General features: G+C 72.8%; 54 protein-coding genes and 2 pseudogenes (2 of these 56 only partly in view). 27 read left to right on the top strand and 29 right to left on the bottom strand.

Annotated elements, in window-relative coordinates; all coding sequences use genetic code 11:
* The 5 genes from kdpA to ACFYX3_RS15280 form a co-directional block, all read left to right on the top strand.
* Positions 1–35, top strand: the 3' end of a protein-coding gene (gene kdpA, locus ACFYX3_RS15300; protein WP_389013016.1) for a potassium-transporting ATPase subunit KdpA. Its footprint begins 1,630 nt before the window's first position; the window shows 35 of its 1,665 coding nt (coding positions 1,631–1,665); the start codon falls outside the window, past its left edge; the stop codon is at positions 33–35.
* The gene (gene kdpB, locus ACFYX3_RS15295) at positions 32–2,176 is read left to right on the top strand and encodes a potassium-transporting ATPase subunit KdpB (protein WP_389013014.1); all 2,145 of its coding nucleotides are present in this window, start codon (positions 32–34) and stop codon (positions 2,174–2,176) included. The genes kdpA and kdpB overlap by 4 nt, the downstream gene beginning before the upstream one ends.
* A gap of 6 nt (positions 2,177–2,182) precedes the next feature.
* On the top strand, positions 2,183–2,854 hold the full coding sequence (locus tag ACFYX3_RS15290) for a potassium-transporting ATPase subunit C (RefSeq protein ID WP_389013012.1): 672 nt from the start codon (positions 2,183–2,185) through the stop codon (positions 2,852–2,854).
* Positions 2,855–2,958: 104 nt separating this feature from the next.
* Positions 2,959–3,660, top strand: a complete 702-nt coding sequence (locus ACFYX3_RS15285) for a response regulator (protein ID WP_389013009.1) — start codon at positions 2,959–2,961, stop codon at positions 3,658–3,660.
* A gap of 47 nt (positions 3,661–3,707) precedes the next feature.
* Complete coding sequence (locus ACFYX3_RS15280; protein WP_389013006.1) at positions 3,708–6,239, top strand: ATP-binding protein; 2,532 nt, start codon at positions 3,708–3,710, stop codon at positions 6,237–6,239.
* 30 nt (positions 6,240–6,269) lie between these two features.
* Here ACFYX3_RS15280 and ACFYX3_RS15275 read toward each other — a convergent pair whose 3' ends face one another.
* Positions 6,270–7,121, bottom strand: coding sequence for an alpha/beta fold hydrolase (locus ACFYX3_RS15275; RefSeq protein ID WP_389013003.1), 852 nt, complete (start codon positions 7,119–7,121; stop codon positions 6,270–6,272).
* 140 nt (positions 7,122–7,261) lie between these two features.
* Complete coding sequence (locus tag ACFYX3_RS15270) at positions 7,262–8,095, bottom strand: slipin family protein (RefSeq protein ID WP_389013000.1); 834 nt, start codon at positions 8,093–8,095, stop codon at positions 7,262–7,264.
* Between the two features lie 131 nt (positions 8,096–8,226).
* On the opposite strand from ACFYX3_RS15270, the gene ACFYX3_RS15265 reads away from it, so the two are divergent.
* Positions 8,227–10,140, top strand: coding sequence for an NAD-binding protein (locus ACFYX3_RS15265; RefSeq protein ID WP_389012997.1), 1,914 nt, complete (start codon positions 8,227–8,229; stop codon positions 10,138–10,140).
* 117 nt (positions 10,141–10,257) lie between these two features.
* Here the strand turns inward: ACFYX3_RS15265 and ACFYX3_RS15260 are convergent, their stop codons facing one another.
* Positions 10,258–10,755 (bottom strand): hypothetical protein, encoded by a 498-nt coding sequence (locus ACFYX3_RS15260; protein WP_389012994.1) that lies wholly within the window; start codon positions 10,753–10,755, stop codon positions 10,258–10,260.
* 356 nt (positions 10,756–11,111) lie between these two features.
* Here ACFYX3_RS15260 and ACFYX3_RS15255 point away from each other — a divergent pair, with 356 nt between their 5' ends.
* Entirely contained in the window at positions 11,112–12,170 is a 1,059-nt protein-coding gene (locus tag ACFYX3_RS15255) for a magnesium and cobalt transport protein CorA (RefSeq protein WP_389012991.1), read from the top strand.
* Between the two features lie 26 nt (positions 12,171–12,196).
* Here ACFYX3_RS15255 and ACFYX3_RS15250 read toward each other — a convergent pair whose 3' ends face one another.
* Both ACFYX3_RS15250 and ACFYX3_RS15245 read right to left on the bottom strand, forming a co-directional pair.
* A complete protein-coding gene (locus ACFYX3_RS15250; RefSeq protein WP_389012988.1) occupies positions 12,197–13,657 on the bottom strand; it encodes a purine-cytosine permease family protein in 1,461 nt (486 codons plus the stop codon).
* Between the two features lies 1 nt (position 13,658).
* Entirely contained in the window at positions 13,659–14,819 is a 1,161-nt protein-coding gene (locus ACFYX3_RS15245) for a serine hydrolase domain-containing protein (RefSeq protein ID WP_389012985.1), read from the bottom strand.
* A gap of 83 nt (positions 14,820–14,902) precedes the next feature.
* Between ACFYX3_RS15245 and ACFYX3_RS15240 the strand changes: the two genes are divergently transcribed.
* Complete coding sequence (locus ACFYX3_RS15240) at positions 14,903–15,799, top strand: LysR family transcriptional regulator (protein ID WP_389012982.1); 897 nt, start codon at positions 14,903–14,905, stop codon at positions 15,797–15,799.
* Between the two features lie 56 nt (positions 15,800–15,855).
* Here ACFYX3_RS15240 and ACFYX3_RS15235 read toward each other — a convergent pair whose 3' ends face one another.
* The 3 genes from ACFYX3_RS15235 to ACFYX3_RS15225 form a co-directional block, all read right to left on the bottom strand.
* Complete coding sequence (locus ACFYX3_RS15235) at positions 15,856–16,518, bottom strand: hypothetical protein (protein ID WP_389012979.1); 663 nt, start codon at positions 16,516–16,518, stop codon at positions 15,856–15,858.
* A gap of 5 nt (positions 16,519–16,523) precedes the next feature.
* Positions 16,524–17,441, bottom strand: coding sequence for a zinc metalloprotease HtpX (gene htpX, locus ACFYX3_RS15230; RefSeq protein WP_389012976.1), 918 nt, complete (start codon positions 17,439–17,441; stop codon positions 16,524–16,526).
* Positions 17,442–17,636: 195 nt separating this feature from the next.
* On the bottom strand, positions 17,637–18,455 hold the full coding sequence (locus ACFYX3_RS15225) for a dienelactone hydrolase family protein (protein ID WP_389012973.1): 819 nt from the start codon (positions 18,453–18,455) through the stop codon (positions 17,637–17,639).
* A 161-nt stretch (positions 18,456–18,616) separates the two neighbouring features.
* Here ACFYX3_RS15225 and ACFYX3_RS15220 point away from each other — a divergent pair, with 161 nt between their 5' ends.
* On the top strand, positions 18,617–19,600 hold the full coding sequence (locus tag ACFYX3_RS15220) for a GlxA family transcriptional regulator (protein ID WP_389012970.1): 984 nt from the start codon (positions 18,617–18,619) through the stop codon (positions 19,598–19,600).
* 64 nt (positions 19,601–19,664) lie between these two features.
* Positions 19,665–20,447: an SAM-dependent methyltransferase gene (locus ACFYX3_RS15215; RefSeq protein WP_389012967.1), complete on the top strand. Its 783-nt coding sequence runs from the start codon at positions 19,665–19,667 to the stop codon at positions 20,445–20,447.
* A gap of 101 nt (positions 20,448–20,548) precedes the next feature.
* Here ACFYX3_RS15215 and ACFYX3_RS15210 read toward each other — a convergent pair.
* Together ACFYX3_RS15210 and ACFYX3_RS15205 are read right to left on the bottom strand one after the other, a co-directional pair.
* Positions 20,549–20,812 (bottom strand): annotated as a pseudogene (locus tag ACFYX3_RS15210) (ABC transporter permease); the annotation flags it as partial.
* 192 nt (positions 20,813–21,004) lie between these two features.
* Positions 21,005–21,169: a hypothetical protein gene (locus ACFYX3_RS15205; RefSeq protein ID WP_389012964.1), complete on the bottom strand. Its 165-nt coding sequence runs from the start codon at positions 21,167–21,169 to the stop codon at positions 21,005–21,007.
* Between the two features lie 7 nt (positions 21,170–21,176).
* Between ACFYX3_RS15205 and ACFYX3_RS15200 the strand changes: the two genes are divergently transcribed.
* From ACFYX3_RS15200 to ACFYX3_RS15180, 5 genes are all read left to right on the top strand, one after another.
* Complete coding sequence (locus ACFYX3_RS15200) at positions 21,177–21,326, top strand: hypothetical protein (RefSeq protein WP_389012962.1); 150 nt, start codon at positions 21,177–21,179, stop codon at positions 21,324–21,326.
* Positions 21,327–21,377: 51 nt separating this feature from the next.
* Positions 21,378–22,265 carry a metallophosphoesterase family protein gene (locus ACFYX3_RS15195; protein ID WP_389012959.1) on the top strand — a complete coding sequence of 296 codons (888 nt, stop codon included), beginning with the start codon at positions 21,378–21,380 and terminating at the stop codon, positions 22,263–22,265.
* On the top strand, positions 22,262–22,930 hold the full coding sequence (locus tag ACFYX3_RS15190; RefSeq protein WP_389012957.1) for a 4'-phosphopantetheinyl transferase: 669 nt from the start codon (positions 22,262–22,264) through the stop codon (positions 22,928–22,930). The genes ACFYX3_RS15195 and ACFYX3_RS15190 overlap by 4 nt, the downstream gene beginning before the upstream one ends.
* Before the next feature lie 99 nt (positions 22,931–23,029).
* Positions 23,030–23,446, top strand: a complete 417-nt coding sequence (locus ACFYX3_RS15185; RefSeq protein ID WP_382657467.1) for a BlaI/MecI/CopY family transcriptional regulator — start codon at positions 23,030–23,032, stop codon at positions 23,444–23,446.
* 5 nt (positions 23,447–23,451) lie between these two features.
* Positions 23,452–24,381 (top strand): M56 family metallopeptidase, encoded by a 930-nt coding sequence (locus ACFYX3_RS15180; RefSeq protein ID WP_389012953.1) that lies wholly within the window; start codon positions 23,452–23,454, stop codon positions 24,379–24,381.
* Between the two features lie 17 nt (positions 24,382–24,398).
* Here the strand turns inward: ACFYX3_RS15180 and ACFYX3_RS15175 are convergent, their stop codons facing one another.
* Positions 24,399–24,971: an antibiotic biosynthesis monooxygenase gene (locus ACFYX3_RS15175; RefSeq protein WP_389012950.1), complete on the bottom strand. Its 573-nt coding sequence runs from the start codon at positions 24,969–24,971 to the stop codon at positions 24,399–24,401.
* Between the two features lie 215 nt (positions 24,972–25,186).
* Between ACFYX3_RS15175 and ACFYX3_RS15170 the strand changes: the two genes are divergently transcribed.
* Positions 25,187–25,657: a VOC family protein gene (locus ACFYX3_RS15170; protein WP_389012947.1), complete on the top strand. Its 471-nt coding sequence runs from the start codon at positions 25,187–25,189 to the stop codon at positions 25,655–25,657.
* Between the two features lie 54 nt (positions 25,658–25,711).
* Here ACFYX3_RS15170 and ACFYX3_RS15165 read toward each other — a convergent pair whose 3' ends face one another.
* The 3 genes from ACFYX3_RS15165 to ACFYX3_RS15155 form a co-directional block, all read right to left on the bottom strand.
* Complete coding sequence (locus ACFYX3_RS15165; protein WP_389012944.1) at positions 25,712–27,103, bottom strand: FAD-binding oxidoreductase; 1,392 nt, start codon at positions 27,101–27,103, stop codon at positions 25,712–25,714.
* A 142-nt stretch (positions 27,104–27,245) separates the two neighbouring features.
* Entirely contained in the window at positions 27,246–28,715 is a 1,470-nt protein-coding gene (locus ACFYX3_RS15160) for a multicopper oxidase family protein (protein WP_389012941.1), read from the bottom strand.
* Positions 28,716–28,874: 159 nt separating this feature from the next.
* The gene (locus ACFYX3_RS15155) at positions 28,875–29,339 is read right to left on the bottom strand and encodes a hypothetical protein (RefSeq protein ID WP_389012938.1); all 465 of its coding nucleotides are present in this window, start codon (positions 29,337–29,339) and stop codon (positions 28,875–28,877) included.
* 163 nt (positions 29,340–29,502) lie between these two features.
* On the opposite strand from ACFYX3_RS15155, the gene ACFYX3_RS15150 reads away from it, so the two are divergent.
* Both ACFYX3_RS15150 and ACFYX3_RS15145 read left to right on the top strand, forming a co-directional pair.
* Complete coding sequence (locus ACFYX3_RS15150) at positions 29,503–30,807, top strand: sensor histidine kinase (protein WP_389012935.1); 1,305 nt, start codon at positions 29,503–29,505, stop codon at positions 30,805–30,807.
* Positions 30,792–31,439, top strand: a complete 648-nt coding sequence (locus ACFYX3_RS15145; RefSeq protein WP_385657792.1) for a response regulator — start codon at positions 30,792–30,794, stop codon at positions 31,437–31,439. The genes ACFYX3_RS15150 and ACFYX3_RS15145 overlap by 16 nt, the downstream gene beginning before the upstream one ends.
* 10 nt (positions 31,440–31,449) lie before the next feature.
* On the opposite strand, the gene ACFYX3_RS15140 is transcribed toward ACFYX3_RS15145, so the two are convergent.
* The 3 genes from ACFYX3_RS15140 to ACFYX3_RS15130 are packed head-to-tail and all read right to left on the bottom strand — an operon-like array spanning position 31,450 to position 33,792.
* Positions 31,450–31,818 (bottom strand): DUF952 domain-containing protein, encoded by a 369-nt coding sequence (locus ACFYX3_RS15140; protein ID WP_376585282.1) that lies wholly within the window; start codon positions 31,816–31,818, stop codon positions 31,450–31,452.
* Between the two features lie 28 nt (positions 31,819–31,846).
* Complete coding sequence (locus tag ACFYX3_RS15135; RefSeq protein WP_389012930.1) at positions 31,847–32,779, bottom strand: LysR family transcriptional regulator; 933 nt, start codon at positions 32,777–32,779, stop codon at positions 31,847–31,849.
* 20 nt (positions 32,780–32,799) lie between these two features.
* The gene (locus tag ACFYX3_RS15130) at positions 32,800–33,792 is read right to left on the bottom strand and encodes a GlxA family transcriptional regulator (protein WP_389012927.1); all 993 of its coding nucleotides are present in this window, start codon (positions 33,790–33,792) and stop codon (positions 32,800–32,802) included.
* A gap of 88 nt (positions 33,793–33,880) precedes the next feature.
* Here ACFYX3_RS15130 and ACFYX3_RS15125 point away from each other — a divergent pair, with 88 nt between their 5' ends.
* Positions 33,881–34,819: an NADP-dependent oxidoreductase gene (locus ACFYX3_RS15125; RefSeq protein ID WP_389013213.1), complete on the top strand. Its 939-nt coding sequence runs from the start codon at positions 33,881–33,883 to the stop codon at positions 34,817–34,819.
* Positions 34,820–34,826: 7 nt separating this feature from the next.
* On the opposite strand, the gene ACFYX3_RS15120 is transcribed toward ACFYX3_RS15125, so the two are convergent.
* The gene (locus ACFYX3_RS15120) at positions 34,827–35,603 is read right to left on the bottom strand and encodes a methyltransferase domain-containing protein (RefSeq protein WP_389012924.1); all 777 of its coding nucleotides are present in this window, start codon (positions 35,601–35,603) and stop codon (positions 34,827–34,829) included.
* Between the two features lie 28 nt (positions 35,604–35,631).
* On the opposite strand from ACFYX3_RS15120, the gene ACFYX3_RS15115 reads away from it, so the two are divergent.
* The 3 genes from ACFYX3_RS15115 to ACFYX3_RS15105 all read left to right on the top strand — a co-directional run bounded on the left by ACFYX3_RS15115 (position 35,632) and on the right by ACFYX3_RS15105 (position 37,440).
* Entirely contained in the window at positions 35,632–36,150 is a 519-nt protein-coding gene (locus tag ACFYX3_RS15115) for a MerR family transcriptional regulator (RefSeq protein WP_389012921.1), read from the top strand.
* A gap of 49 nt (positions 36,151–36,199) precedes the next feature.
* The gene (locus ACFYX3_RS15110) at positions 36,200–37,039 is read left to right on the top strand and encodes a maleylpyruvate isomerase family mycothiol-dependent enzyme (RefSeq protein WP_389012918.1); all 840 of its coding nucleotides are present in this window, start codon (positions 36,200–36,202) and stop codon (positions 37,037–37,039) included.
* Positions 37,040–37,140: 101 nt separating this feature from the next.
* Positions 37,141–37,440, top strand: a complete 300-nt coding sequence (locus ACFYX3_RS15105) for a DUF1876 domain-containing protein (protein WP_389012915.1) — start codon at positions 37,141–37,143, stop codon at positions 37,438–37,440.
* Positions 37,441–37,507: 67 nt separating this feature from the next.
* Here ACFYX3_RS15105 and ACFYX3_RS15100 read toward each other — a convergent pair whose 3' ends face one another.
* A complete protein-coding gene (locus tag ACFYX3_RS15100) occupies positions 37,508–38,110 on the bottom strand; it encodes a CBS domain-containing protein (protein ID WP_389012912.1) in 603 nt (200 codons plus the stop codon).
* A gap of 197 nt (positions 38,111–38,307) precedes the next feature.
* Here ACFYX3_RS15100 and ACFYX3_RS15095 point away from each other — a divergent pair, with 197 nt between their 5' ends.
* On the top strand, positions 38,308–39,576 hold the full coding sequence (locus ACFYX3_RS15095; RefSeq protein ID WP_389012909.1) for a YncE family protein: 1,269 nt from the start codon (positions 38,308–38,310) through the stop codon (positions 39,574–39,576).
* A gap of 72 nt (positions 39,577–39,648) precedes the next feature.
* Here ACFYX3_RS15095 and ACFYX3_RS15090 read toward each other — a convergent pair whose 3' ends face one another.
* From ACFYX3_RS15090 to ACFYX3_RS15075, 4 genes are all read right to left on the bottom strand, one after another.
* A complete protein-coding gene (locus ACFYX3_RS15090) occupies positions 39,649–41,718 on the bottom strand; it encodes a discoidin domain-containing protein (protein ID WP_389012906.1) in 2,070 nt (689 codons plus the stop codon).
* 141 nt (positions 41,719–41,859) lie between these two features.
* Entirely contained in the window at positions 41,860–42,453 is a 594-nt protein-coding gene (locus ACFYX3_RS15085; protein ID WP_389012903.1) for a TetR/AcrR family transcriptional regulator, read from the bottom strand.
* Between the two features lie 106 nt (positions 42,454–42,559).
* Complete coding sequence (locus ACFYX3_RS15080; RefSeq protein ID WP_389012900.1) at positions 42,560–43,240, bottom strand: GntR family transcriptional regulator; 681 nt, start codon at positions 43,238–43,240, stop codon at positions 42,560–42,562.
* Positions 43,241–43,306: 66 nt separating this feature from the next.
* Entirely contained in the window at positions 43,307–44,524 is a 1,218-nt protein-coding gene (locus ACFYX3_RS15075) for a CaiB/BaiF CoA transferase family protein (protein WP_389012897.1), read from the bottom strand.
* 225 nt (positions 44,525–44,749) lie between these two features.
* Between ACFYX3_RS15075 and ACFYX3_RS15070 the strand changes: the two genes are divergently transcribed.
* Positions 44,750–45,931, top strand: coding sequence for an acyl-CoA dehydrogenase family protein (locus ACFYX3_RS15070; RefSeq protein WP_116162850.1), 1,182 nt, complete (start codon positions 44,750–44,752; stop codon positions 45,929–45,931).
* A 21-nt stretch (positions 45,932–45,952) separates the two neighbouring features.
* On the opposite strand, the gene ACFYX3_RS15065 is transcribed toward ACFYX3_RS15070, so the two are convergent.
* Positions 45,953–46,492: an FBP domain-containing protein gene (locus ACFYX3_RS15065; RefSeq protein ID WP_389012893.1), complete on the bottom strand. Its 540-nt coding sequence runs from the start codon at positions 46,490–46,492 to the stop codon at positions 45,953–45,955.
* A 58-nt stretch (positions 46,493–46,550) separates the two neighbouring features.
* Positions 46,551–48,020, bottom strand: a complete 1,470-nt coding sequence (locus ACFYX3_RS15060) for a PLP-dependent aminotransferase family protein (RefSeq protein WP_389012890.1) — start codon at positions 48,018–48,020, stop codon at positions 46,551–46,553.
* 85 nt (positions 48,021–48,105) lie between these two features.
* Here ACFYX3_RS15060 and ACFYX3_RS15055 point away from each other — a divergent pair, with 85 nt between their 5' ends.
* Positions 48,106–48,291, top strand: coding sequence for a hypothetical protein (locus ACFYX3_RS15055; protein ID WP_382657413.1), 186 nt, complete (start codon positions 48,106–48,108; stop codon positions 48,289–48,291).
* A complete protein-coding gene (locus ACFYX3_RS15050) occupies positions 48,288–48,836 on the top strand; it encodes a universal stress protein (RefSeq protein WP_389012887.1) in 549 nt (182 codons plus the stop codon). Before ACFYX3_RS15055 ends, ACFYX3_RS15050 begins: the two co-directional genes overlap by 4 nt.
* A gap of 232 nt (positions 48,837–49,068) precedes the next feature.
* Here the strand turns inward: ACFYX3_RS15050 and ACFYX3_RS15045 are convergent.
* Positions 49,069–50,361, bottom strand: a pseudogene (locus ACFYX3_RS15045) (DUF6777 domain-containing protein); the annotation flags it as partial.
* A gap of 96 nt (positions 50,362–50,457) precedes the next feature.
* Here ACFYX3_RS15045 and ACFYX3_RS15040 point away from each other — a divergent pair.
* Positions 50,458–51,792 carry a streptophobe family protein gene (locus tag ACFYX3_RS15040; protein ID WP_389012884.1) on the top strand — a complete coding sequence of 445 codons (1,335 nt, stop codon included), beginning with the start codon at positions 50,458–50,460 and terminating at the stop codon, positions 51,790–51,792.
* On the opposite strand, the gene ACFYX3_RS15035 is transcribed toward ACFYX3_RS15040, so the two are convergent.
* The 3 genes in view from ACFYX3_RS15035 to ACFYX3_RS15025 are tightly spaced (at most 30 nt apart) and all read right to left on the bottom strand, a layout consistent with a single transcriptional unit that may run on beyond the window.
* Entirely contained in the window at positions 51,776–52,756 is a 981-nt protein-coding gene (locus tag ACFYX3_RS15035) for a serine/threonine-protein kinase (RefSeq protein WP_389012881.1), read from the bottom strand. The two genes, ACFYX3_RS15040 and ACFYX3_RS15035, sit on opposite strands and share 17 nt — an antisense overlap.
* Positions 52,753–53,430, bottom strand: a complete 678-nt coding sequence (locus ACFYX3_RS15030; RefSeq protein WP_382657400.1) for a hypothetical protein — start codon at positions 53,428–53,430, stop codon at positions 52,753–52,755. The genes ACFYX3_RS15035 and ACFYX3_RS15030 overlap by 4 nt, the downstream gene beginning before the upstream one ends.
* 30 nt (positions 53,431–53,460) lie before the next feature.
* Positions 53,461–55,022, bottom strand: partial view of an FHA domain-containing protein gene (locus ACFYX3_RS15025; protein ID WP_389012877.1) — the 3' portion only. The gene runs 1,039 nt beyond the window's last position; the window shows 1,562 of its 2,601 coding nt (coding positions 1,040–2,601); the start codon falls outside the window, past its right edge — the gene reads right to left on this strand; it ends in the stop codon at positions 53,461–53,463.

The following is a 55,022-nucleotide window of genomic DNA, read 5'->3' as shown; positions in this document are numbered from 1 at the left end:
CCCTCGGCCCGCTCGCCGAAGGGCTCGCGGCATGAACATCGACGTGAAGAAGCAAGAGGGCGCTGTGAACCAGTCGTCTACCGCCACGGCGGCCAAGGTGCCGCACGAGGACCTGTCCGCGGGACACCAGGCCTCCGGCCGCGTGGGCGGCGGTCTGTTCGATCCGAAGCAGCTGGTCAAGTCCCTCCCGGACGCGATCAGGAAGCTCGACCCGCGGGTGATGGTCAAGTCGCCCGTGATGTTCGTGGTGCTCGTCGGCTCGGTGGTCACCACCGCGCTGGCGGTCGAGAACCCGGGGGACTGGTTCGGCTGGGCGATCGCCGCCTGGCTGTGGCTGACCACGGTCTTCGCCAACCTGGCGGAGGCGGTCGCCGAGGGCCGGGGCAAGGCGCAGGCCGACACCCTGCGCAAGGCCAAGACCGACACCGTCGCCCGCCGTCTGACGAAGGCGGGCGAGGAACGCGTCCCCGGCACCGAGCTGAAGATCGGTGACCTGGTGGTCTGCGAGGCCGGTGACGTCATCCCGGGCGACGGTGACGTCGTCGAGGGCGTCGCGAGCGTCGACGAGTCCGCGATCACCGGCGAGTCCGCCCCCGTCATCCGCGAGTCGGGCGGTGACCGGTGCGCGGTCACGGGCGGTACGAAGGTGCTGTCCGACCGGGTCGTCATCAAGATCACGACGAAGCCCGGCGAGACGTTCATCGACCGGATGATCAACCTGGTCGAGGGCGCGGCACGGCAGAAGACCCCGAACGAGATCGCCCTCAACATCCTCCTCGCGTCGCTGACGATCGTCTTCCTGCTCGCCGTGGTCACGCTGAAGCCGTTCGCGATCTACGCGGGCGCCGACAAGCAGACCTCGATGATCGTGCTGACCGCCCTGCTCGTCTGCCTGATCCCGACGACCATCGGCGCCCTGCTCTCCGCGATCGGCATCGCCGGCATGGACCGGCTCGTGCAGCGCAACGTGCTCGCGATGTCCGGCCGAGCGGTCGAGGCCGCCGGCGACGTGTCGACCCTGCTGCTCGACAAGACGGGCACGATCACGCTCGGCAACCGCCAGGCGTCGGAGTTCGTCCCGGTCAAGGGCACCACCGAGGCCGAACTGGCCGACGCCGCCCAGCTCTCCTCGCTCGCCGACGAGACCCCCGAGGGCCGCTCGATCGTGGTCCTCGCGAAGGAGAAGTACGGACTGCGCGAGCGTCACCAGGGCGAGCTGGCGCACGCCACCTGGATCGAGTTCACCGCCCAGACCCGCATGTCGGGTGTGGACGTGGACGGCCGTCAGGTCCGCAAGGGCGCGACCGGCTCGGTCGTCGCCTGGGTCGAGGAGCAGGGGGGCACCGTCGCCGACGACGCCCAGGTGCTCACCGACACGATCTCCCAGGCCGGCGGCACCCCGCTGCTGGTCGCGGTCGAGGACGACGAGGGCGCCCGTGTCCTGGGTGTCATCCACCTCAAGGACGTCGTCAAGGAGGGCATGCGGGAGCGGTTCGACGAGCTGCGCCGCATGGGCATCAAGACGGTCATGATCACGGGCGACAACCCGCTGACCGCGAAGGCCATCGCCGAGGAGGCGGGTGTCGACGACTTCCTCGCCGAGGCCACCCCCGAGGACAAGATGGCCCTCATCAAGCGCGAGCAGGCGGGCGGAAAGCTCGTCGCGATGACCGGTGACGGCACGAACGACGCCCCGGCGCTCGCCCAGGCCGACGTCGGTGTCGCGATGAACACGGGCACGTCGGCCGCGAAGGAGGCCGGCAACATGGTCGACCTCGACTCCAACCCGACCAAGCTCATCGAGATCGTCGAGATCGGCAAGCAACTCCTCATCACCCGGGGTGCGTTGACGACCTTCTCGATCGCCAACGACGTGGCGAAGTACTTCGCGATCATCCCCGCGATGTTCGCGGTGGCCTACCCGTCGCTCGACAAGCTCAACATCATGGGCCTGGCCTCGCCCCAGTCCGCGATCCTGTCCGCCGTCATCTTCAACGCGCTGATCATCATCGCGCTCGTCCCGCTCGCCCTGAAGGGCGTGCGGTACCGGCCGAGCAGCGCCGACTCGATGCTCCGCCGCAACCTCGGCATCTACGGACTCGGCGGCCTGATCGCCCCGTTCATCGGCATCAAGCTCATCGACCTCCTCATCTCCCTCATCCCCGGAATCGGCTGACCCGCGATGAACAACTCCGTAGGAAACACAGGACGCGTGCTCTGGGCCGGACTCCGCGCCCTCCTCGTCCTCACCGTGATCACCGGCGTCCTCTACCCGCTCGCCGTGACCGGGATCGCCCAGGTGGCGTTCCCCGGCAAGGCGAACGGGTCCGAGGTGAAGGCGGACGGGAAGGTCGTCGGCTCCGAACTCATCGGCCAGACCTACAACCTTCCCCTGAAGGAGGGAGAGGAGACCGCGGCCCCGGACCTGAAGTGGTTCCAGCCCCGCCCCTCCAACGGTCTGGGCGCCAACAGCGTCAACACCCAGTACAAGTTGATCCTCTCCGGTGCCACGAACCGTTCGGGCGACAACGAGGACCTGATCAAGTGGGTGACGGACGCGAAGGCGGCCGTCGTCGAGGACAACTCGGTGAAGGGCTACAGGGTGAAGCCGTCCGACGTCCCCGCCGACGCCGTCACCTCCTCCGGCTCCGGCCTGGACCCGCACATCTCCCCGGAGTACGCGGAGATCCAGGTCCACCGGGTCGCGGAGAAGAACCACCTCGGCGTCGCCCAGGTCGAGAAGCTGGTCGCCGACCACACCGACGACCGCATCCTCGGCTTCATCGGTGAACCCCGCGTCAACGTCCTCCAGCTCAACATCGCGCTGAAGAACCTGACGGCGGCCAAGGGCTGATGGCCTTACGCCCGACGCATGGGAGCCGGCAGTCCGGGAACACCCCGGCTGCCGGCTCCCGACGCGCATCCGACGCCACGCTCGACACGAAAGGCAGTACGCCGATGACCCGGGTCCTGGTCGTCGAGGACGACGCGCAGCTCGCGCGTGCCCTGGTGATCAACCTCAAGGCGCGCACGTACGAGGTGGCCGCGGCCCACGACGCCGCCACCGCGCTCCGGCTCGCGGCCACCGAGCCACCGGACGTGATCCTCCTGGATCTCGGGCTGCCGGACATGGACGGCATCGACCTCATCCGGGCGCTGCGCGGCTGGAACCGGGCTCCGGTGCTCGTGCTCTCCGCCCGCAGCGGGTCCGAGGACAAGATCCGTGCGCTGGACGTGGGCGCGGACGACTACATGACCAAGCCCTTCAGCATGGACGAGCTGCTCGCGCGGCTCCGCGCGGCCACCCGCCGCCTGGAGGAGTCGCCCGCGCACGCGCGGACGGGCACCGGAGTGGCGGGCGCGCTGGTCACGACCGACGACTTCACGGTCGATCTCGTGGCGAAGAAGGTCCGGCGCGGTGGCCGCGACATCCGGCTCACACCGACCGAGTGGCACCTCCTCGAGATCCTCATCTGCAACCCCGGCGTCCTCGTCGGCCAGCAGCGCCTGCTCAAGGAGGTCTGGGGGCCGAGCCGCAGCACCAAGACCAACTACCTGAGGGTCTACATGGCGCAGCTGCGCCGCAAGCTGGAGGCGGACCCGTCACACCCCCGCCATCTGATCACCGAGCCCGGCATGGGATACCGCTTCGAGCCGTGACGCCCCGCCCGCACACGCTCTGTCCGACATCGACGAGAAACGACACCATGGGACGCGGAAAGCTTCGTATCTACCTCGGCGCGGCACCGGGCGTCGGCAAGACGTACTCGATGCTCTCGGAGGCCCACCGGCGGGTGGAGCGCGGCACCGACTGCGTCGTCGCCTTCGTCGAGCACCACAGCCGGCCGCGTACGGAGGTGATGCTGCGCGGCCTGGAGACGATGCCGCGAAAGGAGATCGCGTACCGGGACACGGTCTTCACCGAGATGGACGTGGACGCGGTCCTCGCCCGGAAGCCCGCCGTCGTGCTCGTGGACGAGCTGGCCCACACCAACATCCCCGGCTCACGGAACGCCAAGCGCTGGCAGGACGTCGAGGAACTGCTCACGGCCGGCATCGACGTCGTCTCCACGGTCAACATCCAGCACCTGGAGTCGCTCGGCGACGTCGTCGAGTCGATCACCGGGGTACGGCAGCGGGAGACCGTCCCGGACGAGGTGGTGCGCCGAGCCGACCAGATAGAACTGGTGGACATGTCGCCGCAGGCCCTGCGGCGGCGGATGGCCCACGGCAACGTCTACAAGCCGGACAAGGTCGACGCGGCCCTGTCCAACTACTTCCGCCCCGGCAACCTGACGGCCCTGCGCGAACTGGCCCTGCTCTGGACCGCCGACCGGGTCGACGAATACCTCCAGGAGTACCGCACCGAACACCGGGTCTCGAAGATCTGGGGCTCCCGGGAGCGGATCGTGGTGGGTCTGACCGGCGGCCCCGAGGGCCGCACCCTGATAAGGCGTGCCGTCCGGCTCGCCGAGAAGGGCGCGGGCGGTGAGGTCCTGGCCGTCTACATCGCCCGCAGCGACGGACTCACCTCGGCGTCGCCGAAGGAACTGGCGGTCCAGCGGACCCTGGTCGAGGACCTCGGCGGGACGTTCCACCACGTGGTGGGCGACGACGTCTCCACCGGACTCCTGGAGTTCGCGCGCGGGGTCAACGCCACCCAGATCGTCCTCGGCGTCAGCCGCCGCCGCTCCTGGCAGTACGCCTTCAGCCCCGGCGTCAGCGCCACCGTCGCGCGCGAGTCGGGGCCCGACCTCGACGTCCACATCGTCACCCACGACGAGGCGGCCAAGGGCCGCGGGCTGCCCGTCGCGCGTCGCGCGAAACTGGGGCGGTCCCGCACCATCTGGGGCTGGGGCGTCGGCCTCGCCGGCCCGGTGCTGCTCACCCTGCTGCTCAGCGGCGCCCTTCCCCGCATGGGCCTCGCGAACGACGTCCTGCTCTTCCTCACCCTCACCGTCGCCGCCGCGCTCCTCGGTGGCCTGCGCCCGGCCCTGGCCTCGGCGGCCGTGGGATCGCTGCTGCTCAACTACTACTTCACCCCTCCGATCCACGAGCTGACGATCGCCGACCCGAAGAACGTGGTCGCCCTGGTGATCTTCGTGGGCGTGGCGATCTCCGTCGCCTCCGTGGTCGACCTGGCCGCCCGCCGCACCCACCAGGCCGCCCGGCTGCGTGCGGAGGCGGAGACGCTCTCCTTCCTCGCGGGCAGTGTGCTGCGCGGCGAGACGGGTCTGGACGCGCTGCTCGAACGGCTCCGGGAGACCTTCGCCATGGAGTCCGTGGCGCTCCTGGAGCGCCACGACGACACCGAGCCGTGGTCGTGCGTCGCCTTCGTCGGCACCCGGCCCGTCGGCCGCCCGGAGGACGCCGACGTCGACATGCCGGTCGGCGACCACCTGGCACTCGCCCTGACCGGCCGCGTCCTGCCGGGAGAGGACCGGCGCGTCCTCGGCGCGTTCGCCGCGCAGGCCGCGGTCGTCCTCGACCGGCAGCGTCTCGTCGACGAGGCGGAGGAAGCCCGCCGACAGGCCGAGGGCAACAAGATCCGTACCTCTCTGCTGGCCGCCGTCAGCCACGACCTGCGCACGCCGCTCGCCGGCATCAAGGCGTCCGTCTCCTCACTGCGCTCGGACGACGTCGACTGGTCGGAGGAGGACCGCGCGGAACTCCTCGCCAACGTCGAGGAGGGCGCCGACCGGCTCGACCACCTCGTCGGCAATCTCCTGGACGTCTCACGTCTGGAGACCGGGACCGTGACCGCCGTGCTCCGGCAGACCGACCTCGACGAGGTCGTCCCGATGGCGCTCGTGGGCGTGCCCGACGACAGCGTCGAGCTCGACATCCCCGAGACCCTGCCCATGGTCGTCGTCGACCGCGGTCTCCTCGAGCGGGCCGTCGCCAACATCGTCGAGAACGCGGTGAAGTACAGCCCCGCCGGCACACCGGTCCTCGTCGCCGCCAGCGCCCTCGCCGACCGCGTCGAGCTCCGCGTCGTCGACCGGGGCCCCGGCGTCCCCGACGAGGCCAAGGACCGCATCTTCGGTGCCTTCCAGCGGTACGGCGACGCCCCGCGCGGCGCCGGAGTCGGCCTCGGCCTCGCGGTCGCCCGCGGCTTCGTCGAGGCCATGGGCGGCACGGTCACGGCGGAGGACACACCCGGCGGCGGCCTCACCATGACCATCGGCCTCCGCATGGAGGAGGGTGCTCCGCCGTTCCGCCCCGACGCGACGGCGTGACCACTCGGCAGCCGCGACCTCGGACGTCGGCTACGTGGCGGACCGGCCCGGGTCCTCCAGCAAGGCGGACAGGAATTCGGGACGTTCCTCGACCACGAGGTGCCCGGCGTCGGAGACCACACCCAGCTCGGCGCCGAGTGTGCCGCGCACCGCTGTGACGAGCCGCCTGGGCGGGAGGAAGACGTCGTGCTCGCCGGTGACGACCAGGCGGGGGACCGGGCGCGTGGGCAGGACGGCCGCGCCGGGTGCTCCGCTGGAGCGCGAATGCCGGGCGACCAGCGTCATCCAGTCCACCAGCTCCTCGCGCGGTCGACCGCCCGGGGCGAGCATGGCGCGCAGGAGCCGGGCGCTGTGCGTCGGTCGGGGCCGCAGGAACCAGGCCGCGGAGGCGGCCAGTACCGCAGGGGTCAACCTCAGGCGGGTCAGTCCGCCCGGCGAGACCAGCACGAGCCGGCTGATCCTGGGCGAGTCGGTGGACAGGGCCATCGCGGCACCGAAGGAGTGGCCCATCACCGCCACCGGCTCGGGCGAGACCTTCTCGATCACCTCGCCCAGCCATGCCCCGTACCAGGACAACCGGCCACCGGAGAGCGCTCGTCCGCCGGAGCTGAGGCCGGGCTGGCCCGGGACGTCCACCAGGAGGACCCTGCATCCGGCGGCGACCAGGGCCGTGGCCAGCGGTAGGGACGCGGCGGCGTTGAAGTTGGTGCCCGGAACGAACACGACGGTCGTGGGGCCGTCTCCGGCGAGGACCACGTGCGTGCGCGCGCCGCCGGCGGTCACCGTCGTCCGCTCGTGCGGCACCGCCCATGCGTCGAGCCGGTCGTGGCACCAGCGCCGGATCAGCTCCTTGCCCGTCGTACTGCGATAGATCGAGTCCACGGGCCGAGTGTCGCGCCTTGCCGCAGACGGCGACGTGGGAACGGGCGGACGGGGTGGGCGAGTTGCGGCGCCTGCCGGGCCCCGTGCGGGGCCCCGGGGGCGGCGCGTGCCGCTCCCGGGGTGGATCCGGTCGCCGTCGGTCAGGAGGCGTCCGCCGGGTCGGGCTGCTCGGGCACGGTGCCCTTCGGAGTCTCCGGCGCCGGAGAGGCGTCGAGGTTGCGGGCCGCCCGGTCGAAGTAGCGGAGCAGTTCCACCGGGAAGGGCATCACGAGCGTGGAGTTCTTCTCCGCCGCCACCTCGACGACGGTCTGCAGCAGCCGCAGCTGCATCGCCTCGGGGGTGTCGGACATGATCCGCGAGGCGTTGGCGAGCTGCTGGGCCGCCTGGAACTCGCCGTCCGCGGTGATCACCCGGGCCCGCCGTTCGCGCTCCGCCTCGGCCTGCCGGGACATCGACCGCTTCAGCGACTCCGGCAGCTGTACGTCCTTGATCTCGACCCGGTCGATGTGGACGCCCCAGCCGGCCGCCGGGCTGTCGATCATCAACGCGAGCCCTTCGTGCAGCCGCTCCCGGTCGGACAGGAGGTCGTCCAGATCGCTCTTGCCGATGATGGAGCGCAGCGACGACTGCGCGACCTGGCCGACGGCGAAGGCGTAGTCCTGCACCTCGATCGCGGCGCGGGCGGGATCCGTCACCCGGTAGTAGACGACCGCGTCGACCTTGACCGACACGTTGTCCCGGGTGATGCCCTCCTGCGTCGGGATCGGCAGCGTCGCGACCTGGACGTTCACCTTCCGCATGCGGTCCGCGACCGGGATCAGGAAGGTGATGCCCGGCTGCCGATGGCCGGGCAGCGCCTTCCCGAAGCGGAACACCACCCCCCGCTCGACCTGATTGATCACCCGCATCCCGCTGCGCAGCAGCAACAGGAGGAAGACGACCACGACGACGACTCCGACCACTGCGCTCTCCATGGCGCCCTCCTTCGTGAAACCTGTCCGGCAGGGGTGAGGACGGCCGAGAGGAACCGGCGGATGCACTCCCCGCGTCAGGAACACGTCAAATCTTCGGTGTCCGCCCGGGGCAAGGAGCAGTCTTGGCTCACGTGACGCCAACCATCCATCTACGCCTGCCACTCGGGCAGCGCTCCCGGCACATGGTGATCTGCGGGGACGACGGTCTCGCCCACCGTCTGGCCATCGAGCTCGACGCGGTCTGCGGCGAGACGGTGACCGTGGTCCTGCCCTCGCGGCGCGACGGGTACGGAGCCGAGATCGCCGGCCTGCACCGCGACCCGCGATCGCCGGTCGAGCTGCTGGTCGCGGCGAGGCCGGACGAGCAGACCCTGCGCGCGGCCGGTGTCGAGCGGGCCGCCGCCCTGGCGCTGACGTACGGCGACGACCAGGTCAACGTGACCGCCGCGCTGCTCGCGCGCAGCCTCAACCCGTCCGTACGCCTGGTCATCCGCATGTACAACCGTGAGCGCGGGCGCCATCTGGAACGGCTCCTCGACCGGGCCGCCGAGGTCGGGGGACTGGCGGACGACGCGTCCCTGGACGCCTCGACCACCGTCCTCTCCGACACCGACACCGCCGTTCCGGAGCTCGTCTCGGCCGCCGCCGTCGGACAGGGCCACACGCTCCAGGTCGAGGGCAAGGTCTTCCGAGGCGTCGTACGCCCGGCGGGGGCACCCGGTCGGCCCACCGATCTGGCGACCCTGGCCGTGCTGTCCGGGGCACACCAGGACGACCCGGCGAGCGAGGACAGCGCGGAGACTCCCGGAGAGGACGGCACCCAACTGCTGCCGGACACCCGTACCTCCTACCACCGCCAGTTCACCCACGGCCGGCTCATGCTCGAAGAGGTCACCCACCACCATGACCCGGAGGCCCCGAAGGCCTCCCGCGGCCACCGGGACCTGCTGCTCGGTCATCTGACCCACCTGCCGTGGAAGGTCTTCGTCTCCAAGGAGGTCATCGCCGTCTTCGGGGCGCTGGCCGCCATCGTCGTCCTGCTGTCCGTCGCGACCGCCTTCGTCCTGGACGGCCCGCTGTGGAAGGACGTGTACCTGCCGCTGCTCGACATCTTCACCATGGGGGACCCGGCGACGGACGAGGAGCCGGCCCGCCGGATCCTCCAGCTCGTCGCGGGTTTCGTCGGCCTCGCGGTCCTCCCGCTGGTCGTGGCCGCCACCATGAACGCCACCGAGGCCTTCCGCAGCGCCTCCGCGAACCACCCGCCGTCCGCGAACCTGAGCGACCACATCGTGCTGGTCGGACTCGGAAAGATCGGCACGCGGGTCCTGGCCCGGCTCGGCACCACCGACCACAGGATCGTGGCCGTCGAGCGGGACCCGCACGCCCGCGGGGTCCAGCTCGCCCGCGAGCTCGGGATACCGCTGCTCCTGGAGGACGCCACCGCGCCCGGCGTCCTCGACCGGGCCCGTATCGGACAGAGCAAGTCCCTGCTCGTCCTGACCAGGGAGGACAGCGAGAACCTGGACATCGTCATGGCCGCGAGGGAGGCCAACCCGGGCATCAGGGTGGTGATGCGGCTGTACGACGACGACTTCGCGGCCACCGTCTCGCGGACCATGCGGGCCTCGTACCCCGATGCCCTGACCCGCAGCCGGAGTGTTTCCGCGCTGGCCGCCCCGTCCTTCGCCGCCGCGATGATGGGGCGGCACGTGCTGGGAGTGATGCCGGTCGAACGGGGCTCGCTGCTGTTCACGGTGGTCGACGTCGCCGGCCACCCGGAGCTGGAGGGCCGTTCCATCCACGCCGCGTTCCGCGAGAACGAGTGGCGCGTCCTGGCAGTCGGCGCCGCGGATGCCCGGTTCTCCTCGTCCTCGATGGACACACTCGCAGGGCTGCGGCTCGACCGGCAGGGCCTCGACTGGCACCCGCCGCACGGACGGATCCTGCGCGCGGGGGACCGGGCGGTCCTCGCGACGACCCGGCGGGGCCTCGACGTCCTGATGACCGGGGCGCAGCCGCACCCGCCGGAGCGAAGGCCCTGAGCGTCGCGGGCAGGAGGCCGGCGGCCGGGGACGGGCGGCGTCACCGCGCGGACGGTCTCCGGTCATGCCTCGGCCGGCGGGCCACTTCGTGGAGTCCGTGGAGGGGCCGGGAGAAGCTCAGGCATCCATACCGGAGGCCCTGAAGACGGCCTTGGCCGTCTCGCCGTCGACCTTGCCGGCCAGCCGCCGCAGGGCGACGACCCCGTACTCCAGCGTCCCGCGCTCCCGTGAGACGCGGGCGCCGGCGTCCAGCAGAAGCCACAGCCGCGGATTGTCGACCAGGACCCGCGGATCCAGGGGGACGAGCCCGCCGTCGCCGTCCTTGAGGACCAGTCTCTGCGCGACCCCGTCGGACCACACGACGGAGGTCAGCCGGTCCGTCCGGACCCTCCGGGTCCGGAACAGGTCACGTGTCGCGAGCCAGCCGGGGCCGGCGGTCACCCTCGGAGGCAGCAGGATCAGGAACAGCGACAGGGCCAGAACCGCCCACAGGGCGGCGCGTACGGCGCTGAGCGTTCCGTACGCCGCGTCGACGACGAGCAGCAGAGCCAGGAAGCCCGCAGCCCAGCAACCCGCGTACCGGAGGTCTCCGGCCCACCGCCGGTCGTGTGCCACGGGACCGGATGTCGCCGCGCAGCGCCATGAAGGGCGTGCTGTGAAACGCCGTCGCATGCGGCCAAGGTAGTTCCGTCGAGGGGAAGGCTCCCGCATCCTGACGCACCCCTGGCGACGAGCCCCCAGGTCCTGACGCCTTCCTGACGCCATGGCGCCCCGGCCGACGAGCGTCGACGTCCACCGGGGCCCGCCCTCCCGTCCCGGCCGCCCGGAAGACCGCGGGCTGCACGGACCATGCTCCGGTCGAGCGTGCGGCCGTCGGGAGTGGACCATGGGAGGTGAGGCCGGTGCGGCGTGTGGTGTCGCCGGTGGGCGAGGGGCGGTGTGCGTCGGCCGGGCGTGAGGAGGAGGCGGCCATGATCGTCGACTGTGCACACTACCGGGACGGGCGTCGGCAGCACGAGGGTGCGATGCCCCTGGAGCAGGCGGCCGCGCACTGCAAGCTGGGCGGGTTCGTCTGGCTGGGCGTCTTCGAACCCGGTCCCGAGGAGTTGACCCGGGTCCGTGAGGTCTTCGGGCTGCACGAGCTCGCCGTCGAGGACGCGCGGACCTTCCACCTGCGACCGAAGGCCGAGCAGTACGAGGACGGCACGGAGCTGATCATCCTGCGCACCGCGCGCTACGACGACGAGCGCGAGGAGATCGACACCGGCGAGATCAGCATCTTCCTCGCCGAACACTTCGTGATCACCGTGCGCCAGGGCATCGCGAGCGAGCTGCACGGAGCCCGGAGCCGACTCGAAAGCCGCCCCGAACTGCTGAAGGCCGGCAGCGCCTCCACGCTGTGGGCCATCTTCGACCAGGTGGTCGACAGCTACGCGCCGGTCGTCGAGGAGCTCGAACGCGACATCGAGCAGATCGAGGCAACCGTGTTCTCCGGGGCCGTGGCCCCGACGCAGCGCATCTACTCCCTGCGCCGCGAGGCGACCGACTTCTACCGCGCCGTACACCCGCTGCTCGCCGTGCTCGGACGGCGCCTGCAGCCCGGCAAGTCGCCGCCCGCGCTCCTGCCGTACATCCGCGACGTGCACGACCACCTGCTGCTCGTCAACGAGGAGGTCTCCGCACAACGCGACCTCCTCGCCACCGTCCTGGAGGCGAACATCGCGGTGATCTCCGTCGAGCAGAACAAGATCAACCTTCGGCAGAGCGCCACGATGGAGCGCCTCACCATCCTCGCCAGCGTGTTCCTCCCGCTGTCCTTCGTGGTCGGCTTCTTCGGACAGAACTTCGCCTGGCTCGTCGGCCACGTCACCAGCCTCACGGCGTTCCTCGTCCTCACCATCGCCGGAATGCTGCTGCCGTGCCTGATGCTCTACGCGTGGCTGCGCCGACGGAGCCGCGCCCTTCCGCCACCGCCGACGGCGGAGGTGACCAGCACCGTCCGGCGCGGAGCGGCAGCCCCCACGGAGTGAGGGCGCCGCGGACGGACCCCGGACGCTCAGTCGACCGACAGCGGCGCGCCCGGGCCGGGTGCCGAGGCCCGCGTGCCGGCGGGGCGCGCGACCTTTCCCGTACGCCTCGCATGGGCCAGGTACAGCACCGTCGCCACCACCAGGCCGACGATCCAGGAGATGTCGGCGCCGCCCAGGTCGTCGACCAGCGGCCCGGTGTAGAGGCTGCTGCTGATGAAGGGGATCTGCGCCGCGATGGCGACCAGGTAGATCAGGACGGCCGGCCGGTTCACCAGGCCGTACCTGCCCCGGGGCCGGAAGAGTTCGCCGATGTCGTAGTGGCCGCGCCGTACGACGTAGTAGTCCGCGAGGTTGATGGCGGTCCACGGCACCAGCAGGTACAGCAGGAACAGCGTGATGTTCTCGACGGTGCTCAGGATGTGGCCGCTCGCCATCAGCGTGGCCGCGATCGTGAGCGCGGCGCTCACCACGATGAAGACGGCGCGCACCAGCGGCGTCGCCGAGCCGTGGCCCTTCGCCGAGAAGGCGCTGACGGCGGTGAGGTACATGCCGTAGTAGCCGTACACACCGGCGGGGACGATGCCGATGACGATGGCGAGCAGGATGGCCGAGCTCAGCGCGGGGATCTGCCCGCTGAGCATGCCGACGGCGTCCTCGCCCACCGCTTCGGCGCTGATCGTCGCGGCGAACGCGCCGAGGATCATCACCCACGAGGAGCCGAGTGCCGAGCCGGCGTAGGTCCAGAGGAACGTGGTCCGCGACGGGGTGTCCTCGGGGAGGTAGCGCGAGTAGTCCGAGACGTACGGCGCCCAGGTCAGCTGCCACGAGACGAAGATCGATATGACGAGCAGGACCGTGCCGAACGACGGGGTCGGTCCGCTCGGCAGGCGCTCCGGCAGGTGACCGGCCAGCGCGAACGTGAGGGCGAGGAACAGCAGCCCCGAGACCACGCTGACCACCCGGGTCGACAGATGGATGACCTTGTACCCGACGATCGCGATGACCGCCGGGACCGCGCCCTGGATGATCACGGACCAGGTGAACGAGATGTGGGCCCAGTTCGCGAAGGCCTGCCCGGTGATGACGCCGCCCTCGATGCCGAAGCCGAGGTACATGCACAGGACGATCAGGACCGGCAGCAGCGTGCCGAGGAATCCGAACTGCGCGCGGCTCTGGATCATCTGGGGCACGCCCAGGCGGGGACCCTGGATCGAGTGGTACGCCATGAACACGGCACCGACGAGGTTGCCGATCAGGATCGTGGCGACGGCCCAGGGAAGGTCGAGTCCGAGGGTGACCGCCAGGACGCCGGTGACGAAACCGGTGATCTGCACGTTGCTGGAGAACCAGACCGTGAACAGGTGCCACGGCTTGCCGTGGCGCTCCTCGGGCGGGACCCAGTCGATCGAGTGCTGCTCGATCGCCTCGCGGTGCGAGTCGTGCGAGCCGCGCGAGTTGTGCGAACCGTGCGATCTGTCCCGTTCCATCTCATACCTCCTGCGGGGTCACGGCGGCCGCACGGGCGAGGGCGCCCAGCGCGTCGAGCTCGGCGGGTGTCTCGGCGACCGGCCGGTCGGTGGCGGAGAACTTCGCGATGACGACGTCGGTCCGCGGATCGAGCCAGAGGTACTGGCCGAAGATGCCGACTCCGTAGAAGGACCCGTGGTCGTCTCCCGGGATCCACCACTGGTTCTTGTAGGTGCCTCCCGCCGCGGCGTCGGACTCGGCCGTGGTCGTGAACCGCCCGCCGCGGCGCGTCCGGGCGATCCAGTCGGCCGGCACCACCGGTGTGCCCTCGCGCCACCCGTCGTCGAGGACCAGGCGCCCGAAGCGGGCGAGATCGCGCAGTCGCATCCCCATGCCGGCACACGCATAGGGCGTTCCGTGGTCGTCGACGGTGACGAAGGCGTCGTCCTCGGCGCCGATCCGCGACCAGATGTGCCGCCGCATCAGCTCGCCGTAGCCCGCGCCGCCGGCGCGTTCGAGCACCCACGCGAGGACGTCGGTGGTCCCCGAGCAGTACTGGAAGCCGGCGCCGTGCCGGCCGGCGCCGCGCAACCCGGCCAGGAACGACCGGGTGCCGACCACGTCGTCGGTCTGCCGCGGCCGCCAGCCGGCGGCGCGGTCGCCCGCGTGCACCTCGGCGTCGGGCTCCAGGTACGACATGTCGTAGTGCGGTGCCGCGGTCATGTCGAGCAACTGCCCCACGGTGGCCCCGGCGTAGGAACCGGCTGCCAGCTCCGGGACGTACGTCGGCACGGCCGCGTCGACGTCGAGGAGGCCGGCGGCGGCCAGCACCCCGGCGAGCATGCCGGCGAACGACTTCGAGAGGGACATCACGATGTGGCGCGAGGCGGCCGTGAACTCGCCGAAGTAGCGCTCCGCGAGGATCGTGTCGCCGCGCAGCACGAGGATGCCGTCGGTGTGCGTGCGGGCGAGCCACTCCTCCGCGCCGACCGCCCGCCCGTCGGGGCCCGGCACGGTCAGGAGGCCCCAGTCCAGGGGCTCGGTCGCGGGCACGAGCTCACGTACCGGTGCCTCACCGCGGGCGAGGGTCGCGCAGGGGATCACGTCCTCGACCCGGTGCAGGCCGAGCCGGTGGTGGGGCGGGGTGAGCCAGTTGCCGGACGAGATGTCGTAGGAGGTCATGGAGGAGATGGTGATTCCGGCCACCCGCACCTGTCCAAGACCTAAAACCTACCCATCGTGATGCCGTTTCGGCATGATGAGGCATGGAGCTACGCCACCTGCGGTGCTTTCTGACCGTCGCGCAACTCGGCACCGTCACGGCCGCCGCCGAACAGCTGCACATCGCCCAGCCCGCCGTGTCCCGGCAGATCCAGCGCCTGGAACGCGACCTCGGCGTGACGCTCTTCCGCCGCAACGGCCATCGCCTGTCCCTCACCGACGCGGGCCGCCACACGCTCGACGTGGCGCATGACCTGCTCAGCCGGGCCGACCGGCTGACGACGGTCGCGGGGCAGCTGGCCGACGGACGGCTGACCCGGATCTCCTGCGTGGCCGCCCCCACGACGCTGGACTACGTCCTCGCTCCGTTCGTCGCCACCCTCGGAGACGACGACCCGTTCATCGCCGTCGTCTCGGTCCTCGGCGACGAGGTCCACGAGGCGGTCGCCGCCGGGCAGGACTTCGGCATCGCCGCGAACCTGCCCCCCGCGGGCGGCCTCGCCTGGCAGCACCTCACCCGCGTGCCCCTCCACGCCTACGTCGACCCGGGCCACCCCTGGGCCCGCGAGACCGCCGTCACGCTGGACGAGCTGGTGGATCAGCCCCTCCTCCTCCCCGGCCGGACGGACCCGACGCGTGCCGTCCTCGACGCGGCCGTCATCGCCGCCCGATCCGGGTACCGGCGCCACACCGAGGTCCCGTGGGAGCAGATGCGCCACGCCCTGGCGGCAGGGCGGCGCGGCGTCGCGATCGGGACCGAGCTGCCCCGGTTCGGCACCCGCCCCCTGCTCGTCCTCGACGCCGACGGCGCTCCCGTCCAGCTCCCCATCCACGCCTGCTGGAGCGCCGACCACTACGCGGCCGCCGCCCTCGAGCAGCTGGCGACGCGACTGGGCGCCTTCGCCGAGCAGGTCGTCCGCCCCGAGGCCGAAGCGATCTGAGGTGCGGAGGGTTCGGCGCAGGTCCCTGACGCCGGTTCACGGGAGAGCCCGCACGCTCACCGCTGCCCGTCGGACCCACCGAGCCCCGGCGCGCCCCAGACCGGGAACCAGCGCTCCATGTCGGGTTCCAACGCGAGATCGCCCGCGAGGAGGCCCCTGACCTCCAGCTCGAGGGCGTTGTCGCGGGTCTCGGCCCGGTCCGCGCGCGGGGCGAAGGGGTAGAAGGTGCCGCGCTTGTAGAGGTAGACGAGGGCGAGGTCGCGGGTCCGGTCCGTGCCGCTTCCCGCGTCGCTTTCCGGGGCGTGGAACGCGGTCAGGGAGCAGAGAAGGTTCGGGCCGAAGCCGGCCTCCTCCAGGAGGGCGTTGACCGCGTGCAGGTCGTTGACCAGGGTGATCAGGTCCTCGGCGGGACGCCGGACGGTGAGCCACGTGTAGCCGTACGCGTCCGAGGTGTACGTCACGGGCGACACCCCCGGCCCGGCACCCGCACCCGGATCGGGAGCGGCCGACGCCTCGACGTCGAGGAGGTCCCGTACATCGCCCTTCAGACGCGCGAACGCACCGCCCTCCACCGCCGCGAAGCACACCGCCCCGGCGCCGGTCGGCACGAAGCCCGTGCCCGCCTGCAGGGTCAACGCGGCGGCCGGGAGCCCGAAGAGCCGGTCCAGATCGGGCCGCACCGGCCGGCTGCGCCCGAGGATGCTGTCGAGGAGTCCCACCGCCGTCACGCCTCACCCAGCCGCGCCGAGATCCGCGCGAGCTGTTCGAGCCGCTGCTCCAGAGTGGGGTGGGTGGAGAGCAGCCGGCTCAGGCTCTCCTTGGACGAGAAGGCAGGAGCGAACCAGAACGCGTTGTACGGCTCCGCCTTGCGCAGGTCCTTCGTCGGGATCCGGGCCATCTCCCCGTTCACCTTGGTGAGAGCGGAGGCGAGCGCCGAGGGGCGGCCGGTGAGGAGCGCGGCGGCACGGTCGGCGGCCAGTTCGCGGTAGCGGGACAGCACCCGGGTCAGCAGGAAGCTGACGACGTAGACGGCGGCGCTGACCACGGGCACGAGGATCACGGCGACGCCCATGGTGCTGTCCCGGCTGCGGCCGAGACCGCTGTACAGCGCGACCCGTGTCATCATCCCCGCGAGCACCCCCAGGAACGACGCGATGGTCATGACCGCCACGTCCCGGTGCGCCACGTGCGACATCTCGTGCGCAAGGACCCCCTCCAGCTCCTCCGGCTCGAGCCGCCGCAGCAGACCGGTCGTGACGCAGACCAGCGCGGTCTTCTCGCCGCGGCCGGTGGCGAACGCGTTCGGCAGGTCGCTCTCGGCGATCGCGACCTTCGGCTTCGGCATGTCGGCCAGGGCGCAGATCCGGTCCACGGTGCCGTGCAGTTCGGGCGCCTGCTCGCGAGTCACCTCGCGCGCCCCCATGCCCAGCGCGGCGATCCGGTCGCTGAACCAGAACTGCCCGACGAACAGCGCGCCCGTGATCAGCAGGATGACGGGCCAGGACCCGCGCATCAGCACCAGCAGGACGCCGACGAAGACCACGTACAGGAGGCCGATCAGGAACATCGTCGTCGCCATGCGGGTCGCGAGCCCCCGGTCGGGGGCGTAGCGCGAGCGGGACGAGGACCGAGTACCGGACATCCGCGCACCCTCTTCCACGAGTGGGCGGAACGGGCCCTGCCCCGGGCCGGGGCAAGCCCTCCGCCCCCTCCTGCCAGTGTGCTCCCCCGCACGGGAGAACGGGCGCGGGGCGGGCGTGCCCGGCTGGGATCCGGGCTTTCGGCGGCCGTGCGTGCGCGGCGGACGCCTTTGCGTGACCGTTCGAGGACGTCCCCGTCAGCCGGTCGCGGGGTGCAGGCGGTCGCCCAGGAAGGCCAGGATCTCGTTCCGGGCCCGGACGGTGGGGTGGCCGGCCTCGTCGACCAGGTGGGCGGTGACGACGCTGTGCGGCGTACCGACCGTCTCGGCGAAGAACGGCGGGGGAGCGGGGTTCGCCGCGCTGTCCGGGAGGACACGGCCGTCGAAGGCGTCGCCGAGCAGCGCGCGGTACGCCGCGAACCGCCGGCCCGTGCACCAGCGGTCGCCCTCGAAGCGGTACGCGAGGACGGTCAGCCCGTCGCGGGCCACCCGCTCCTGGATCGCGCGCGCGTCCGCCTCGTCGAGTTCGAGGCCGCCGGGGTCGTCGAGGGGCAGGGAGGGGTGGTTGACCACGGGCGCGATCACGGCCGGCTCCAGGGCCATCGTCAGGGCGAAGTTGCCGGTGAAGCACAGGCCGATCGCGCCGACGCCCGGGCCGCCGCACTCGGCGTGCGCCCGGCGCGCCAGACCGCGCAGCCACGCCGCGACCGGGCTCGTACCGCCCCCGGCGAACGCCCGGAACTCCGCGCTGACGCACGCCCGCCGGATCACCTCCTGGCCGCCCTCCACCGTGGGGAAGGCGCCGTCGGTCCCGAAGAGGGAGGGTACGAGGACGGTGAAGCCGGCGTCCCGCACCCAGCGCGCGAGGCGCAGCACGTCGGGACTGATGCCGGGCATCTCGGGCAGGACGACGACGGCGGGCCCGGAACCGGCGGTGTGGACGGTCTTCACCACGCCGTCCACGTCGATGAGCCGAGGGGTGAAGTCGTCGAGGGGATCGTCGGCGGAAGGAGTCATGCGCACAGCCTGGCCCGCCGCCGGGAGCCCGGGGGAGGGGCGAGATCGCCACAGGTGCCGGTAATCCCGCCACCCGCCACCCGCCACCCGCCACCCGGAGCCCGCCACCCGGAGTCCGGGGGAGGCGCGAGATCGCCACAGGCACCGGTAACCTCGCCACCATGAGTGCGCTGCGCGTCGGCGTCCTGGCGTATCCGGGCTGCTTCGCGTCCGAAGTCTTCGGCGTCCCCGACCTGTTGACGATGGCCGGACACATCGCGGGGCCCGACGGCCCCGGGTACCAGGTGTCGATCGTCTCGCCGCGCCGCCGGGTCACCGCCTCCGGCGGCGCGCGGCTCGACGTCGGTCCCCTCCGCGAGGCCGACGTCCTCGTCGTCCCGGGCTTCGAACTGCTCCTCGACGCCGACCTGGACGAGCGGCTCGGCGCGCTCGGCCCCGAGATCGCCGCGATCCGCGCGCAGTTCGCCGCCGGCACCGCCGTCGTCTCGCTCTGCGTCGGCGCGTTCCTGCTCGCCGAAGCCGGACTCCTCGACGGGCGACGCGCCACGACGTCCTGGCTCCAGGCGGACGCGCTGGCCCGCCGCCGCCCGGCCGTCGACGTCCGGCCCGAAGAACTGGTCGTCACCGACACGGGGGTGACGACCACGGCCGCCTTCAGCGCCATGTACGACTTCGCGCTCGACCTGATCCGCCGGCACGGCGGGCCCCGCGTGGCCCGCGCCACCGCCCGTCTCGCCCTCGTCGACGACGCGCGCACCTCCCAGACCCCGTACGTCGACGCCCGGCTCCTCCCGCAGCCCGGCCACGCGTTCTCCGAGCGGGTCATGCGCCATCTCGACCAGCACCTCGCCGACCGCTACGACCTCGCCGCCCTCGCCGCGGCCTTCGGAGTCAGCACCAGGACCCTGCTGCGCCGGTTCTCCGCCGAGACCGGCCGCACCCCGCTCGCCCACCTCCAGGCCTCGCGCGTCCGTCGCGCCCGCCACCTCCTGGAGACCACCGACCGCACCGTCGCCGCCGTCGCGGGCTCCGTCGGCTACCGCGACCCCGGCACCTTCGCCGCCCTCTTCACCCGCCACACGGGCCGGCCCCCGAGCGCTTACCGGACCGCCTTCCGCGCGCACCGAAAGGCCGGTGACACATGAACAACAGAGGTCAAAGCGGCATCCGGAAAAGGGAGTTGACCGAGCGCTGAGGTACGTTGACGGCGTGACCGACATCGAATCGCGCATCGACACCTCCCGGCCGCACACCGCCCGGATCTGGAACTACTGGACCGGCGGCAAGGACAACTACCCCGTCGACCGGGAGGCCGGCGACCAGATCCGGGCGCTGCACCCCGGCATCGGGGAGTACGCGAAGGCGGACCGGCTGTTCCTCGGGCGGGCGGTGCGGCACCTGGCCGAACAGGAGGGCATCCGGCAGTTCCTGGACATCGGGACGGGACTGCCGAGCGCCGACAACACCCACGAGGTCGCCCAGCGCATCGCCCCCGACGCGCGCGTCGTCTACGTCGACAACGACCCGCTCGTCCTCGCGCACGCCCGCGCCCTGCTGGTCGGGACGCCCGAGGGCCGCACCGACTACCTCGACGCCGATCTGCGGGACGTCGACACGATCCTGGCCGCCGCGGCGAAGACGCTCGACCTGTCGCAGCCGGTCGCGCTGATGCTGCTGGGGGTCGTCATCTTCGTCGAGGACGACGAGGAGTCGTACGCGATCGTCCGCCGGCTCATGGACGCGCTCGCCCCCGGCAGCCACCTCGTCCTGTCCCACACGGTCACGCACCCCGACATGCCGGACGTCGACGCGGCGGTGGCGTTCTGGAACGAGCACGGCACCCCGAAGCTCACCCAGCGCACCCCCGCCGCCGTCGCACGGTACTTCGACGGCCTGGAGCTCCTCGACCCCGGCGTGGTCTCCTGCTCCGCGTGGCGGCCGGAGACGCCGGCGGACGACGTGGCGATGTACGCGGGCGTCGGCCGCAAGTAGCGGGCGGCGCCCCGCCCGAGCCGCATCGAGGCGGGCGCCACGAACATGCTGGAGATGAACGTCACCGGCAGCGCGAGCGGGTACACGACGGCCGTGACGAGCCCGCCCGGCACCAGCAGGCCGAGGGGCATGCCGATCCCGGTGACGACGGCGGTCTCGAGGACCGCGCGCGCCGTCTCGGAGCACATCCGGCTCGTGAGCAGGGACGCGGGCGACATCGGCATCGAGCGGAACCGTCCGAAGACGGCCTCCTCGGTGTCCCTCGCCGTGCCCTGGGCGGCGGCGGCGATCCCGTACGTCATCACCATGACGAAGATGCCCGCGATGAGGAACTCGCGGCAGGTGCCGTTGCCCGGCACCTGCATCGCGCCGTCGAAGGCGTGGCCGAAGAGCAGCGGGAGCATGACGGCACGAGGAGGGCGATGGCCGGCTCGGCGGGCTGCCGCAGGGCGTGGGTGAGGTGGCGTCCGGTCAGGACGAGGGTGTCGGCGAGGGCCTTGCGGCTCCGGCCGCGGCGTACGTAGGCCGCGGCCCCGTGGACCGGGGGATGGTGGCGGTCATGAGGAGAGGACCTCCGTCTCCGGGGCGGGGGTGTGGCGCTCTGTCAGGTGGAGGAAGACCTCGTCCAGGGTGGGGCGCCGGATCGCGATGTCCTCGACCCGCACGCCCCGGTCCTCCAGGGCGCGCAGGACGTCGGTGAGGACGGCGATCCGGTCGGTCACCGGGGCCGTGCACGCCGCGCTGTCGGCCGGCGGATACGACGAGGAGGGCGGGCCCGACGACGAGTTCGTCTTCGGCCTGGACCGCGTCCTCGACGACGTACAGCGGCTCATCGAGGTCCGCGGTGCCGCGCCCGCCGGGCGGGAACCGGACGCCTGAAGCCTTTTCGCCGGAGGAATGCCGTGTCCCGAGGTCCGCACCTGGGGCAGGATGCGGCGTGGACGCGCGTGCGCCGGACGAGGAGGAACCGTGGGGGACGGCAAGCTGCTCGCAGTGAGCGACATTCATGTGGCATACAAGGAGAATCGTTCCGTCGTCTCCTCGTTACGACCCGGCTCGGACGAGGACTGGCTGATCGTGGCGGGGGACGTCGGCGAGAAGTTCGCCGACGTGGAGTGGGCCCTGACCCTCCTCGCCGAACGGTTCGCGAAGGTCGTCTGGGCCCCGGGCAACCACGAGCTGTGGGCGCACCCCGAGGACCCCTGCGACCTGCGGGGCGAGAAGCGCTACCAGCACCTGGTCGACCTCTGCCGCTCCCTCGGCATCGCGACCCCCGAGGACCCCTACCCCGAGTGGCGGGGCGACGGCGGGCCGGTCACCGTGGCCCCGCTCTTCCTGCTCTACGACTACTCCTTCCGCGACCCCGGCCTCACCGTCGAGGAGTCGCTGCACCGCGCCCGCGAGGCCGGAATCGTCTGCACCGACGAGTACTTCCTGCACCCCGACCCCTACCCGGACCGGGCCGCCTGGTGCCACGCCCGGATCGCCCACACCGAGCGGCGGCTGGCCGCCCTGCCCCCGGACGCGCGCACCGTGCTCGTCAACCACTTCCCGATGACCCGCGAACCGACCCGCATCCTGCGCTACCCCGAGTTCGCCCAGTGGTGCGGCACCGAACGCACCGCGGACTGGCACACCCGGTTCCGTGCGCTCGCCGTCGTCTACGGACATCTGCACATCCCGCGCGTCCTGTGGCAGGACGGCGTCCGCTTCGAGGAGGTCTCCCTCGGCTACCCCCGGGAATGGCGGCCGCGCCCGCCCCGGGAACCCCTGCACCAGATCCTGCCGGTCCCGCGCACCGCGGGAGCGATCCTGTGATCGAGGCGATCCTTCCCCCGGACGTGGTGTCCGTGGCGGCACCGGGCGACCTCCCGGACGACGCCCTGGAGCACGGCGAAGGGCTCTTTCCCGAGGAGGAGGCGCTCATCGCGCGCGCCGTACCCCCTCGGCGGCGCGAGTTCACCACCGGACGGATCTGCGCACGCCGGGCCCTCGCCCGCCTCGGCCTGCCCCCGGCCCCCCTGCTGCGCAACCGGCGGGGCGCCCCCCAGTGGCCCGCCGGCGTGGTCGGCAGCATGACCCACTGCCAGGGCTACCGGGCCGTCGCCGTCGCCCGGACCGGCCGGCGGGTGACGATCGGCATCGACGCCGAACCGCACGCGCCGCTGCCGGACGGCGTCCTGGAGGCGATCGCGCTGCCCGGCGAACAGCGGGCCATGGCCGCCCTCGCCCGGCACAGCCCCGGAACCGCCTGGGACCGGCTGCTGTTCAGCGCCAAGGAGTCCGTGTTCAAGGCCTGGTACCCGCTCACCGGAGAGGAACTCGGCTTCGACGAGGCGGACGTCACCCTCGACCCGGACCACGGCACCTTCACCGCCCGCCTGCTGCGCCCCGGCCCCCACGTCGCCGGCCGCCCCCTCACCGGCTTCTCCGGCCGCTGGCTGAGCCGTGCCGACCACGTCGCCACGGCGGTGGTGCTGTGACCGCGTAGCCGGTGGGAGACGCGGGCGCTCCGCCACCGGTCAGTACGATGGCCGCTGCCCGTGGCGGGCGAGCCGGAGCGGCGGACGGGAGGATGACGCGTGGTGGACCGGAGCAGGGGCGGGGCGGAGCCCGGACCGCGCAGGCGGGGACAGGGCGAGCTGGAGGCCCAGGTGCTCGGCGTCCTGCGCGGAGCGGCCGAGCCGGTCCCCGTGGCCTGGGTGCAGGAGCGCCTCGGCGGCGGTCTCGCGTACACCACCGTCATCACCATCCTCACCCGGCTGCACGCGAAGGGCGCGGTCGTACGCGAGCGGGCCGGGCGGTCCTTCGTCTGGACCGCCGTCGCGGACGAGGCCGGGCTCGCCGCGCTGCGCATGCGCAAGGTCCTCGACGCCGAGACCGACCGCGAGGCCGTGCTCGCCAGCTTCGTCACCGCGCTCTCGCCGAACGACGAGCGGCTGCTGCGTGAACTCCTGGCCGATGTCCCGGAGGAGGCCCCCGGGGAGGGGGAAGACTGACCGCCATGGGAGTCTTCGTCTTCCTTCCGCTCGTCCTTCCGCTCACCGCCTGGCCGGTGGCCCGGCTCGCCGAGCAGCGCCTGCACCCGCGCACCGCGACCCGCCTCCTCACCGCCGTCGCCGGCGTCCTCGCCGTGTGCAGCACCCTGTGCCTCGGACTCCTCGTGATCGTGGGCACGGCACAACTGCCGGGGAACCCGCTGCCCGACGGGTGGTCCGACCCCGAGGTCCGCGCGGCCGTCCCGTACGACGAGGTCGCGGGCCGGGCGGCCATCCCCGCGCTGCTCGCGGTCCTCGTCTCCTGCGCCTGGGCGGCCTGGCGGCACGCGCGGGTGCGCCGCCGCGCGGTGGCGGCGCTCGCCGGCCTGTCTGCCGGACCGGTCGCGGTGCTGCCGGACCCCGACCCGTACGCGTACGCCCTTCCCGGCCGTCACGACCGGGTCGTGGTGAGCGCGGGGATGCTGGCGGGGCTGAAGGCCGCCGAACGCCGGGCCCTCTTCGCCCATGAACGGGCTCACCTGACGGGCCGCCACCACCGGCACCTGCTCGTGGTGCACCTCGCCGCCCGGGCCAACCCGTTCCTGCGCCCGCTCCGTACCGCCGTGACGTACACCGCCGAGCGCTGGGCCGACGAGGACGCGGCGACCGCGGTCGGCAGCCGCCGCACCGTCGCCCGCGCGATCGGCAAGGCGGCCCTGATGTCCCGCGCACCGCTCGCGGTCACCCTGCCCACCTTCGCGGCCGCCGGGCCCGTGCCCCGCCGGGTGGCGGCACTCATGCGGCCGGCCCCGGCGGGGCGTGCCTGGCCTTCGGCGTTCACGGCGGTGGGCCTGGCGGTGTGGGGTGCCGCCGCCGGCGCGACCGTGTCGGCGCTGTTCTCCGCGAACTCCGCCGTGACGCTCTTCGCCATCCTGCGGGCGGCCACCCCGATGTAGCCCTCCCGGGAGGGGCACTACGGGGTGAGCCAGCCGCGCAGCAGTCTGCTCACCGCGGGCATCGCCACGTACGTCATCAGCACGTTGAAGACGCAGGCGACGATCGCGCTGCTCAGCAGCAGGGGAAGCCCGGTGAGGCGGGGCACGAGGAAGAGGCTGCCGAGGACGGAGACCGGGTAGATCGCCAGGGTCGCGCTGATCGCCATCTTCCACCGGGGCGGCGCGGGCCGGGTCGATCCCGGCTTGGCGAACCAGGTCTCCATGCCGGTGAGCTTCCGCCGGGCGATCTCGGTGTGGTGGTGCCCCCGGCAGTCGGCGAACCAGGCGGCCCGCTCGGGGGACTCCTGCCAGGCCCGGCAGGCCTCCGCGTCCCGGAACCGGTGGACGAGGAACCAGGGGGCGTCGCCGCCGGAGGAGCGGAAGAGACCGTACCCGAGGTGGCCGGGGAACGTGGCGGCCGTGTCGAGGACGCCCTTCGCCCACACCTCGAAGGCCGCTTCGTGTCCGGGCTCCACCCGGCGGGCTATCAGCAGGGTCACCTCGCCGGTGTCGGCGGGCACGGTGGTGTGTTCAAGGCTGACCGCGGTCACAGGTACTCCTCGTGATCACGCCGCGCCCGCCCTCACTCTACGCGGAGCCGGGCCGGACCGGGCCGGGAGGCACGGGTCCCGGCGCGGTCGGCCCTTCAGGGCATTCGGCGTCCGGGGCGCCGCGCGGCGTCGGAGCGGGGCCGACGGTTCGGGATATCAGTGGTCGCAGGCGGCGGTCGGCGGTGACCGCCACTGTCCGGAAAGGCGGGAGCCCCGTGGCCGTCCAGCCCATCCCCGAGGGATATCCGCGTGTCACGCCGTACCTCTGCGTCGACGGAGCCCCGGAGGCGATCGACTTCTACGTGGCCGTGCTCGGCGCGACCGAGCGGATGAGGATGCCGGCGCCCGACGGCAGGATCGGCCACGCCGAGCTGGAGCTCGGGAACGGGCTCGTCATGCTCGCGGACGAGTTCCCGGACATGAACTTCCGCTCGCCGAAGTCCGTCGGCGGCACGCCCGTCACCCTCCACGTGTACGTCGAGGACGTCGACGCGGTCTTCGCCGCGGCCCTCGCACGGGGCGCCAGGGAACTGTCGCCGGTGAAGAACGAGTTCTACGGCGACCGCACCGGACAGATCGAGGACCCCTTCGGCCACCGCTGGAACATCTCCACGCACGTCGAGGACGTCTCCCCGGAGGAGATGGAGAAGCGGGCGGAGGAGGCCATGCGCTCCATGGAGCCCTGAGGACGGCACTCCGGGGAGCCCTGAAGGGCCTCCCCGGAGTGCCGGCGGTCCGCCCTAGCCCTCCGCGTCCGGGGCGATGTTCTGGTTGTGGTGGAAGACGTTGTCCGGGTCGTACGTCTTCTTCACCTCGGCCAGCCGGCCGTAGTGCCCCCGGTACGTCGCCCGGACCCGGTCCTGGGTCTCGTCCGCGCCGAGGAAGTTGACGTACGCGCCGCCCATCGAGGTGGGGTGCAGGGCCTCCCAGTAGTCCACCGCCCAGGTGCGGAGCGCCTCCGCGTCGGACGGTTCGGGGCTGATGGCGCCGATCACGCCGGACCAGATCGCGTCCCGGTAGGCCCAGGCCGTGTCCATGGCTTCCACGCGGTGGGCCGCGCCGTCGACGGGGTAGAGGTGCATCGTCGACAGCTCGGTCGGGATGTTCTCCAGGAAGGTGCGGTGGACGTCGATCGCCTCCTCCGGGATGGCGTCGAAGAAGTCGCCGCGCCAGTACCACTGCAGGCCCTTCGGGATCAGGTCGTCGAACATCGCCTGGAGGGCCGGGTACGGGATCGGCGTCGCGAAGTGGAAGGCCGGCGGGGCCGGATCGGCCACCGCGGCGAAGGTCCTCGCGAGGCTCTCCTCGTCCGTCGGGCCCGTGCTGCACCAGATCACGCCGCACATCTTCTTGTGGTGGATCTCCTCGGGGAAGGGCGGTCCGGGAGCGACCGTCAGCGTGGCGAAGAAGCCGTTCAGTTCGTCGGGCGCCGCCGGCAGGAACTCCCGGTACCAGCGCAGCACCGCCCCGATGTGCTCCGGCTCCCACAGGGTGACGCCGAGCCCGACGTCGACCACCGGGTGCAGGGCGTACGTGAAGGACGTCGCCACGCCGAAGTTGCCGCCGCCGCCGCGCAACGCCCAGAAGAGATCGGGGTGTTCGTCCGCCGACGCGGTGACGACCGTGCCGTCCGCGAGGACCACGTCCACCGCGAGCAGGTTGTCGACGGTCAGCCCGTACGCCCGGGTGAGGTGCCCGTGTCCGCCGCCCAGCGTCAGCCCGCCGACGCCGGTCGTCGACATGATGCCGGCGGGCGTCGCGAGCCCGAAGCCGTGCGCCTCGTGGTCCAGGTCCCCGAGCTGGCTGCCGCCGCCCACCAGGGCGGTCCGCCTCGCGGGGTCCACCCGCACCCAGCGGATGCCGGACAGGTCGATCATCAGCGAGCCGTCGACCAGGCACAGGCCGCCCCCGCTGTGCCCGCCGCCGCGGACCGCCAGGTCCATGCCGGTCTCCCGGGCGTACCGCACCGCCGCCCGGACGTCCGTGGTGTCCGCGCACCGGGCGATGACGGCCGGCCGCCGGTCGATCATCGCGTTGTAGATCTGCCGGGCCTCGTCGTACCCCGCGTCCTCCGGGCCGATGACCTCGCCGCGCATCACCTCGCGCAAGGCCTCCACCGCCGTGCCGCCCATGGCCACTCCTTCAGGGCACCCCTGGCTGCCGGCCGTGCTACCCCTTCAGTCTCCCCCCGCCGCCCGGGGGCCGCGAGCCATGACGCACGACTCGCTCCCCGCGCCGCCGGCCACCGGCCGGGGCCGACGACGCGGGGACGGGTCACCGGACGCGGAAAGTGGCCATCATGCCCATGGCGGAGTGGTCGAGCATGTGGCAGTGGTACACGTAGTCGCCCCGGTACCCGTCGAACGTCACATGGAGCTTCACCGTCTCGCCCGGCATCACCCGGACCGTGTCCTTCAGGCCCGTCTCCGTCGGTCCCGCGGGCCGCCCGCCGCGTTCGAGGACGCGGAACTGCACCAGGTGCAGATGGAAGTTGTGCGGGGCGCGCCTGTTGGAGTTGGTCACGTTCCAGATCTCGGACGACCCGAAGGCCACGGTGGTGTCGACGCGATCGGGGTCGTACATCCGCCCGTTGATGAACCCCCGGGGATCGGGGCGCCCGTCCTCGTCCATGCTGAGCTCGATGTCGCGGGTCACGGCGGCCTCGGGCAGCGCGGCGGCCGGCCGCAGGGTGCGCAGCACCTCGGGGACGCTGCTGGGGTCGTCGGCGGTGCGCACGACGTCGAACGCCAGCACCCTGCCGACCTGCTCGGGCCGGCCGGGGCCGGTGTTCGTGAGGACGAGACGGGTGCCGACGGCGTGGCGGGAGAAGTCGACGACCACGTCGGCGCGTTCGCCGGGCGAGAGCGTGAGGACGGGCACGGCGACGGGGTGTTCGAGCAGCCCGCCGTCCGAGGCGATCTGGGTGAGCGGAGTGCCGTCGGACAGACCCAGCGCGAAGAGGCGCAGGTTGGAGCCGTTGAGCAGACGGAAGCGGTACTTGCGGGCCGCGACCTCGAAGTACGGGGTCGGCCTGCCGTTCGCGAGGACGGTGGTGCGGTTCCGGTCGCTCATCGTGTACGCCAGCTGCCCCCGCTCGTCGAAGCGGGCGTCGCGGAGCGTGATGGGCACGTCGTACCGGCCCTTCGGCAGGGGCAGGCTCTGTTCGAGGTCGTCCGTGAGCAGATAGTTGCCGGACAGTCCGCGGTAGACGTGCTCGGCCTCCATGTGGTGGGCGTGGTCGTGGAACCAGAGCGAGGCGTGCGGCTGCCGGTTGGTGTACACGTACGTCCGCGCGGTCCCGGGCGCGAAGACGTCCATCGGGTTGCCGTCGGAGGCGGACGGTACGTTCCCGCCGTGCAGGTGGACGGTGACGGGCATGTCCAGGCCGTTGTGCTGGCGGACGAGGACACGGCGCCCGGAGCGTGCGTGGATGACGGGGCCGGGGAAATGCCCGCCGTAGGTCAGGACGTCGGTGGCGATGCCGGGGAGGATCTCGGCGGTGGACCTGCGGATCTTGAGCTCGTAGCAGTCCACGGCACCCGTCGAGGAGATCGGGCGCAGCACGGTCGGGACCGGCATGGCCGTGGTGAACGCGGGCGGCACGGGGCCCTTCGCACGGCGCGTGCCGGCCGGTGGCAGGGCCTCCGCCGCGTGCGCCTCGCCCCCGGCGAGTATGCCGGGGGCGAGGAGCGGCAGGCCTGCGGCGGCGAGAGCGCCGCCGAGCATGCTGCGACGGGTGATCATCTGCTTCCTCCCGGGAGGTGGGCGGCCGGTGACGCCGGACGAGTGGCTTCCGGCGGGCCGGCCGACACTCTGTGAACCAGGTCTAACCGAGAGCGGAGGGAACCGCACACGGCGGCGGCGCCGACGTGACCCAAGCGGGTGGCCAGGTGCTTTGCGCGGTCATCGGCGCGACGGGGACGGCTTCACCCGGGGGAAGGCGGTGCGCAGCGCGGAGCCGCGGGCGAGGAACGCGAGGCGGACGACGGGCAGCACGCAGACGGTCTGCATCACGGCGTACCACGGCGGGCACACGCCCGGGATCAGGTCGACGCCGATGATCGCGACCGGCAGGATGCCGGCGAGGGTCCGCACCCGCTCGAAGGCCCGCCGGGATCCCCGGGAGGCGGAGACGAGCAGGCGGTGGACCGCCACGGCGACCACGGGCAGCAGGACGGCCCGTACCCACATGAACGTGTTCACGGGATGACCGCCGGCCGCCACCGCGACGACGGTGAGGAGGGAGAGGGCGCCGAGTGCGCCGTAGATCTTGACGCTCGTCCTCGCCGTGGCGAAGGCTCGTCGGGTGGGGGCACGGTCGAGCGGGGCGGCCGTGGACGGGGTGTTCGGGTTCAGGTCGGTTTCCATGTCACCGACCCTGCCGGGCGTCCGGCGGGGCCGGTATCCGTCTGGGCGCACGAGGGGGTGGGGCCGGCCCCACTCCTGGGCCGACCGGGGGAGAGGGGGGCCGCCGCCGGTGCACAGTGGACGCACTGAGTGGATGCCCCGAACGGAAGACGAAGGCGGAGGCATGAGACAGCTGGGCAGGTGGGCGGTGCGCGTCGGCGTGGGGTTCTTACGGGCGTGCGCCGTGGCGGGGGTCGGCATGCTCGTCCCGGCCGTGTGGGCGGCCGCCGTGGCACTGGGCATCCGGTGGGGACCGGGCAACCCGTGGTCGTGGATCGCGCCGGTCGTCCTGGTCTGCGCGGGCACGCTCGCCCTGTCCCGGCCGGTCTGCCGGGCCGTCCGCGCCCTCGTCGCCCGGTGGACGGGCACCGTCGTTCCGGCCGGCTACCGGGAGGCCCCGCCGGTCGCGCGGCTGTCCACGGGCTACTGGTGGAACGGCTTCGGTTACGAGCGCACCCGCCGCGACGCCCTCATGGACCAGCGGTGGCGCATCCGGTGGAACGACCCCGCGAACCTGCGCGACCTGAGGTTCACGGCGATCGTGCCGCTCACCGCGGGCCTGGTCGCGCTCCTGCCACCGGCCGGGGTGGCCGCGGCCGCCCTCGGCTTCGCGGGCGGGTTCGGACCCGGACCCGGATCCGGGTCCGGTACGTCCGTGACCATCGCCCGCCTCGTCGGAGTGCTCGGTCTGGCGACGGCCGTCGCCGTCTCCCCGTACGCCTGGCGGACGATCGAGCCGGTCGCCGTACGCTTCCTGCGTCCCTCGGCGGCCATGGCCCTGGCGGAGCGCGTGGAGCAGCTCACCGCACAGCGTGCCGAGGTGACGATCGCTCAGGCAGCCGAGATCCGCCGGATCGAGCGCGACCTGCACGACGGCGCACAGGCCCGGCTCGTCGGCCTCGGGCTCTCCCTGGCGACGGCGGAGAAGCTGATGGAGACCGACCCCGACCGGGCGAAGGCGCTCATGCGGGAGGCGCGGGCGGGCGCCACCGCGTCCCTGACCGAACTCCGGGAACTGGTCAGGGGCATCAACCCGCCCGTCCTGAGCGACCGGGGACTCGTCGACGCCGTCCGCGCCCTCGCCCTGGACAACCCGCTCGACGTCGCCGTCCGCGCGGACCTCCGCCACCGACCGGACCCTCCGGTCGAGACGGCCCTGTACTTCGCCGTCGCCGAACTCCTGAGCAACGCGGTCAAGCACGCCGGGGCGACCCGGGCCCGGATCTCCCTCACCGAGGGCGCCACGGGCGCGGGAAGTGTCGTCATCGAGGTCGAGGACGACGGCCGCGGCGGGGCCCTCGTCCGCGACGGCGGCGGCCTCGCCGGGCTGCGCCGCCGTCTCGCCGCCTTCGACGGCACCCTGGAGATCACCAGCCCGGTGGGCGGCCCCACCCTCGCGACCCTGGAGGTGCCATGCGCATCGTCGTAGCCGAAGACCTCTACCTGCTGCGCGACGGAATGGTCCGGCTCGTCGAGGCGTACGGCCACGAGGTGGTGGCGACGGCGGCCACCGGACCGGAGACCCTCCAGGCGCTGCGCACCTGGCGGCCCGACGTCGCCGTCGTCGACGTCCGCATGCCGCCGACGCACACGGACGAAGGCCTGCGGGCGGCCGTCGCGGCCCGCGCCGAACTGCCGGGACTGCCGGTCCTGATCCTCTCCCAGTACGTCGAACAGCTCTATGCCCGTGAGCTGTTGGCCGACGGCTCCGGCGGGATCGGCTACTTCCTCAAGGACAGCGTGTTCGACGCCGACCAGTTCATCGACGCGTTGGAACGCGTCGCGGCCGGCGGAACCGCGATGGACCCGGCCGTCATCGCCAAGCTGTTGGGCGGCGGGTCCTCGAACCGACGTCTGGAACGGCTCACCGAACGCGAGCACTCGGTCCTCGGCCTCATGGCCGAAGGACTGTCGAACCAGGTCATCGCCCAGCGCCTGTTCCTCAGCGAGAGCGCCATCGGGAAGTACACGACCTCCCTGTTCGGCAAGCTCGGCATCGTCGACGACGGCACCAACAACCGCCGGGTCCTCGCGGTCCTGGCCTATCTGAACAGGGACTGATCCCGTTCGGTCACGGTCGGCCGGTCTTCGCCAGCCCCGTGGCCAGGCCGTCCGCGTCCCGGGTGACCTCCAGGACGGCGTCGACGGCGGCGCGGTCGATCGGGCCGAAGACGTGCGGGAACAGGGTCTCCTCGGAGACGCCGGGCGGTGGGGTGGGGGCGGCGGCCTCCCACTCCGTCCTCGCCGTGAGCCGGCTCTCGTCGAGGAGGAGGACGAGGAGCGGCCCGGTGACGCCGCGGAAGTAGGCGTTGACGACGGCGAGCGTGGTCGGCTCGTCGGGGGAGCAGTGCACGAACCCCTCCTCCGCGAGGGAGGCGGGGGCGTACGGCTCCTCCGGCCGGGCGGACCACTCAGCGGGCGTCACCACGTGGTAGATCATGCTCCGGTTATAGCAGCAGCGCCCGGCGTCACCAGGTTCGCCCGGCCTCGATGAGCACGTCCCGGACGCGGGTGACGTCGGGGTTGCCGGGGCGGCCCGGGCGCTGGACGAGGTAGCCGGTGTTGATGGGCGGGTCCTCCGGTTCGTGCAGGGACACGAGCGCGCCCGAGGCCAGTTCGGCCTGGCAGAGGTAGCGCGGCAGGACGCTGAAGCCCGCTCCGGCGACGACCGCCGCGAGCACCCCGCGAAGGTCGGGCACGGTCACGGCGGCGGGGCGGGAAAGGCGCGCCCCGAACACATGGCGCCAGTAGCGGCGGGCTATCGGCAGATCCTCGGCGTACGTGACGAGGGGGACGGGATGCAGCGCCGCCGGTCCCTCCAGGGCCAGCCGCTCCTTGACGCGGTCGGCCCAGACCGGGGCCGCGACCAGGACGAACTCCTCGTCGGTGAGCGGGACGGCGGTCAGCGCCCGCCCGCGCGGCCGGAAGGTGGCGATCACCAGGTCGTGCCGGCCCGCGCGCAGCTCGTCGAGGAGCGGCTCGGTCAGACCCGGGCTGACCCTGAGCCGTACGCCTTCGGCCGCCAGCGGGGCGAGGGCGGGCAGCACGCGTGCGCAGAGCAGTTCGGCGGGGCCCGCCAGATGTACGGGAGCGGCCCGCTCGTGCGGTACGGCCGCGTGCCCGGACACGGCGGCCAGCGCGTCGAGGGGCCCGGCCACCCGGGCCGCGAGCTCGTCGGCGACGGCGGTCGGGGCGACGCCGCGCGGCAGCCGCTCGAAGAGTTCGCGTCCCGTCTGCCGTTCGAGGGCGCGGATCTGGGTGGTCACCGTCGGCTGCGACAGACCGAGCAGCCCTGCGGCGGCGGTGAACGATCCGGAGCGGTGGACGGCGAGGAAGGTCCGCAGCAGGTTCAGATCGGCCACCGGCTGAGCTGCTGCGCCATCGGAATCGTGATGTCTCACGGCGTGAAGCCTAACCAGGCCTATGACAGGGCGGCCTCGCCCCGGAAGGTGCGCCGGTACGCGAGCGGGGAGACGCCGATCGCCGCGTGGAGGTGCTGGCGCAGCGACGTGCCGGTCGCGAAGCCCACCTGGCCCGCGATGTCGTCCACGGCGAGGTCCGTGGACTCGAGGAGTTGCCGGGCGCGGGCCACCCGCTGCTGGATCAGCCAGCGGCCGGGGCTCATGCCCACCTCCTCGTTGAACCGGCGGGCGAAGGTCCGCAGGCTCATCCGGGCATGGGCGGCGAGCTCGCTGAGGGCGAGCGGCTCGTGCAGGTTCTCCAGCGCCCACTGCCGGGTCGCCGAGGTGTCGTTCGCGGCGGTCTCCGGCACGGGCTGCTCGATGTACTGGGCCTGCCCGCCGTCCCGCCAGGGCGGCACGACACAGGCGCGGGCCACGTGGTTGGCGACGGCGGCGCCGTGGTCCTTCCGTACGAGGTGCAGGCAGACGTCCACGCCGGACGCGGCGCCCGCCGAGGTCAGCACGTCGCCGTCGTCGACGAACAGCACGTCCGGGTCCAGGGCCACCTGCGGGAACCACTGGCGGAAGACGGCGGCGAGCGCCCAGTGCGTGGTGGCGGGGCGGCCGTCCAGGAGCCCGGCGGCGGCGAGGACGAACGCGCCCGTGCAGATGGACACGACGCGGGCCCCGGCCGGCACGGAGGCCAGCGCCTCGGTGACCCCGGCGGGGAGCTCGCGGGAGAGGAGGGACATGTCGAACGGCGGAAGGATGACGGTGTCGGCCGTACGGAGCGCCTCGGGGCCGTGCGCGACGGTCACCGAGAAGTCGGAGTTGGTGCGGACGGGCCGGCCGTCCACCGAGCAGGTGAGGACCTCGTAGCGGTCGGCCACCGCGCCGAACACGCGGCTGGGAATGCCCAGTTCGAAGGGATAGACCCCGTCCATGGCGAGGACGACGACACGATGACGATCACCCGCGGCAGGGCCCGGGGCAGGGTCCGTGACAGAACTCATGGCAGGATCCCTTCGAAAGATGGCAATCATGCCATGGTACGGGACGGGACGGCCCGCGAGTCTTGACGGCATGACGAACCACCCCACCATGCGAGCCATCAGCCAGGACACCCACGGCACCGCCGAGGTCCTCCGGGAGGTCGTGGTCCCGCGCCCTCTGCCCGGCCCCAGCCAGATCCTCGTCGCCGTCCGCGCGGCCGGCGTCAACCCGACCGACTGGAAGCACCGCGCGGGAGCCCTCTTCCTCGACCGCCTCCCCCTCGTCCTCGGCTGGGACGTCTCCGGCGTCGTGGAGGCCGTCGGCTACGGCGTGACCGTGTTCAAGCCCGGCGACGAGGTCTTCGGGATGCTGCCCTACCCGTACGGCGTCGGCTCCCACGCCGAGTACGTGACCGGCCCCGCCCGCGCCTTCGCCCACAAGCCGGCCGAGATCGACCACGTGCAGGCCGGCGCCCTGCCGCTCGCCGCCCTCACCGCGTACCAGGCGATCGTCGACACCGCCCAGGTCGGCCCCGGGCAGCGGGTCCTGATCCACGCGGCCGCCGGCGGCGTCGGCCACCTCGCCGTCCAGATCGCCAAGGCCCGCGGCGCGTACGTCATCGGCACCGCGAGTGCCCCGAAGCACGCGTTCGTCCGCTCCCTCGGCGCGGACGAGGTGATCGACTACCGCACCACCGACTTCGCCGAGGCCGTCCAGGACGTCGACATGGTCCTCGATCCGATGTCCGGCGACACCCGCAGCCGCTCCCTCGACGTCCTGCGCCCGGGCGGCACGCTCGTCTCCCTGCTGCCGCCCACCGACCCCGACGAGCCGGCCGAGGCGGCGGCGCGGGGCGTCCGCGTGGAGACCCTCCTCGTCGAGGCCGACCACGCCGGCATGAACGCCGTTGCCACCCTCGCGGCCTCCGGCGCCCTCCGCCCCCACATCGAGGCCGTGTTCCCCCTCGCCGAAGCCGCCAAGGCCCACAGCCTCGGCGAGACCGACCGCACCACCGGCAAGCTCGTCCTGACGGTGGACGGCCCCTGAACCCGACTCACCGGCTCCGTGTCCCGGACGCCGTGAAGACGGGGATCGCCAGGAAGAAGCGGTCGGCGGCGGCGCGGGCGGCCTGGTCCGCGCTCCAGGCCGCCGCCTGCTCGCGGGTGACGGCCCCGCTCCGTACCGCCGACTCCGCCAGGCCCGTCGCGAGGGGGAGCAGGCGGGCGTCGGTGAGGACGGCGGTGGAGACCTCCACCGCCACCTCGCCGAACCCGTGGTCCAGGAGCAGGCCGCGGAAGCGGCGGGCGACGCGCGGTCCGGTGACCAGGTCGGCGCGCGCGTGCACGATCGTCCGGGTCAGGGCGCCGTCCTCGGCGTCCAGGACACACGTGTCCCAGTCCTGTCCGGTGAGCACGGCCCGTCCGCCCGGCCTGAGGACCCTGCGGGCCTCGGCGAGCGCCGCCCCCGGATCGGGCAGTTCGTGGAGCACCTTGTCCGCGCGGTACGCGTCCCACGCGCCGTCCTCGTAGGGGAGCGCGGTCGCCTCGGCGACGGCGAACGCGTGGCCCGGGTGCCGTCGCCGGGCCGCGGCGACCATCGCCTCGTCCCGGTCGACACCGGCGGCGAGAGCCCCGCGCGCGCCGGCCTCCGCGACGGCCAGACCCCCGCCGCAGCCGACGTCGAGCAGACGGGAGCCCGTCGTGATCCCGAGGAGGCCGTACGAGCGGGCGCGCAGCGCGGCCGCTCCCGGGGCGCGGTCGACGGCGTCGAGGACGGCGAGCAGGGCGGGACCGTGGTCGCGGCCGGAAGGGGCCGCAGGCGTGATGGACATGGCGACCACGCTCGTGGTTAATGCCGACATGAAGTCAAGCGGTGCGCCTCCGACGGTTCCCACGCCCCCGACGACGATGACGATCGGTGAACTCGCGGGCCGGTTCGGGCTCGCCACCCACGTGCTGCGGCACTGGGAGTCCGCCGGGCTCCTCGAACCCGCCCGCGACACCCACGGCCGCCGCCGCTACGACACCGGTCACATCACCCGTGTCGCCGTCGTCCTCCGGGCCAAGGCGGCGGGTCTCGCCCTCGACGACATCCGGGAGCTGCTGCGGGCCGGTGATCCGGCCGTCCGTCGGCAGCGGCTCGAAGCGCACCGCGAAGAGCTGCGGCGCCGGGTGGCCGAGGCGCAGGCCTGTCTCGACCTGGTCGAATGCGCGCTGGGCTGCGCCCACGACGACCTCGCCGACTGCCCCCGATTCCGGGAGGCCGTGGCCGCCACCGTCGGCGGCGCCGGCCTCCCCGTCGTGGCCGCCACCACCCACGGCGAAGACCTCCCCGCCGCGACCGGTGCCGAAAGGCCTACTCGCTGGTACGGTCCCTGACCAGCCGGTGCTCCACGGGGAGCCGCCGGGCCAGGGGAGGGGCGGATCCATGACGCGGCGAACGGGCGGGGGGGTTTCCGGAGAGCCTTCCGGGGTGCTTCCCGATGGGCTTGCCGAGGCGATACGCGGCACCGCCGACGACATCGCGGTGGTCCTGCGCACGGCGGAGCCGGACGGCTCACGGCTCCCCGTGCCCCGCTCCACCTGGACCGTCGGTGAGGCCGCCGCCCACCTGGCGCAGGCGAACGCCCTCATGGCCGATCTGGCCGCCGGCCACGAGCGCCCCTACGGCGACGGCACCCCCGGCAGCCTGGCCGGGGCCAACGAACGCGCCCTCGCCGCCTTCGGCGAGCGGTCACCCGGTCCGCTCGCCGAGATGATCACGGACCGGGCCAACGCCTTCCTCGCGAGCGTCGAGGAGCGCGACCCCGCCGAGCCGGTGTCCACACCGCTCGGCCGTCTGAGCCCGGCCGTCCTCGGCTCGTACCTGCTCACCCACATGCTCGGCCACGGCTACGACCTGGCCCTCGCCCTGGACCGCCCCCACATGCTCGACGCGCGCCGGGTCGAGCTCACGCTGCCGTTCATGGTCGAGGCGATGCCCCGCGTCGCCGACCCGGCCGCCGTCGCGGGGCTGACCGCGAGCTTCGCCGTACGGCTCCGCAGCGGTCCGAGCTTCGGCGTCACCGTCACGGACGGCGTGGTCCGGACCGGCCACGAGCCCCCGGCCCGGCCCGACTGCACGATCCTCACGGAGCCGGTCGCCTTCCTCCTCCTCGGCCTCGGGCGGGTCGACCCCTGGCCGGTGATCGCCCGAGGCAAGGCGCTCGGCTGGGGCCGCAAGCCCTGGCTCGCCCCCCGCTTCCCCCGCCTCTTCCGCGCGCCCTGACCCGTCCCCTGTGCGTTCCCGGCTCCGCCGATGGATCCTGGAGGTATCGGAAGGGGCCGTGCCCCGGTTGCGCGCGACCCGGCGATGCGAGGAGGCGGACCATGAGCCGCACGCTGGAATGGACGGTCGGCGTGGAACTGACCGAGGACAGCGGCAGGACGAAGGCCGAGGCCCGGCTGAAGACCGGCACCTCGACCCTCACGGGCCACGGCTCCGCGCGGTGCAACCCGGCGGACGTGGACGTGCCGGCGATCGGCGACGAGCTCGCCGCGAGCAGGGCGATGAAGGACCTGGCAGGCAAGCTGATGAAGGAGGCCAACCGGGAGATGGAGGCGGTGGGCGCGGGGACCGTACCCCAGCACACCGGCCCCGGATACGGCTGGCCGGAGGCGGTCTCCTGACGGAACCGCCGTCGTAGGGCCGGGGGCCCGACGGGAGACGGAGACGCCCGCCGGGCCCCCGGCCCTCTCAGGACGCGCCCTCGCCCTCCTCGTACGTCATCCGGTCCACGACCTCCACCACCCCGTCGACCGTCTCGCACAGGCGGACCAGGATCGGGCCGAGGCCCGGGCGCTCCAGGGTGCCGCTGAGCGTCACCCGGCCCTCGTCGACGTCGATGTGGACGGCCGAGGGCGAGAGGCGCAGGATGCGGACGATCACGTCCTCGCGGATCTCCTCCTGGATGGAGCGGTCCCTGCGCAGGAACAGCTGGAGCAGATCGCTGCGGCTGAGCACGCCGATCAGCCGGCCGTCCGCGTCCACGACCGGGAGCCGCTTCACCCGGTGCCGTTCCATCAGGCGGGCGGCCTCGACGGCCGTCCAGGAGGGCCGGGCCGTCACGGCCGGGCTCGACATCATGGCCTCCGCCGTGCTCGGCCCGTCCTTGGCCGTGTGCCGCCGCAGCAGGTCCGCCTCGGAGACGACGCCGACCGGCCGGTTCTCCTCGTCGACCACCGGGACCGCGGTGATGCCGTACTCGTCGAGGAGCCGTGCGATCTCCTTGAACGACGTCCCCCGCTGTACCACGACCGCGGTGGGCGTCATCAGGTCCGCGACACTGCGGTGCCTCATCGTCCGTTCCGTCCCTTCTGCGTGCCTGCTTCCATGATCCCGCACCGGGGGTCGTCCCGGCGTGAGGGGGTCGGAGGGGCGGCCGGAAGCGGGGCCGGATGCGCGGCGGGAAGCCGGGTGCGACAGGGGCTTGTGGGCTTGACGCGACCATGGTTACCTCCGGTAAGTCGTCGTCGCGCCATGGAGGAAGGACCCCCATGCCCTCTCCCCGCACGTCCGGGACCCGCCGTCTCCTCGGAGCCTTCGCGGCCTCCCTCACCCTCGTCGCCGCGTCCGCCGGCGCCGGATCGGCATCCGTCCCGGGACCGGCCGCCTCCGCCGGACTCCAGGAGGTGATGTTCGTCGGCAACAACTGGGACGGCACCGCCGATGTCATCGCCTCCCGTGGCGACTTCCACCGCGTCGGCCGCGTGAACGTGATCCCCGACAAGGAGGAGCGCCTCCGCGAGATCTACCTGAACCCGATCAGACTCGCCTTCTTCCTCGGCGTCCGCAGCGGACCGGGCGAGGGCCACGACCAGTTCGTCGACGACATGTACGCGACCCCCGACGGCTCCGCCATGGTCGTCTCCCGCCCCAGCTTCGCCGACGTCGTCTCCGTCGACCTGCGGACCGGACGGATCAACTGGCGCTTCCCGGTGGCCGGTTACCGCGCCGACCACATGGCCGTCTCGCCCGACGGCACCCGCGTCGCGGTCTCCGCCTCCACCGCGAACACCGTGCACGTCCTGGACATCGCGACCGGACGGCAGCTGGGCTCCTTCAAGACCGGCGACAAGCCCCACGAGAACGTCTTCACCTCCGACGGCCTCCTCTGGAACATGTCCATCGGCGAGGTGACCACCGCGCTCGACGCGCCCTGGCTCGACTGGACCAAGGGCGACCGGAGGATCACCGTCGTCGACGCCCGCACCTTCGAGACCGTCCGCGTCATCGACATGCGCGACCGCCTCGACGCCTTCGGCCGCGGCGACCTCTCCGACGCCGTCCGCCCGCTCGTCTTCACGCCGGACGAGAAGAAGATCTACTTCCAGGTCTCCTTCTTCAACGGCTTCCTGGAGTACGACATCGACTCCGACCGCATCACCCGCCTCAAGAACCTCCCCGGCAACCCGGCGACCGACCCCGACCGCACCACCTGGGTCAACGACTCGCGCCACCACGGCCTCTCCATCAGCCCCGGCGGCGACAAGCTCTGCGTCGCCGGGACGATGGACGACTACGCCACCGTGGTCGACCGCGCCACCCTCCAGGAGGGCCCGCTCGTCCCCGCCTCCAAGCCCTACTGGGCGACCGTGAGCGGCGACGGCCGCTCCTGCGTCATCTCCGAGAGCGGCGCCGACCGGGTCACCGCGATCGACTTCGCCACCGGGCGTCGGGTGACGAGTGTGGACGTCGGCGACCACCCGCAGCGCGTACGCCTCGCCCGCGTCCCCGCCGACTGGACCGGCCCCACGACGGGCTGACACCCCGGGAACGACGGAAGGGGCCTGCCGGATCCGATCCGGCAGGCCCCTTCCGTCTTGCCTCCCGTACGCTCAGGACCTGTTGACGGCCACCTCGTAGAGCGAGTAGCCCCAGTCCGTGGCCCGCTTCACCCCGTGGATGCGCACGTAGCGCGCCGACTGCGAGTCGAACTCCGCCGTGTCGATGCCGCCGTCACCCGCGTCCGTGGACCACACGTCCCGCCAGGTCGTGCCGTCCTCCGACAGCTCGATCTTGTACGCGCGCGCGTAGGCCCGCTCCCAGTCGAGGGTGACCCGGCCGACCCGGCGCACCGAGCCCAGGTCCACCTTCAGCCACTGGTCGTCGGACCACTCGCTGGCCCAGCGGGTCCCGGTGTTGCCGTCGACCGTGAGGCCCGGCGAGAAGTCCACGAACGGGTTCCACCACTCGGTGGTGGAGGCCGACACCGGGTGCCCGGCCGCCAGGTTCACACCCGGCTCGTGGTCCTCGGTCCGCTTCCAGGTGGTCAGGTACGACTCCGCTCCGTGCGACAGGTCGTCCACGACGCCCGGACCGCCGGGGGTCAGCCGGATCTGCTCGATCCAGTCCGGCACCATCCCGTTGTGCGCGGCGCCGTCGACGTTGAGGTCCCAGGTGCGCTCGCCGGTGACCTGGCGGTCGATGACCGAGCCCCCGTCGAAGCTCTTGAAGGGGTACTTCACCGCGTTCGGAGCGTCGGCCCCGACCGGGCCCGGCCAGCCGCCGACGCCGTTCATGTCCGTGCCGTAGCCGAACCCGACGCCGTACTTCCTGCGCAGCTCCGCCTTCTGCGAGGCCTCACCGACGAAGCCCTGGGCGCTGTGCATGTACGAGGCCGCGAAACCGCCGAGGCGGTAGAGCCGCTCCGTCCAGTCCAGGTCCATCCAGCTGTGGCTGGAGATGACGCCGGGGTACTCCTCGGCCTCCAGGATGTCGAGCGCCCGCCCGGCGGCCTTGACGCTCATGTGGTCGAGCTCCAGCATCATGCCGCGCTGGATCATGCCCTTCAGGGCGTACTCGCCGAGCCGCGTGAGCCCGCGGGTGTTGCACTTCGCGTCCGAGGCGTACGAGGGGACGCTCACCCCGGCCGGCAGCTTCTCGGCCATCGCGGCCGGCGCGGCGGCCAGGCCGATCGGGTTGTCGTGCTGCGGGCCCGCGCACTTCTCGGTGGCCCAGAAGGTGCCCGTGGACAGGAACTGGCCGATGTTGACCGCCACGCCCGTCGTGCCGCTGTCGAAGCGGACGCCGCAGAGCGCGTTGTCGAACTTGTGGCAGAGGAACATGCTGCGCACGCCGAGCCCGTACAGCTCGTCGAGACCCTTGTCGATGTCCGCCTGGCTGCACTGGGCGATGTCGAGGATCTGCTTGCAGCCGAAGGGCTCCGAGGTCTCCACGCCGAGGACGACGGCGAGCTTGCCCTGCTCGATCACCGATCGGGCCTGATCGGCGCTGGTGACGATCCGGAACCAGCCCTTGCCGGCGCCGCCGTACATCGCGTCGACGTAGTCCTGCAGCTCGTACGTCTTGCGGGCCTCGAGACGGATGGCGGTCATCTCGTCACAGGTGCGGTCCCGGGGCAGGAGCGAGCAGATCAGGCCGTTCGTCACCAGGTCGTTGACGAGCACCCGCTGTCCGCCGCGCCAGGCGCGCTCGACCCAGGCGTAGTAGTTCTGCTGGTGGCTCAGCGAGTTGTTGGCGGGCCAGTCCTTGAACGTGGGCCAGCCGACCGGGTCGTGCTTCCCGTTGTCACCGCCCGTGAGGTGCTCGAAGAGCGCCCCCGAGCCGTCCGGGTAGTGCTCGGGGCAGTCCTTGAGGGCGTCGGCGACACCGGCCTGCGAGAACGTCGCCCCGCAGATCATCCGGCCGCCGAAGCCCTCGTTGGACATCAGGTGGTTGTGCGCGTCGACGAAGCCGCGCACCTTGCCCTGGGCATCGGTGCCCTTGAAGGGGGCGCCCGTGACGTTGATCTGGGAGTCGGGGGCGGGCCGTGCGGTGGGTTCCCACCACGAACCGGCGTCGGCCGCGGGGACCGGCCCCGCGCCGAAGACGACGGTGGCCAGGGCGATGAAGAGCGAGGCGAGGGCGAACCGCCCGCCCCCTCTGCGCGTTTTTGGTCGATTCATGGTCAGCGATGCCTTCGGTCATGGGGGAGTACCGGGCGCGGGCCGCCGAATGTTTCCTGCGGTAACAGCGGCTCGGCCCGAGGATCGCGAGGATCGCCGAGTGAGTCAAGAGTCCGGGTCAAATGACCTGTTGATGAAGTGTCAGCCCCCGATCAGCGTGACCAGTTGTTCGGCCGTGGCGTCGAGCAGCGCCGCGGCCGTCCGCTCGTCGCCCAGCACCAGGTACTGAAGGGTCAGCCCGTCGATCATCGCCGCGAGCAGATGCGCGAGCAGGCTCACGGGCACCCTCGGCTCGACCTCGCACACCGCGCAGACCTGCGCGATCAGGATGGTCCCCGAGGCGACGTACTGCTCGTACTGGGCCCGCGCCAGATGCTCGAACCCCTCCTCGCGCAGGGCGTACTGGGTGAGCTCGTACGTCAGCATGTGCTCGGCCGGGTGGGCCGAGACGTGGTTCCAGTACGTGCCGAGGGCACCCCGTACCGTCTCGCGCAAGGTCGCCCTGGGCTCGACCGCGGACATGACGTGGACGACGTAGGTGTCGTTGATCGTCTCGATCGCGGCCTCCAGGAGCGCCTGCTTGGAGTCGAAGCAGTAGTGGAAGACGCTCAGCGAGACGCCCGCCTCGGCGCAGATCGACCGGGTGGTGGTCCGGGCGACCCCGTCCCTGGTCATCGCCCTGATCGCCGCCTCGACCAGCTGCCTGCGTCGTTCGGCCGACGGCATCCGCGCCATGGTTCCTCCTCGCGTCCGGCGCACAGGGTAACCGCAGCCCCCGCGCGCGGCGATCGCCCCTCGCGCCGGTCCGCGGGCCGCCGGTCGTGCGGGGACCGCCGCGCGGTCAGTCCTCCTCCGGGGCCTTCACCTGGAGCACCTCGCGCAGCGCGGCCACCGCGTGGGCCCGGTGCTCGTCGAGCCAGCGGACGGTGTTCTCCTCGTCGCCGTGGCGGATCGAGGAGATGACGGCGCGGTGCTCCCGTATGGCCTGCTTCCGGTGCCCGGACTCGGCGTAGTAGAGCGAGCGGTACGCGTCGGTGGCGTCCCACAGGGTTGCGATGAGGCGGACCAGGCGCGGCATCCCGGACGCCTCGATGAGGGTGAAGTGGAAGAGCCGGTTCGCCGCCGCCATCGCGGCCACGTCCCCTTCGTCGGCGGCCCGCTCCACGTCCCGCTGGATCCGTTCGAGCGCGGCGACCGTGCCGTCCGGCGTCCACCGCACGGCCATGCGGACCGCCTCGGTCTCCAGGAGCTGCCGGATCCGGTAGATCTCCTCCAGGTCGTTCAGGGAGAGCTCCGCGACGAAGTAGCCCCGGTGGACGTGATGGACCACCAGGCCCTCGGCCTCCAGGGCCTTCAGGGCCTCGCGCAGCGGCACCCGGCTCACCTCGAACCGGGCCGCCAGGGCCTCCTGGCGGATCGGCCCGCCCGGCCTGAGTTCACCGGTGGTGATGGCGCGCCGCAGTTCCTCCAGGACGAACTGCTGGGCGGTCTGCGGCCGCCGCCTCTGCTCCGCGCTGCTCATCGCCTGTGACCTTCCGTTCCCTCACGTCGCCGGCGGCGGACCCCGCCGCCGGTGCCGACCATCTTCCTACGCGCCGCCGTCCGCCGCTGACGGCCTGTGGACAACTCGTCCCAGCTCCGCCAGCACCCCGTCCGTGTGCTCGCCCAGGCGTGGGGGAGCGGTGCGGTAGGAGGGCGGGGTGGCGTCGAGCCGGATCGGGTTGGCGACCTGTCCGGGACCGGCCGCCGACTCCGGGACGCGCGGCGTGAGCCCCAGCCTGTCGGCGAGCTCGAACGCGGCCGCCAGGTCGTTGATGGGGCCGCAGGGCACGCCCGCCGCGGTGAGCTCCTCGAACCAGCCGTCGGCGGTACGGTCGGCGAGCGGGCCCGAGAGGGCCTCGACCAGCTCCTCGCGGTGGGCGACCCGGGCCGTGTTCGTCGCGAAGCGGGCGTCCCCGGCGAGCTCCGGCCGGCCGAGCCGCTCGCACAGTGCCCCGAACTGCCGGTCGTTGCCCACGGCGAGGACCAGCGGCCGGTCCCCCGCCTCGAACACCTCGTACGGGGCGATGCTCGGGTGCCTGTTGCCCATCGCGCGCGGCACCACCCCGGCCCCGAGGTGCGCGGCGGCCTGGTTGGTGAGCGCGGAGAGGAGGGAGGTGAGCAGGGAGACCTCGACCCGCTGCCCCTCGCCGGTGCGCTCCCGGTGGCGCAGGGCGGCGAGCACGCCGAGGCCCGCGTGGAGGCCGGTGATGACGTCGACCAGGGCGACGCCCGCCTTCGTGCCCTGCCCGTCGGGTTCGCCCGTCACGCTCATCAGGCCGCCCATGGCCTGCACGAGCAGGTCGTAGCCGGGCAGCCGGGCGCCCTCGGCGGTGCCGAAGCCCGTCACCGAGCAGTAGACGAGCCCGGGGTTGCCCGCCCGCACGTCCTCGTATCCGAGGCCGAGCTTCTCCATCGTGCCGGGGCGGAAGTTCTCGACGAGGACGTCCGCGCGGTCCACGATCGTGTGGGCCGTGGCGAGGTCCTCGGGGTCCGTGAGGTCGAGCGACACGGAGCGCTTGTTGCGGTTCACGCCGAGGAAGTACGTGGCCTCGCCGGCGGCGAACGGCGGGCCCCACGCGCGCGTGTCGTCACCGGAGCCCGGCCGCTCGATCTTGATCACGTCCGCGCCGAGGTCGGCGAGGAGCATGGTCATGTACGGCCCGGCGAGCACCCGGCCGAAGTCGGCGACGACGATCCCGGACAGGGCGCCGCCCGTCGGTGGCGTGCCGGGCGTGCCGGGCGTGTCCGGCTGAGCTGCGCGCATGAGGCTTCCCTCGCTCCCGCTGGTGGATACCGGAGACTGGATCCGATATCCGGAGGTCGGATCCAGGCGGTTGGAGATTGGATCCGGGCGATTGGATCCGTGGTTGGAGATTGGATCCAATCGGACCGTAGGGCTCGGGTGTGGGATTTTCAATACTGGATCCAATATCCGATCTGCCGCTACGCTTCGGCTCGCCGAGTTGCCACAGTCGCCAGGAGGCCGTCCGTGAAGTCGCCGTCCACCCCCGTCCACCCCTTCGACCTGCTCGCCATCGACGGGCTCCTGACCGACGAGGAACGGGACATCCGGAACACCGTGCGCGCCGTCGCCGACCGCGAGCTGCGGCCGCACGTCGCCGGCTGGTTCGAGAAGGGCGAGATCCCCGCCCGCGAGCTGGCCCGCACCCTCGGCGGCGCCGGTGTGCTCGGCATGCACCTGGAGGGCTACGGCTGCGCGGGCACCAACTCCGTCGCGTACGGCCTCGCCTGCCTGGAGCTGGAGGCCGTCGACTCCGGACTCCGCTCCCTCGTCTCCGTACAGGGCTCCCTCGCCATGTACGCGATCTGGAAGTACGGCTCCGAGGAGCAGAAGCAGCAGTGGCTGCCGAAGATGGCGGCCGGCGAGTACATCGGCTGCTTCGGCCTCACCGAGCCGGACGCCGGATCGGACCCGGGCGCGATGCGGACCAACGCCAAGCGCGACGGCTCCGACTGGGTGCTGAACGGCACGAAGATGTGGATCACCAACGGCTCGGTGGCCGACGTCGCCGTCGTCTGGGCGCGGACCGAGGACGGCGTCCGCGGCTTCCTCGTCCCGGCCGGCACCCCCGGCTTCAGCGCCCCCGAGATCAAGATGAAGCTCTCGCTGCGCGCGAGCGTCACCAGCGAACTGGTCTTCGAGGACGTGCGGCTCCCCGCCGACGCGATGCTGCCCGAGGCCCGCGGCCTCTCCGGCCCGCTCGGCTGCCTCAACGAGGCCCGCTTCGGCATCGTCTTCGGCGCGCTCGGCGCCGCCCGAGACTGCCTGGAGACGGCGATCTCCTACGCCAAGGACCGGGTCGTCTTCGCCCGCTCCCTCGCCTCGTACCAGCTGACGCAGCAGAAGCTCGCCGACATGTCCGTCGAGCTCGGCAAGGGCATGCTCCTCGCCCTCCACCTCGGCCGGCTCAAGGACGCGGGCACGCTCACCCCCGAGCAGGTCAGCGTGGGCAAGCTGAACAACGTCCGCGAGGCGATCGCGATCGCCCGCGAGTGCCGGACCATCCTGGGCGCCAACGGCATCACCCTGGAGTACCCGGTGCTGCGCCACGCCAACAACCTGGAGTCGGTGCTCACCTACGAGGGCACGAGCGAGGTCCACTCCCTGGTCATCGGCAAGGCGCTCACCGGCGAGCAGGCCTTCCGCTGAGCCCGGACCCCCTCCGGTTCCTCAGCCCGCCGTCACCCGGCCGACGAACGCGTCCAGGTTGCCCGTCAGCCGGGCGACCTGCTCGTCGAGGGTGAGGGACTCCTCGTGGCGCCGGGCGCGCAGTTTCGGCTGCCGCCGGCCCCGGACGTAGAGGGAGCAGGCGAGGTCGGCGCAGACGTAGATCCCGACCGTGTTCCCCTCACGGCCGCGGCTGCCGGCCAGCGGGGCCACCAGGAGCGTGACGCCCGAGGACGCGTGCGCCGTCAGGCAGACCTGGCACATGCTGGACTTCACGGCGCTGGTGCGTCCGGTGGCCGGCACCCGCAGGGTCACGCCGAGCGGCCCGTCCTCGCGCGGTACGACCAGGTGCGCCCGCAGGGGCGCGCCCGGGTCGACCCAGCCGAGGAAGTCCAGGTCCTCCCAGGGGAGTTCGGCGAAGTCGAGGGGCATCTTGAGCCGCGCCGCCTCGCCCTTGGTGCAGTTCACGAAGGACGAGCGGATCTGTTTGTCGGAGAGCGCTTCCACTCGATGGACCGTACACGGACCATCCCGGACGGGCATCCGAATATGAGGCCGCCCACCGGGCCCGCCCGGCTCGCGAGGCCCGCCGGCCGGCCGGTCAGGCCACCCAGTCCGGCAGGGCCGGGGCGGCGACGTGCCCCGGGGCGTTCTCCAGGGCCGCCGCGAGCCGCTCCGCCGCCGGTTCGTACACGTCCACGGGCAGCGTGAACGGGATCCGCAGCCGGTGCTCGTGCGTCCCCGGGTCCACCCCGAACCGGGCCCCGCCCTCCACCCGTACCCCGTGCCGAAGGGCCCGGGACGCGAGGGCGGACGCGACCGGCCGGCCCAGGTCGATCCAGAGGCACATCCCGCCCGGCGGCACCTCCCACCGCCACTCCGGCAGATGCAGGGCCAGGGCGTCGCTCAGCGCGGACCGGCGCAGTCGCAGCTCGTCGAGGCGCTGCGGCAGGATCACGTCGAGGCGGTCGATCAGGGCGACGGCCACCAGCTGGTCGAGCACGGAACCGGACAGGTCGGCCGTGATCCGGACCCGGGCCAGCTCGGTCACCACGCGGGACGTGGCCCGCACCCAGCCGACCCGCAGCCCGCCCCAGCAGCTCTTGCTCAGCGAGCCGACGGAGACGATCTGCTCACCGTCGCCCCCGCCCGCCGCCGCGGCGAACGGCACCGGTGCGGGCACGTCGAGGGCGATGTCCGTCAGCGTCTCGTCGACCACCAGCCACGTCCCGGTGGCACGCGCGGACCGTGCGAGCTCCCGGCGCTGCTCCGTCGGCATGAGCCGCCCGGTCGGGTTGTGGAAGTCCGGGATCAGATAGGCGAGACGCGGCGCGGTCTGCCGGAGCGCGGCGTCGACGAGTCCGGAGTCCCAGCCGGCCTCCGTCACCGGGACCGGCGTCACCCGGAGCATGCGCCCCCGCATCGCGTCGAGGGCGTTCGTGTACGAGGGGTTCTCGGCGAGGACCCGGTCGCCGGCCCGGCCGAGCAGCGTGAGCACCAGCGAGACGGCCTGCTGCGCACCCGTCGTGACGAGGATCTGGTCCGGCAGGGTCGGCAGGCCCCGGGCCGTGTAGCGGTCGGCGATGGCGGCGCGCAGCGCGGGCAGCCCGTACGGGTGGTAGCCCTGCGCGCCGGTGTAGCGCGGCAGCTCGGCGGCGGCCACCGCGAGCGCGGCCGTCAGCTCGGCCTCCGGCGCCTGCGGGGCGGCGAGCGCGAGGTCGATGATCGCGCCGGTGTCGTCCTGGAAGGCGCCGAGCGCGGTGGGCGCCTGCCCGTCCGGCAGCGCGGTCCACGTACCGGCGCCGCGCCGGCTGTGCGCGTAACCGCTCTCCCGGAGCAGGTCGTACGCCCCGGTCACGGTGGTACGGCTCACGCTCAGCACCGCGGCGAGCTCCCGCTCGGCCGGCAGCCGCAGCCGCAGCGCCACCCGGCCGTCGAGGAGCGCCTCCCGCACGGCCCGCGCGAGCTCCCGGTACCCGAAGCGGCCGTCCGGGGGTGGGGTGAGCAGCGACGCGAGCTGGCGGCCCGTCAGGGTCCGGTCCGCGGTATGGACCACACGTGCCACTGTCATGCCAATCACTCCTCATTGGCTCTGCTGTCCGGGCCAATAAGCCTACAGACTCCTCTCCAGTGGCCCTCATGGAAGGAAACTGCCGATGTCCGGACACTTCACCGACCGCGACGAGCGGATGTGGCAGCGGCGAGCGGAGGAGCGCGCGGCCCGCCCTGTGCCGATCGGAGCCTGGCTCCGAGCCCTGCGCGCGAGGACCGCGGCCCGCACCTCCGCGGAGCCCCGCGCCGCGACACCGACGCCCGGCGCCCGCGCCTGCGAACCGGCATGACCGGCCCGTTCCCGCGGGACGGCGGCCGGGTCGTCGTCGGGGTGACCGGTTCGCTCGCCTCGCTCGCCGCCCTGCGGTACGCGGCCGCCCTCGCCCGCCGCGACGGAAGGGCGGTCCTGGCGGTGCTGGCCTGGGAACCCCCGGAGGGGGAGGCGCTGTTCGCCCGGATGCCGGACCGCGCCTGGGCGCGTCTGTGGGGCGAGGACGCCCGGCAGCGCCTGGAGGGCGCACTCGCCGACGGGCTCGGCGGTGCCCCCTCGGACCTTCCCTTCGAGGCGCGGGTGGTCCGGGGCGCCCCGGCGGGCGTGCTGTGCGCGGTGGCCGACCGTCCGGGAGACCTGCTGGTCCTCGGCCGGGCCTCGGGCGGGGGCCGGTTCGCCCGGCTTTGCCGGCGGCCGGTGCTGCGCGCGGTCCAGCGCCGTGCGGCCGGACCGGTGCTGACCGTCCCGGGCCCGGTCCTGCTCCCGGGCGAGGCCCGCGTCCTGCGACGGAACGCCCGTACCTCCGTACCGGAAGGACGGACCGGCACGGAGGTGCGACCCTGACGACGCGGGCCGGGCCGCGAGCTCAGGCGATGGGCGCGGACCCGGGGCCGGGCGCCGAAGCCGGCGCCGAACCCGCAACGGAACGCGACGCCGAACCCGACACCGAAGCGGATGCGGAATTCGAAGCGGAACTGGAAATGGAGCCCGGCTTCCAAGCCGACGGGAGCCGCGACCCCAGCGGCGAGACCGCCGCTGTCGACTGCTCGGCCTGTTGCTGCGGTGGCGAGCTGTCCGAGGCCGGTTCCGATGCCGGGCTCGACGATTCCGTCACCGGTGACGATTCCGTCGCCGGTGACGAGTCCGTCGGGCCGGAGGATGAGGATTCGGACGACGGCGACTCAGGGGAGGACGTCGACGTCGACGGGGAGAGCGTCGAGGGGCACGGCGACGGGGTGACCCCGTTGCTCGGCGTCGGGGTCTCCGTACCCGTCACCGTCACGCACGGCACGGGCGACGAGGGGGACGAGCTGGAAGTGGAAGGAGAAAGGGAGGTGGACGGCGCCGGGGAGAGCGTGGCCGGCGGCGGAGGCGGCGGCGTCGGTCGGTCGTGCTTCCCCGTGTCGCCGTGGATCCGCGCGAACCAGCCGTCGTCCTCGGTGTCGTACACCACGAAGACGTTCACGACCGTCACCGAGGGCGCGACCACGACGACCTGCTGGGAGCTGTAGCCCGGCCATGGGGTGCCGGTCGTGCGCGGTGCCTTCTGCGCCACCGGGCCGGTGAGCGGGTTGCCGCAGGCGCAGCGGACCCGCGGCACGCCGTGGCCGTCGACCATGACCGCCGTGCCGGCCTGGAGCACCGACTGGTAGGTGGTGGCCGCGCCGTCGCGGAAGCCGTGGTTCGTCACCCGGGTGTCGACCCGGAGCTGAAGCGGGGTCAGGGACCGGAGATACGCGGGGACGTCGCTCGCCGGGATGCCGACGACCGAGGCGAAGGCCGCGTTCTTCGCGGGCTCGGCGGAGAGGTAGCGCACCTGCTGCTCGACGTCGCAGCTGGACACCGACCGCGTACCGCCGTAGAGGCCGGGCGTCGACCCCGACATCTCGGGCACGGCCGAGGCGGTACGGGGTGGCAGCGAGGGCGGCGGGGCGGAACCGCCGTCGGTGCGGGCCGTCGACCGGGTGAACGGGTCCGGGCCGGTCGCGGCGGCGTTCTGCAGGAAGACCTCGCCACCGCCGGACCCCGTCGTGCCGCCCTTGTCGTCGGGGCGGTTGGTGAGGACGACCGCCAGCGCGGCGGCGGCCACGAGCACGGCCGTGATCGAGGCGACCTTCGGGACGGAACGCCACCAGGGGCGGCCGCCACCCTTGCCGCCGCCCCCGTTTCCCGAGTCACCGCCACCGGAGCCGCCCCCGCCCCCCGAACCGTCGTGGGGCGGTCCGGGCGGCGGCGGGGGGCCGGCGCTTCCCGGGCGTGTGCTCGGACCCGAGAGGGGGCCCGAGGGGGGACCTGCGGGGGGAACCGACGGAGGGCCGGACGGCGGGTGGGAAGTCACGTTTTTCCCTTTCTTCCGTTCCGCGCCCATTGTGTGCGCCGAACGGTACCCACCCGCAAGCGGAAGCACGCGGAAGCCCGCGCCGCCCGCAAGCGGTCACCCCGCCCCGGTACTAGCGTGGGCAGCGTGACGAGCAGTCGGCTCCCCACCCCCGCGCGGACACCCGCGACCCCGACCGGGCTCTACGCCCGCGTCGTCCTCCAGTCCCTGGCCGCCGTGGTCGCCGGGTTCGTCGCGATGGGCGTCTTCGCAGGGCTCGGCCTCTGGGCCGCGGGCGCCGCCGACCTGCCCAGCGGCTTCGCGTCCGTCCTCGCCGCGGTCGTCGTCATGGCCTCCGGCGGCCAGGTCGAACTCTCCGGCGACGCGGGCGCCCTCGCCGGCACCCAGGCCGAACTGACCGCCATGCCGCTCACCGTCACCCTGGTGGGCGCACTGGTCACCGGTTTCTGCTTCCTGCGCCCCCTGCGCCACCACGCGGTGACCAGCGCCCGCGAACTCCTGCTCCGCGCGGCGAGCGTCGTCGTGCTCTGGCTGGCCGCCCTCGCGGGCCTCTCGGCCCTCGCCCGCCACGACTTCCCGATCACCATCGGCGGCGGCAACGCCCAGGACTCCCTCATGGACCTCTTCGGCCAGCTCCTGGACGCCGTGAACCCGACCGTCGGCTTCCGCACCGACGTCGGCCCCACCCTCTTCTACGGGCTTTTGTGGATCCTCGGCGTGCTCGTCATCGCCCTCCTCGTCTCCCGCAGGACCCCGCTGCCGTCCCGGCTCCTCCGCTACCAGGAACCCGTCCGGCCCGCGGCCTTCGCGATGCTGCTGCTGCTCCTCGCGTACGTCGTCGTCGGCCTGGTCATCGGGATCGTCGTCGCGGCGACCAAGGGCCACGCCGCGGAGACCCTCGCCGTCCTCCTCCTGGGCCTCCCCAACATCACCTGGCTCGCGCTGGGCGTCGGCATCGGCGGCTCCTGGCAGGGCAAGGCGGAAGGCCCCTTCGGCCTGCCCATGCCGGAGATCCTCGACGCCGTCCTGCGGAGCAAGGGCGACAGCCCGGACCTCTCGACCGTCGACCTGTCCTCGCTCGCCGCCCAGGACGCGCGCGCGTGGTGGCTGCTGCCCGTCGCCGCCGTCCTGGTGCTCGGCGCCGCCTTCGTGGCGGCCGTCCGCTCCCCGGCCCGGATCACGCTCTGGCAGCACTCCCTGCACCTGGGCATCGCCTTCGCGCTCACCATGCTGGTGGCCGCACCGCTCACCCTGGTCGAGGCCCGCTTCGGCCTCTCGGTCATCGGCATCGGCGACCTCTCCTCACTCGGTGGCGAGGTGATCCTCCGCCCGGACGTCTGGAAGACGGCCGGCTTCGCACTCCTGTGGGGCCTGGCCTTCGGATTCCTCGGCGGCCTCCTCGCCTCCCGGGTCCACCGCAAGGGCGAGGTCGACCGGACGGGCCCTAGTCCAGGTCCCTGAACACCGGCCGCGCCCAAGCCGGCGGCGCGGGCGGCGCACCGAGCCGGTCCGGCTCCGACGGCACCACCACCGGGCCGCCGCCGCCCGCCCCCGTCAGGACGGCGCGGAGCTCGGCGACGAACTCCAGGCACGTCCCGTACCGCTCCTCGGGCGTCTTCGCCAGCGCCCTGGCGAACACCGCGTCCGCCGCCGACGGCAGCCCCGGCCGCACCTCGGAGAGCGGGGGCGGCGGATCGTACTGCTGCGCCCACAGCACCGCCCAGTCGGTCTCGCGGCGGAACGGCGGCGCCCCCGTCAGGGTCTCGAAGACCACGCACGCCAGGCTGTAGACGTCGCACCGGCCGTCCACCGGCTTGCCGGAGATCTGCTCGGGCGCCACGTAGTCGAGCGTCCCGACGAACTCGCCCACCGTCGTGAATCCGGTGAGGGACAGCGACTTCTTCGTCAGTCCGAAGTCGGTCAGGTAGACGTGCTCCGGGTGGTCGCCGTCGGTGCCCTCGGCGACCAGGATGTTGCCCGGCTTCACGTCCCGGTGCACCAGGTCGTGCGCATGCGCCGCGTCGAGCGCCGAGGCCACCTGCACCGCGATCCGGCCCGCCTTCACGGGCGGCAGCGGCCCCTCGCGGTCGAGCAGGGCCACCAGGTCTTGCCCCGCCACGTACCGCATGGCGATGTACAGCACGCCCTCCGTCTCGCCCGCCTCGAAGACCGGCACGATGTGCGGGTGGTCGATCGAGGCGGCGACACGCGACTCGTGCGCGAAGCGCTTGCGGAAGGTGTCGTTGCGGGCCAGCTCAGGGGCGAGCAGCTTCAGCGCCACCGTCCGGTCGAGGCGCAGGTCGAGGGCCCGGTACACGACCGCCATGCCGCCGCGCCCGATCTCGCCCTCCACGCGGTAGCCGGCGATCTCCTTGCCGACCAGCCCCGAGGGCCGCCCCGCCGGGATCTCCGGGTCCCCGGTCATCGGCCCTCACCCGCCGGTCCGTTAGGCCCCACGACCTGGGTGGGCGGCGGCCCCGCCGCCACCGCCGGATCCACCTGCGGCACGACCTGCGTCGGCTCGTATCCCGGCGGCGGCGCTCCGGCCCGCTCGCGGGCGTCCTCGCCGGCGTCGTCGGGCGCCTGCGCGGGAGCGGGCGCCGCCGAGGCCGCGTACGTACTGAGCCCGATGCCGTCGCAGTACACCCAGCGCTCGTGCTCCGCGTCGTACAGCCACACCGACTCGCCGTCGACGACCACGCCGACCCGCAGGCCGCGGGTCCGCAGCCGGAAGCCCTCGCCGTCGAGACGGCCCGCGCCCAGCTCCTCCGCCGCCCGCCGGTAGCGGCCGAGCGCGTCCTCGGCGCGGGCGACGAGCGGCCGGGGATCGGCGGTCCTGGTGAGCGGCCGGCCCGCCGCCGGAGGGTCGTCGGGCACGCTCACGAGGAGGCGCGCGTCCACCCACGCGGTCCAGCCGTTGGAGCACAGCACCCGCCCCCAGTCGCCGGACCGCTCCACGAGGCACACCGGCAGGAAGGCGTCGAGCGGCGCCGTGGGCAGCCCCGGATCGGGCGCCTCCCAGGCGGAGAGCCCGGAGCGCGGCACCACATGGGTGGGCCGGAAGTCCGGCACGTCGTACTCGGGTACGGGGACGCTCACGCGCTCACCTCCGGCATGGGGGCCATGGGGCTACCTCCGCATGACGACCGGCTCGTGGCGGCGCAGCAGCCGCGCCACGACCAGGCCGAGGACGAGACAGAGCACCACCATCATGCCCATGTCGAACAGCCAGGCCTCCGCCGTGTGCCGCATCAGCGGATCGGCGGTCTTCTCGCCCGGCGCGATCTTCCCGATGTCGATCGTCGCGCCCATCGCCGCGAACGCCCACCGCGAGGGCACCAGCCAGGCCAGCTGCTCCAGGACGGGCGTGCCGCGCACCTTGAGCAGCGCCCCGCAGAACACCACCTGCACGATCGCGAGGAGGACGAGCAGCGGCATCGTCACCTCCTCCTTGCGGACGAGGGCCGAGACCAGCAGGCCGAGCATCATCGCCGTGAACGCGAGCAGTGCGACCGCGAGGGTGATCTCCACGAGCGGAGGCATCAGGACGCCCTTGCCGCCGGGCACGTTCAGCGGTACGCCGATCAGGGCCACCAGGGTCAGCACCACGGCCTGCACGACGGTGATCGAACCGAGGACCACCACCTTGGAGGCGAGATAGGCGGAGCGCGAGAGGCCGACGGCTCTCTCGCGCCGGTAGATCGTGCGCTCCTTGACCAGTTCGCGCACGGCGTTCGCCGCGCCCGTGAGGACGCCGCCCACGCAGAGGATGAGCAGCACGTTCATGGTCGACTCGGGGTTGAGGCTGCCCTCGGAGAGCGCCCGGGCCATCGCGCCCATCACGAACGGCAGCGCGATCATGATGGCGAGGAAGGTCCGGTCGGCGGAGAGCGCCGCCGCGTACCGCCGTACGAGCGTCCGCAGCTGGGAGCCCCAGCTCTGCGCCTTCGGCGGCGGGGCGGGCTCCGCGCCCCCGACCCCGGCCGGGGAAGCGGGTACGGGGACGTCGGGGCGGACCGTCGCCTCCGCGATGTACCGGCGGTGGAAGAGGGAGGACCGGTACTGCCCGGCCCAGTCGCGGTCCCGGTCGTTCTCGAAGGCCTCGAAGGCCTCCGGCCACTGCGTGAAGCCGAAGAAGCCGAGCGAGTCGGCGGGCGGCCCGTAGTACGCGACCCGGCCGCCCGGCGCGAGCACGAGCAGCCGGTCGCAGACGTCGAGGCTGAGCACGCTGTGCGTGACCACGACGACCGTGCGGCCGTCGTCCGCGAGCCCGCGCAGCATGTGCATCACGGAGCGGTCCATGCCCGGGTCGAGCCCGGAGGTCGGCTCGTCCAGGAAGAGCAGGGAGGGCTTGGTGAGCAGTTCGAGGGCGACGCTCACCCGCTTGCGCTGACCGCCGGAGAGGCTGTGGATCGGCTGTTGGGCGCGCTCCACGAGTCCGAGTTCCCGGATCACCTCGTCGACCCGGGCCCGCCGTTCGGCCGGGGCGGTGTCCTCGGGGAAGCGCAGTTCGGCCGCGTATCCGAGGGCCCGGCGGACGGTGAGCTGGAGGTGCAGGATGTCGTCCTGGGGGACGAGCCCGATGCGCTGACGCAGCTCGGCGTAGTCCTTGTAGAGGTCACGGCCGTCGTAGAGCACCGTGCCCCGGTCCGCCGGGCGCTGGCCCGTGAGCGCGCCCAGGAGCGTCGACT

It is taken from the genome of Streptomyces sp. NPDC002463 (assembly GCF_042889835.1).
Lineage (GTDB): Bacteria > Actinomycetota > Actinomycetes > Streptomycetales > Streptomycetaceae > Streptomyces > Streptomyces nymphaeiformis.
This window is presented reverse-complemented; position numbering and strand designations above follow the sequence as displayed.

Bases quoted from the DNA above. Each gene is read 5' to 3' on its own strand.
- kdpB (WP_389013014.1), top strand. From the start codon at position 32: ATGAACATCGACGTGAAGAAGCAAGAGGGCGCTGTGAACCAGTCGTCT.
- ACFYX3_RS15290 (WP_389013012.1), top strand. From the start codon at position 2,183: ATGAACAACTCCGTAGGAAACACAGGACGCGTGCTCTGGGCCGGACTC.
- ACFYX3_RS15285 (WP_389013009.1), top strand. From the start codon at position 2,959: ATGACCCGGGTCCTGGTCGTCGAGGACGACGCGCAGCTCGCGCGTGCC.
- ACFYX3_RS15280 (WP_389013006.1), top strand. From the start codon at position 3,708: ATGGGACGCGGAAAGCTTCGTATCTACCTCGGCGCGGCACCGGGCGTC.
- ACFYX3_RS15270 (WP_389013000.1), bottom strand. From the start codon at position 8,095: ATGGAGAGCGCAGTGGTCGGAGTCGTCGTCGTGGTCGTCTTCCTCCTG.
- ACFYX3_RS15255 (WP_389012991.1), top strand. From the start codon at position 11,112: ATGATCGTCGACTGTGCACACTACCGGGACGGGCGTCGGCAGCACGAG.
- ACFYX3_RS15250 (WP_389012988.1), bottom strand. From the start codon at position 13,657: ATGGAACGGGACAGATCGCACGGTTCGCACAACTCGCGCGGCTCGCAC.
- ACFYX3_RS15245 (WP_389012985.1), bottom strand. From the start codon at position 14,819: ATGACCTCCTACGACATCTCGTCCGGCAACTGGCTCACCCCGCCCCAC.
- ACFYX3_RS15240 (WP_389012982.1), top strand. From the start codon at position 14,903: ATGGAGCTACGCCACCTGCGGTGCTTTCTGACCGTCGCGCAACTCGGC.
- htpX (WP_389012976.1), bottom strand. From the start codon at position 17,441: ATGTCCGGTACTCGGTCCTCGTCCCGCTCGCGCTACGCCCCCGACCGG.
- ACFYX3_RS15225 (WP_389012973.1), bottom strand. From the start codon at position 18,455: ATGACTCCTTCCGCCGACGATCCCCTCGACGACTTCACCCCTCGGCTC.
- ACFYX3_RS15220 (WP_389012970.1), top strand. From the start codon at position 18,617: ATGAGTGCGCTGCGCGTCGGCGTCCTGGCGTATCCGGGCTGCTTCGCG.
- ACFYX3_RS15195 (WP_389012959.1), top strand. From the start codon at position 21,378: ATGCGGCGTGGACGCGCGTGCGCCGGACGAGGAGGAACCGTGGGGGAC.
- ACFYX3_RS15180 (WP_389012953.1), top strand. From the start codon at position 23,452: ATGGGAGTCTTCGTCTTCCTTCCGCTCGTCCTTCCGCTCACCGCCTGG.
- ACFYX3_RS15165 (WP_389012944.1), bottom strand. From the start codon at position 27,103: ATGGGCGGCACGGCGGTGGAGGCCTTGCGCGAGGTGATGCGCGGCGAG.
- ACFYX3_RS15160 (WP_389012941.1), bottom strand. From the start codon at position 28,715: ATGATCACCCGTCGCAGCATGCTCGGCGGCGCTCTCGCCGCCGCAGGC.
- ACFYX3_RS15155 (WP_389012938.1), bottom strand. From the start codon at position 29,339: ATGGAAACCGACCTGAACCCGAACACCCCGTCCACGGCCGCCCCGCTC.
- ACFYX3_RS15150 (WP_389012935.1), top strand. From the start codon at position 29,503: ATGAGACAGCTGGGCAGGTGGGCGGTGCGCGTCGGCGTGGGGTTCTTA.
- ACFYX3_RS15145 (WP_385657792.1), top strand. From the start codon at position 30,792: ATGCGCATCGTCGTAGCCGAAGACCTCTACCTGCTGCGCGACGGAATG.
- ACFYX3_RS15140 (WP_376585282.1), bottom strand. From the start codon at position 31,818: ATGATCTACCACGTGGTGACGCCCGCTGAGTGGTCCGCCCGGCCGGAG.
- ACFYX3_RS15130 (WP_389012927.1), bottom strand. From the start codon at position 33,792: ATGAGTTCTGTCACGGACCCTGCCCCGGGCCCTGCCGCGGGTGATCGT.
- ACFYX3_RS15125 (WP_389013213.1), top strand. From the start codon at position 33,881: ATGCGAGCCATCAGCCAGGACACCCACGGCACCGCCGAGGTCCTCCGG.
- ACFYX3_RS15120 (WP_389012924.1), bottom strand. From the start codon at position 35,603: ATGTCCATCACGCCTGCGGCCCCTTCCGGCCGCGACCACGGTCCCGCC.
- ACFYX3_RS15115 (WP_389012921.1), top strand. From the start codon at position 35,632: ATGAAGTCAAGCGGTGCGCCTCCGACGGTTCCCACGCCCCCGACGACG.
- ACFYX3_RS15110 (WP_389012918.1), top strand. From the start codon at position 36,200: ATGACGCGGCGAACGGGCGGGGGGGTTTCCGGAGAGCCTTCCGGGGTG.
- ACFYX3_RS15105 (WP_389012915.1), top strand. From the start codon at position 37,141: ATGAGCCGCACGCTGGAATGGACGGTCGGCGTGGAACTGACCGAGGAC.
- ACFYX3_RS15100 (WP_389012912.1), bottom strand. From the start codon at position 38,110: ATGAGGCACCGCAGTGTCGCGGACCTGATGACGCCCACCGCGGTCGTG.
- ACFYX3_RS15095 (WP_389012909.1), top strand. From the start codon at position 38,308: ATGCCCTCTCCCCGCACGTCCGGGACCCGCCGTCTCCTCGGAGCCTTC.
- ACFYX3_RS15090 (WP_389012906.1), bottom strand. From the start codon at position 41,718: ATGAATCGACCAAAAACGCGCAGAGGGGGCGGGCGGTTCGCCCTCGCC.
- ACFYX3_RS15085 (WP_389012903.1), bottom strand. From the start codon at position 42,453: ATGGCGCGGATGCCGTCGGCCGAACGACGCAGGCAGCTGGTCGAGGCG.
- ACFYX3_RS15080 (WP_389012900.1), bottom strand. From the start codon at position 43,240: ATGAGCAGCGCGGAGCAGAGGCGGCGGCCGCAGACCGCCCAGCAGTTC.
- ACFYX3_RS15075 (WP_389012897.1), bottom strand. From the start codon at position 44,524: ATGCGCGCAGCTCAGCCGGACACGCCCGGCACGCCCGGCACGCCACCG.
- ACFYX3_RS15065 (WP_389012893.1), bottom strand. From the start codon at position 46,492: ATGCCCGTCCGGGATGGTCCGTGTACGGTCCATCGAGTGGAAGCGCTC.
- ACFYX3_RS15060 (WP_389012890.1), bottom strand. From the start codon at position 48,020: ATGACAGTGGCACGTGTGGTCCATACCGCGGACCGGACCCTGACGGGC.
- ACFYX3_RS15055 (WP_382657413.1), top strand. From the start codon at position 48,106: ATGTCCGGACACTTCACCGACCGCGACGAGCGGATGTGGCAGCGGCGA.
- ACFYX3_RS15050 (WP_389012887.1), top strand. From the start codon at position 48,288: ATGACCGGCCCGTTCCCGCGGGACGGCGGCCGGGTCGTCGTCGGGGTG.
- ACFYX3_RS15035 (WP_389012881.1), bottom strand. From the start codon at position 52,756: ATGACCGGGGACCCGGAGATCCCGGCGGGGCGGCCCTCGGGGCTGGTC.